A 56,992-nucleotide genomic window follows, 5' to 3' on the forward strand; every position below is an offset into this window, starting at 1 on the left:
TCTGGAAAGCAGCCTCTGTTCAAGCCGGTGCCGCTTCTTTGAAAGAAGGCAGCCCATTCCGCTTCATCGCTGACTCTGGCATCAAAGCCACAGAACACCATGAAGGCGCGCTGCTCGAACAAATCGACTTGAACACCTGGGTTTCCATGTCCATCCAGCGCGCTGTCGACAAAGTTCAAAGCCGTTTGCAAGACGGTCTGGCCTTCCTGGCCACAGTTGGTTCCACAGCGCCGTTCGTTGGTCTGTTCGGTACCGTATGGGGTATTTACCATGCGCTGACAGCGATTGGTATGTCCGGTCAGGCATCGATCGACAAAGTAGCCGGCCCTGTTGGTGAAGCGCTGATCATGACCGCGATTGGTCTGGCGGTCGCTGTTCCTGCAGTTCTCGGTTACAACTTCCTGGTTCGCCGCAACAAGAGCGCCATGGAAGAAGTCCGTGCGTTCTCCGCTGACCTGCACTCCGTTGTTCTGTCTGGCACCATGGGCAAGAAGTGAAATACTGATGAAGCTACTGCGCGATGCGATTTTGAACCTGCGATGCTCACCGTACTAAAGTACGGTTGCGCTTCTTAGTCCAAACTAGCGCCGCTCGCTACGCTTCCTCAGCATTTCACACGGCTACTTTTTATGGTTTAAAAAAACTGAAGACACTTAATCGGATAGATGCAGAGGCAGAGGAGCACAGAAAATCAGAATGAATGCAAGTGGATAAAAGAAATTTGTCACTTGTATTTGTCGTGTAGAGATTGCTGTAGGGTGCGCCGTGCGCACCGTTTGTTGTCTGATGGTGCGCATAGCGCACCCTACCTAACTTCTGTGAACCTGCCTTCTGTGTTGAGAGGTCTTAAGGCTTAAAGCGTAACATCGAAAGAGAACACATTATGGCAATGGCAATTGGCAATGATGGAGATGGTGAAGACGAAGTCAACAGCACCATCAACACCACCCCGCTGGTCGACGTCATGCTGGTTTTGCTGATCATCTTCCTGATCACCACCCCGGTGATTACAGATACGGTCAAGCTCAAGCTGCCGGCAGAAACCAACGTGATTTACAAAACCAAACCGGAAAACATCACCCTGTCGGTGAACAAGGATGGTGATCTGTACTGGAACGGCAGCATGAGGCCGCTGGCTGGTACGGATGCCCTGTTTGAAAAGCTCAAGGTAGAAGCAGTCAAGATCCCGCAACCGGAGTTGCATATCCGTGGAGATCAGAATACCCGCTATGAGTTTATTGGCAAAAGTATCCTGACGGCACAACGTGCCGGTATCGCCAAGGTCGGCTTCGTGATTGAACCGCCACCACGGAACTAAGTAAAGGAAGCATTATGGGTATGCAAATGGGTTCCGGCGGTGGCTCAGCCGATCCGGAAGTAATGATAGAAATGAACATGACGCCGCTGATTGACGTCATGCTGGTATTGATCATCATGTTGATTATTACTATTCCTATTCAGAATCACGCAGTGAATCTGAATTTGCCGACAGGTAACCCACCGCCGCCACACACACCACCTGTGATAGTGAGTATTGATGTCGATTTTGATGGTACGGTGTCCTGGAATGGTACGGTAGTTGATCATACACAACTGGAAGCGAAACTGGCTGAGTCGGCAGCGATGCCAGCAGTTGACCAACCAGAAATCCATCTACGTCCGGTTGCGGTTGTGCCTTACAAGTCTGTGGCTGCGGTCATGGCGGCGGCACAGCGTCTTGGTGTGACCAAGATCGGTATGGTTGGGAATGAGCAGTACCTGAAGTAAGAATGTTCATTGAATAGTCACCGCAAGCGCTAATACAAGTTGTTATGGCGCTTGCGTTGAAAGTGGTCATTAACAGGCCTGTTTCATTGTGCTGGATAGCAATAGTGTTGCGGGAATAAAGTAGGCGAAATTAAATTTAACGATACCACTTAAATACCTATTGACATCCACTAGTAAAAAAACTTACAGTGAGGCTTAAAATAGTAGCAGAAGTACAGATTCTGATTTGGCCGGATAACTTATTGCACCGTTTTTATTGTCGTTCTTGTCATCGTTTTTATCACCATTCTTATCACCATTTAATTATCAATGAACAAACAGGCAGAACATCTTTCTACAGCTGATTCATCAGGCACTGCGGAGCAGTCCTCAGCAAAACCTGCTTGTTCTTATTTTATTGGTGCTGATGGTGGTGGTACAGGCACGCGAGTGGTGTTGGCCGATGCCAGTGGCAAAGAACTTGGCCGTGGTAGTGCGGGTCCTTCAGGCCTCGCACATGGCCGGGATAAAGCCTGGCAATCCATCCTGCTGGCGACCCAGCAAGCGTTTGCAGCAGCGAATCTGGATGTGCCAGCACTGGCCGACATCGCAGTCGGCTGCGGCCTGGCTGGTGTCCATAATATTCATTGGGCCAGAGAGTTTGTTGCGCTCAATCCTGGCTTTGGCGCAGTCTGTGCAGAAACCGATGCCTATACCACTTTGCTGGGCGCCCTTGAGGGCAAGCCCGGCTCCATCATTGCCCTGGGAACTGGCAGCGTTGGTGAAGTTTTGTTACCTGATGGTCAGCGTCGAGAAGTCGGTGGCTGGGGTTTTCCGGTCAGTGATGAGGCCAGTGGTGCCTGGCTAGGCATGCGCGCCGTCAATCATTTGCAGCGCGTGCTTGATGGCCGTGCTGCCAGCAATCCATTTGCCAGCGCTGTGCTGACACACTGCGGCGGCGACAAAGATGCCGTCTTCGCCTGGCTCGCACAAGCCAATCAAACCCGTTATGCCGAACTGGCACCCCTGGTGATACGCTTTGCGCCAGAGGTAGAGGTCGCCCGCGCGATCATGCTCGAAGCAGGTAAAGAAGTCGCCATCATGGCACAGGCCCTGGACCCGGAATCTGCATTGCCGATTGCCCTGTGTGGCGGTCTGGCAGCGCCGGTAGCCAGCTATTTGCCAACAGATTTAAAAGAGAGAATACAAATGCCCAAGGCTGATTCAGCAGTTGGGGCTCTCATCCTGATACAACAGCATTTGCAAGCCTGATAAATACATAAAAAATACATAAAAATACATAAAAAAGAGAGAAAGACATGCTGGCACAATTGATAGACTTTAAACCTGATGCAGAAAGTTCTACCCCCTTGTATCTGCAACTGGCGAACAAGCTTGCGAACGGCATACATAGCGGATTGTGGCAGCCGGACGAAGCCTTGCCTTCAGAGCGCATGTTGTCTGACACTCTGGAAATCTCACGCGTCACCGCACGCAAGGCCATAGACATGTTGTGCGAGCGTGGCATGCTGACCCGCAAACATGGCTCTGGTACTTACATCACGCCCAAGATAGAACAGCCGCTGTCGCGCCTGACCAATTTCAGTGAAGAATTGCGCAACCGTGGTTTTGTTCCAGGGTCACGCTGGTTGTCACGTGAAACTGGTATCGCTTCACCAGAAGAGATTTTGTCACTGGGTTTGTCACCAAATACCGTGGTATCGCGTTTGAAGCGTCTGCGTACCGCCGACAATGTCGTGATGGCGATAGAAAGCTCGACCATTCCGGCAATCTACATGCCAAATCCAAAACTGGTCAGTGACAGCCTGTACGGTTATCTCGAATCACATAACCTGTCACCAACACGCGCCTTGCAGCATATACGTGCCGTGAATGCAACTGCAGAACAGGCGCGCCTGGCAGATATCAAGCAGGGCGCTGCGATGTTGTTCATCACCCGTGTTGCCTATCTCCCTAACGGTGCAGCGATAGAACTGTCGCATTCTTATTGCCGTAGCGATTACTATGACTTTGTGGCGGAGTTGTTCAGATGAGCTTGCAACAACAAGTGCAGGGACAAATACTGACGCCCCAAGGCTGGGTGCGCGGCTCTCTGGTGTTCGATGAAAGAGTGCAGACCATTACTGCCGATGCTGCCGATGCTGATGTAGAGAGCGCTGCTAACGCGGAATCCCTGCATTACATCTTGCCTGGCTTTGTCGATTTGCATGTACATGGTGCCGGTGGCAAGGACACCATGGAGGCTGGCGATGCCGTCGAAATCATCGCCCGCAAACATGCCAAACATGGCACCACCAGCATGCTGGCCACCACCATGACAGCACCGCTGTCTGATCTGGAACTGGCTTTGAAGGCGATCAGGCCGCTGGTCGATAAACGCAGCAGCGGTTCTGCCCGCATACTGGGCGTGCATCTTGAAGGGCCGTATATCAATCCCGGCAAGCTCGGTGCGCAGCCAGATTTTGCCCATACAGGTTCTCTGGAACAGGTACGTCACCTCGATGCGATAGCACCGATACGCCTGATCACCGTGGCACCAGAAATGGATGGACATTTGCAGCTGGTGCGCGAGCTGACAGCCATAGGCATGCAGGTACAGATAGGCCATACCCTCGGTACTTATGAAGAAGGTAAGGCAGCACTGGAAAACGGTGCTACCGGTTTTACCCACTTGTACAACGCCATGTCACGCCTTGATCACCGCGCACCTGGCATGGTTGGTGCAGCTTTGGCGCATGCGCAGTTTTCTGAAATTATTCCCGACTTGTTGCACGTCCACCCTGGCGCGATCAAAGCCGCCATGCGTGCGATTCCGCATCTGTATTGTGTTACTGATTCCACTGCCGCTTCCGGCATGCCGGATGGCCAATATATGCTGGGCCGCCAGGTCGTGCATAAATGTCTGGGTGGTGTGCGTCTTGAAGACGGCACGCTGGCAGGCAGCACACTGACCATGGATCAGGCCTTGCGCAATCTGGTCAGCATAGGCTTGGATCTGGAAGATGCATCGAAGCGTGTTTCTACCTACGCAGCCGATTATCTGGGACTGAATGAGCGTGGCCGCCTGCAGGCTGGCAGTTACGCAGACCTGGTTGTGCTGGACCGCCAGCTCAACCTCATCGCTGTTTATGTAGAAGGAGAAAAGATTGACCTCGCAGATGCTTAAGGAAGCCAGCTCTTCCGCTGATTTTGTAGCCGAACAACTCAAACATGAAGGTGAGCGTTATGCCGAGCTTGGCGTACACTTGCGCGCCAAACCACCCACATCCGTCGTCACCGTTGCCCGTGGCAGTTCAGACCATGCAGCCAATTATGCGGCCTATCTGATCATGGCCAGGGTAGGGCGCATCGTCGCCTCGCTGCCCATGTCTCTGGTGACCTTGAGCAAGGCACCACTGGCAGCAAAAGATGCCCTGGCGATTGCGATTTCACAGTCTGGCCAAAGCCCTGATGTGGTCGAGCCTATCCGTTATTTCCGCGAAGGTGGCGCAACTACTGTTGCCCTCGTCAACGACGCAGCATCGCCGCTGGCACAAAGCGCAGAATGGACCATGCCATTGCATGCCGGCCCGGAACTGAGTGTCGCTGCGACCAAGAGCTTTATCACCTCGCTGGTTGCAGGCGCACGCCTGGCAGGCCACTGGCAAAACGATGCAGAATTTTTGGCGGCGATAGAGCAATTGCCAGAATCCCTGCACGCTGCCACCAAGCTCGACTGGTCACCAGCAATAGAAGTCTTGCAACCTGCATCACGCATCATGGTGGTTGGTCGTGGTATCAGCTTCCCGGTTGCTCTGGAGTCTGCACTTAAATTCAAAGAGACTTCCGTCATCCAGGCAGAAGCCTTCAGCGGTGCAGAAATCAAACATGGTCCCATGGCCCTGATACATGATGGTTATCCATTATTGATTTTCGCAACCCGTGGCCCTGCACAAGCTGGCCTGATTGCCCTGGCAGAAGAAATGCGTGGCCGTGGCGCGAATGTCTTGCTGGCAGCGCCAGAAGATGTCAAGGAACGCAACCTGACTTTGCCAGTTGCGGCGACACCTGATCTTGATCCTGTGGTTGCAATACAAGCCTTCTATATGATGGCAGCCAACCTGTCGATAGCCCGTGGTCTGGACCCGGACAAACCCAGGCACTTGAGCAAAGTCACCAAGACAAATTGACATAGCTAAAGCAGCAGGCTATTTTTTAAAAACTTAAGAAATAGATACTGCCCCCAGTATTTTTATTAATAGCAAGATTGGTATGACTAAAATGCGAGATTGCTTAAAAATATTGGGGAGTATGTTTAAAAGAGTGATTTTGGTAACGAAATTACGCTTGCTCTTGAGCGTACTGTTATTGAGTTTTGGCTTGCACGGCAATGCCTTTGCCGTCCAGAAAATCGAATTCTGGACCATGAGCCTGAAGCCAAAATTCATTCCCTATTTCCAGGAACTTGTCAAAAATTATGAAGCCCAGCATCCCGGCATCAAGCTCGAATGGGTAGATTTTCCCTGGGATATTCTGCAATTAAAACTGATCACAGCGATTGCTGCCGGTACACCACCAGCACTGGTGAACTTGAGCGTGCCATGGGCAGAAGAAATGGCACGTGATGGATTGCTCGAACCTGTTGATGCCTTGCTGGCAGCGCCAGGTGCAACCAATGACTACACCGATGCCGCACTGGCCGACCTGCGTTTTAATGGCAAGGTCTATGGTTTCCCGCATTACAGTAACGTCAATGTAATTGCTTACAACCGCAAGATACTGGCAGCGGCAGGCATCTTCCAGGCACCACGCAGCATGGATGAATTGCTGACCCAGGCCGTCATGATCGCCCTCAAAACCGGCAAGCCTGGCTACGCACCCGCACTCGGCAAGATCGATGGTTTTTTCATGCAGCAGGGGCTGGATTTAATTCGTGATGGCAAGGCAGTCTTCAATTCGCCAGCCCATGTGACACTGGTCAAAAAATTGGCTGCGACTTACAAGGCGGGCGGTTTTTTAAAAGATAAATTATTTGCAGAAGACAATTTCCCTGCAGTGGTAGATGCCTATCTCGGTGGTCGCCTCGGCGTCATGGTCAGTGCACCGACAGCCATCAAACGTATACAGACTGATGCACCAGAAATTTATGCGCAGACCGGTATCTTTCCTGTACCGCCGGGCCCAACCGGCATCAATGACGGTGGCTGGATGTTCCATTTCGCCATACCCAAAGGCGTAAAGAAAAAAGATATCCCTGAAGTTGCCGCCTTCGCCCGGTACCTGACCAGCGATGCCAATCAACTGGCTTTTGCCAGCATGGCAGGTGTCATGCCCACGACCAAACAGGCGCTGGCAAATTCTTACTTCAAGAAAGTATTACCCAATGCTGGCGCATCAGAGCAGGCATTGGCAGTGGCGGCAAATTCCATGAATTCTGCGCGCAGCCTGTATGTTAGCGGCATAGATGATTATGATGAATTGCGCCGCTTCCTGGTCAAGGCGGTCGAAGCTGGCGTCACTGGCCGCCGTGATATACAAGAAGCGCTGGATGAGGCAGTAGCTATCTGGAACCGCAAGTTGCAAGGGGTGAAGCTGCCGTGAGTATGCCTGGCTCTTTATCAGCAAGCAACAAGCGGCGAAATTTGCTGGCCTATGCCTTTCTGGCGCCAGCCTTGCTATTGTTGCTGATGTTTTCTTTTTGGCCTGTCATGTATGGCTCTTATCTGAGCTTTACTGATTTCAGCCTGATACGCGAAGTGCACTGGGTAGGCTTCGCCAATTATCGCGCCCTGTTGGCGAATGACATGTTTTTGACAGGGCTAAAAAACTCCTTGCTGTTTTTGCTGGTCGTACCTTTCACGCAATTGGGGGCGATAACGCTGGCAGTGCTGGTGAATAATCAATTGCCTGGCATACGCTGGTTTCGCGCTGCCTACTATGTGCCTGTGGTGACGACGGTTTCTGTCGTTGGTATCATGTGGGGCTTCATGTTTCATGAGCAGGGCACACTCAATTATGTGCTGTTGCAGTTGCATCTGATTGCTGCGCCACTGGGCTGGTTATCGGATGATGCGCTCGCCTTGTTTGCCGTGATGTTCGTCTCTTTCTGGCGCGGTCTGGGCTGGTATATGGTGATGTACCTGGCTGCCTTGCAGTCACTGCCCGCCGAGATGCAGGAAGCAGCCATACTGGACGGTGCCAATCGCTGGCAACGCTTCTGGCGCATTACCGTGCCCATGCTGAAGCCGACGATACTTGTGTGCAGCATCATGTCGGTATTGGCCGCTTTGAAGGCTTATCAGGAAGTTGATGTGCTGACCCAGGGCGGGCCTATGAACTCCACCTTCACGGCCCTGTATTATGCCTATGACCAGGGCTTGAAACACTTGAAACTGCCGCGTGGTCTGGCTGCGAGTTTTGTTGTATCCCTCTGCTGCATGGCGATCGCTTTCGTCTGCCTGCGCTGGCTTAAACCAGAGCACAGAGAATGAGCATGCACATCAATAAAATCCTGCGCACGGCTTCACAATATGGTTTGCTGAGCCTGATTGCCATCATCTGTATTTTCCCATTCTGGTGGACGCTGGTGGTAGCGATGTCCACCGAGGGCAATCTGTTTGAATTCCCGCCCACTTTCTGGCCGCGTGGTATTTCGCTGGATAATTTTATAGAGGCTTTCCGCGTTATCCCCATCATCGCTTTCTACAAAAATTCATTGCTTATCACTTTGGCGACAGTGCTGGGCAAGCTGATTGTGTGCTCACTCGCTGCTTACCCGTTGTCGCGCATGCAGTTCAGCGGTAGCAAGCTCATCATGGGGGTGATACTGGCGACCATGATCTTGCCGTCTGAAGTCAATTTCCTGGTCAACTTCATCACCATGACCAAAATATCTCTGGTCAATACTTATACCGCCGTAGTGCTGCCAAATATTGTGACAGCAGTCTCGATACTCTTGCTGAAGCAGGCTTTTGATGAGGTGCCGCAAGACTTGCTTGATGCCGCCCGTGTCGATGGTGCCAGTGAATGGATTATTTTTTACCGTATCGTCTTGCCATTGATTACACCCTGGCTGGCAACAGTCGGCATATTGACTGCGGTAGAGGCATGGAATGAATACATCTGGCCATCCATCGTCATCAGCAAGCCAGAAGACTTTCCCTTGTCTGCCGGTGTGCTGTATTTGCGCGGCACTTATGGCAGCAGCACCCGCGTGATTGCGGCAGGAACCATTTTGACAGTTGCGCCTATATTGGTCGCCTTTTTATTTACCCAGCGCTTTTTTATGCGCGGCATGGATGGAGCAGTGAAATGACGCAAGACAATAAACAAAACAATAAGCAAGAAAATAATCATCAACATACCCTGACACGCGAAGAAGCACGCCGCCTGGCCGGGCAACTGGTGATGATACGCATGCCCATCACCAGCCTTGATGAGACATCTGCACAATTTTTAAAAGACAATCATATCCGTGGCATTTGCCTGTTCAGGCAAAACATGGTTGACGAAATCCAGCTGAAAAAACTGACGGCTGATCTGCGCCTTATCTTGGGGGAGGGGGCGCTGATCGGCATCGATCAGGAAGGGGGCGCAGTCGTGCGCTCCACCTGGGTACCGCAGCCCCCGGCGGCAATGTCGCTGGGGGCCAGCGATGATCCTGACTTATGCCGCCAGGTGGGCGCTGCTGTTGCCCGCGGCGTCAAGGCCCTGGGCTTTAACTGGAACTTTGCGCCTGTGCTCGATTTGAATAATAACGTCGATAACCCTGTCATTTCTGAACGTTCCTTTGGCTCTGACCCAAAACGCGCCAGTGAATTGGCCCTGGCCTGGATGGATGGTAGCCTGGCTGAAGGTGTGGCATGCTGCGTCAAGCATTTCCCCGGTCATGGTGACACCAATGTTGACTCCCACCGTGACCTGCCGACCGTGAACAAGAGCCTGGAAGAGTTGCAGGCGCTGGAACTGGCACCTTTCCAGATTGCTGTGAGCCGTAATGCACCCGCGATGATGACGGCACATATCGTCTACCCGGCACTGGACGCTGAAAACCCGGCCACCATGTCCAAACCCATACTCACTGGCCTGCTGCGCGATCAATGGAATTACCAGGGCGTAGTCATTACAGATGGCATGGACATGCATGCGATTGCAGGTCGCTATGGTGTAGGCAATGCCGCAGTGCGTGCCTTGCTGGCCGGTGCCGATATGGTCATGGCACTGGGCACCACAGAGACGCAACTGGAAACCCTGAACGCCCTGACCGAAGTGATTTTTTCTGGTCAGATTTCTCTCGTAGATGTACAGCAAAAACTGCAGCGCATGGCAGACCTGACCAAGACCTATCCCTGCATAGACACCGCCTACCAGACCGACATGGCAGACCGCATCCTCATGTCCAGCGCCTGGAAGCGCGGCCTGACTACCCAGGGCAATGCACAACCGCCTGCGAAGGGCAGCAAGCTGCGCCTGGTCATCAGTGCCGACGTAGTCAGCGACGGCGTTTCAGAAGCAGGCATACCCGCTGCAAAAGTCAGCGCCATGCTGGCCAGTTTGTATGATGTCGATACCGTCACCTTTGACAATGCCGACAGCTTTGAATGGAGCGCCTTGCCAGATGATGGCCGCTTTGTCGTGCTGGCATCGACCGTGCGCATACGCTACAGCAAACAGGTACGCGACACATGGAAACCCGACCTGCACCTGGTTTTATGGAACCCGTTTCAAATGCTGGACATTCAGGCACCCGCACTCATCACCTACGGGTTTGCCCCACCAGCCATAGATGCAGCTCGCGCCTGGTTTGCCGCAGAAGTGGTCGCCAGCGGCCAGATACCGGTTGCCGGTTTTTCCACTGCTGCCGTATAGGGAATAGCAAGAATGGCCGAAGTCAGACTGCAGCAGATCAGCAAATCCTATGGCAATAACCAGGTTTTGCAAGGCATAGACCTGCACGTGCGCAATGGTGAATTCATGGTCTTTGTCGGGCCCTCAGGCTGCGGCAAATCCACGCTCTTGCGCATGATTGCCGGTCTGGAAGATATCAGCGCCGGTGAACTGCATATAGATAATCAACTGGCGAACGACATCCCACCCGCCAAACGCGGTCTGGCAATGGTGTTCCAGTCTTATGCGCTGTACCCGCATATGACTGTGTATGAAAACATGGCCTTCAGCCTTAGTCTCACCAGCATGAGCAAGGCCGAGATAGACACAGCCGTGCAACACGCCGCCAGCATTTTGCAAATGACACATCTGCTGCAACGCAAGCCGCGTGACCTGTCCGGCGGCCAGCGCCAGCGCGTCGCCATAGGCCGCGCCATCGTGCGCAAGCCCGGCCTGTTCCTGTTTGATGAACCACTATCCAATCTCGACGCCAGCCTGCGCGTACAAATGCGCATAGAACTCAGCAAGCTGCACAGAGAGCTTGCTGCCACCATGATCTACGTCACGCACGACCAGGTAGAAGCCATGACCCTGGGCCAGCGCATAGCAGTCTTTAACGGCGGCAAGATAGAACAAATAGGCGCGCCGCTGGAACTCTACGACAAACCCGCGAATCTCTTCGTCGCAGGCTTCCTCGGTTCACCGAAGATGAACATCGTCAAGGCAAAGGTATTGCGCAATCTTGGTAATGAGATAGAACTGCAATTGGCCGCTGGCACACATATCAACGTCCAGCTTGATGCCAGCAATTTACAGACAGGCGACGAAGTCAGCCTCGGCATCAGGGCAGAACACATCCTGCTGGCATCACAAACCACAGAGCACAGCAACCAGCTCGAAGTTTGTATCAGTTTTGTTGAACATCTGGGGGATGCTGCCATCGTCTATGCGACGCTGGCGGGTGAAGAAAACCTGTTTGCTATCAAGCTGCCAGCAGATACTTCAGACTTGTATGCAGGAGCTGATCTCTGTATACAACTGCCGGGGCATAGATGCCATGTGTTTGACAACAAGGGCGTCGCGTTAGGTCAGTAACATCAAGGTGGTGATGGAAGTTATTCTAGTAGAGTAACTTCCAGGACAATGACAACAAGCCTGCCAGCACATCCGACAAATTATTTCTTGCCGTCACTCAAAGCATAAGCAACGATGGCATTGGCGTGACCATGGCCCATCTCATGTTCAGCCTTGAGCTTGTTGACGATTTCCATGTACTTTAAACCTTTGTTTTGCTGAACCAGGTCCAGCCAGTGCTGGATGGGTTTGCCATATTTCTTTTCTATAGATGGAAAATAAGAAGCAGGGCCTTTGACTTTTTCTTCTTCAGACATGTGATATTTCCTTTCTCCTGTGCAGTGAGGCGGGGGACGTAAGCGACAATCCGCGTAAGGTATAGTTCATGCATAAGCGCGCATTCTGATTGTATATATTGTAATCTAAAGAGCAACATGAACAAACAAAGTAATTTACCTGATTTGGAAGACTGGCAAGCTGTTGTGAATTGGCCAAAGTCGATTATTTATCCAGATGCTTACGATGGAGGGGAAACATTGGCACTGAGCTGGGACCTTGGTGCCGTTCCTGACAATGAAAAGAAGAAAGTGATACAACTTTGGAGCGCTAAACTTCCCGAACTTACTAATGTGCGCAGATTAAGCCTTTGGACTCATGTAACTCAATCAGTATTTGATGCTGCATGCAAAATGCCTGCTCTGGAGCATTTGCAAATTAAGTGGAGCAATCTAAAATCTTTACAGGGTATTGAGCAGCTTCAAAATTTGCGACGATTGACTATAGGAAGCTCCACGAAAATTGACTCTTTAGATCCATTGCGAAAACTGAGTCAATTAAAGGTTTTGGAGATTGAAAATTTCAAATCGATTTCAGATTTTTCTCCGCTGCTTGATTTGACCGTGCTTGAATCTTTGTCGGTTACCGGAAGTATGTGGTCACGTCAAAATTTGGGTTCGATTGAGCCTTTTGCCAAGATGACCTGGCTCAAATCACTTTGTATTGATACTTCACATATCTCATCGATCAAAGCTCTGGGAAATTTAAAAGGACTGCAGAATCTTAGTATTGGAGGGCGGCTTTCAATGGAGGAATATGCTTGGCTTTCTGCCAAATTACCTAATACGCAGTGCCAATGGTTCTTCCCTTACATAAATTTTTCAGCATTAGGAACTGGCCCATGTGAAAAATGTAAATTAGGTTCGAAACTAATGTTGACTGGAAAAGGAGCAAGAATTTTGTGCAGCGTTTGTGATAAGGCAAAAGTTGAAAAATATGAGGCTAGTTTTGAGGCGGCTAAGGCTGCTGCATTTGACTGAGTATTCTTTAGTCCGTTGATTCATAGTGAAGCAAACTTCCCAGCCAAAAACTCTACCAGCGCCCGCACCCGGTTCGGTATGAAACGCCCACTGGGCAGCAGTGCATGCAGCGGATAAGCCTCAGTCTCCCAGTCCGTCAGCAGCGCCACCAGGCTGCCATCCTCCAGCTCTTGTCTGACATCAATCAGTGATTTGAAAATGATGCCAGCACCAGCTATTGCCCACATGCGGGCCAATGAGGCGTCATCGGCGCTGCGGTCGCCTTTTACTCTGACTTCTTTCCATTTGCCGTTTTGCGCAAAGCGCCAGGTTTTGTGCAAGCGGCTGCTGCGTTCGAACAGCAGGCAATTGTGGTGTGTCAGGTCTTGCGGTGTTTGCGGGGCGGGGTGGCGTGCCAGGTAGCTGGGGGCGGCGCAGAGTATGGGGCGGCTTTGTGCCAGTACCCTGGCGACCAGGCGTGAGTCTGTCAGGGTGCCATATCTTATTGCTACATCGACTTCATCGCGCACTACGTCCAGAGGCCTGTCGCCGACACTCAGCGCCAGTTGCACGCCGGGATGCAGGGCCAGAAATTCATTCAGCCAGGGCAGCAGGGTGGTGCGGGTCAGGTCGGAAGGGGCGGCGACGCGTATCGTGCCTACCAGGGCAGTGCGGGCTTCTGATACCTGGGATTCGCCTTCATCGAGCAAATCAAATGCCCTTTGCGCATAGTCGAGCAGGATTTGCCCCTGGGCGGTGATGCGCAGGGCGCGGGTCGATCGTTCAAACAGGCGGGTGCCCAGCTGGGTTTCCAGTCGTTTGAGGGTCGCGCTGGCAGCTGCGGGTGTCATGCCCAGTACGCTGGCTGCGCCTGAGAGTGAGCCGCAGCGTGCGGTTTGCACGAGTACATGCAGGTCGCTGAGATTTTCAATTTTCATTTGAAAGTATTAGTTATTTATCGGTCTTATCAATTCATGCTTCAGATTCTACAATGCCTGCACTGATCTGGAAATGTTTCTGGACACCATACCGATACTTAACATATTCAACATACTCAAGGACTCAACATGAAAGCCATTGCTTACCGCCACTCTTTACCTATCGATAACACAGCGTCGCTGGAAGATGTGGAATTGCCAAAACCAGTGCTGGAAGCGCGTGACCTGCTGGTGCGCGTGAATGCCATCTCCGTCAACCCTGTCGATACCAAGGTCAGGCTGGGTCGCGCACCTGCTGAAGGCCAGTTGAATGTGCTGGGCTGGGATGCGGTGGGCATCGTTGAAGAAGTTGGTGCTGCAGTCAGTAATTTTAAAGCGGGCGACCGCGTTTATTATGCTGGCGCGATAGACCGCGCCGGCGCAAACAGTGAATTGCATGCGGTGGATGAGCGCATCGTCGCCAAAGCACCCACTACGCTGGATGATGCACAGGCTGCCGCCCTGCCGCTGACCACGATTACCGCCTATGAATTGTTGTTTGAACGCCTGGGCGTTGCCAAGAATGGTGGCGCAGGCCAGACCTTGCTGGTGATAGGTGGTGCCGGTGGTGTTGGTTCCATCCTCATACAACTGGCACGCCAGTTGACGCAATTGCGTGTGATTGCTACTGCCTCACGTGCAGAGACACGTCAGTGGTGCCTGGATCTGGGGGCGCATGCAGTGATCGATCATTCGAAACCCTTGAGTGCTGAATTGAAAGCCATAGGCATCAATGAAGTCGATATCGTCGCTGGCCTGACGCAGACAGCGCAGCACTATGCAGAAATCATCGCCAGCCTGAAGCCACAGGGCAAGCTGGCCGTGATTGACGACATGGTAGCGCTGGACTTGATGCAGTTGAAAGGCAAATCCATCTCCCTGCACTGGGAAATGATGTTCACCCGCTCAATGTTCAAGACCGTCGATATGGATGAGCAAGGCAAGTTGCTGGCAGAAGTTGCCGCACTGGTGGATGCAGGTAAAGTGCGCACAACTGTGAATGCGAATTTTGGCAAGATCAATGCGGCAAACTTGCGCAAGGCGCACGCCCTGATAGAAAGCGGCAAGGCGCAAGGCAAGGTTGTTCTGCAAGGCTTTTAATTTAATCTCACCAAAATTTACCAGAAAGTTTTTATGCAAACTACGAACATCAATAAATCATTTACGGCTGCCAGCATCACCCGCGATGCCGCGCATGCCCTGATCACCGCAGCTAGTGCTGCAGCCCGTGATATAGGTATCGATGTCACGATAGCTGTCACTGACAATGCAGGTCACCTGAAAGCATTTGAACGTGCAGACAGCGCCGCATTTTTGACGGTGGATGTGGCGATCGACAAAGCCTGGACGGCAGCTTCGTTTGGCTTGCCTACCAATACCTGGACAGCAATCATTAGCAATGACGTGGTGGCCCAACTTGCCCACAGGCCGCGTCTGGTGGCAGTTGGTGGTGGTTGCCCCATTATTGAAAATGGCAAAATCATAGGCGGCATAGGTATCTCAGGTGGTAATGCACTGCAAGACCAGCAGGCGGCAGAAATTGCGCTGATTGTGCTGGGCTTTGAAGTGAAAGCATAAGCCCAAGCCCAAGCCCAAGCCAATTGTTGAGAGTGCATGCGTGTCATGCACTCTTTTTTGTAGAGATCAAACAACATGACAACTATCATTAGCCGCTCATTCGTCAACATTTTGACTACGGTTTTATTCACCTTGAGCATGTCCCTTGCCAGGGCAGAAAATACCAGCGGGGAAGATGCAGTAAAAGCCGCATCAGTCGATTTTTTCAGCAGTGTCAGCCAACGTAATTTAACAGCAGTTGCCAGTTATCTTGACACTGAAGGTTTTACTGAATTCGTCGCTGAATCTGACAAGCTCTTGCAACTCGATGCAAATGCATTTGCCGGACTATTCAAATCCGGTGCGCAAATCGATTTGCGTCTTGTCGATGTGCAGATCAAGGCCACAGGTGATGCAGCGATAGTCACTGGCACCCGTGTTGGTGCGATTACCAAGCCCGGTGCGACAGTCGTTGAAGGTAAATCGCTGATCACGATGGTCTGGTTTAAAAAGGATAATGCCTGGCTATTGAAACATATCCACCTGTCACCCATGATCACCTCTAAATAATCGGTGGTTATAGATGCGGCAGCCACATGCCCATAAACGCCACAAAGATGCCCATGCCACTGGCGGCACTCAAAACCAGCAATGCCCCGGCCATGCTGAAGTGAACTGCTTTGTTCTTGCTGTCTTGCGCACGCAAGTATAATTCACAGATGAGCAGCGGTATCAGGGAATTGGCAAAGGAAATGAAGCTCAGGACAGGTCCCTCAAAAGTCTTGGGATTGAAACCTGCTGGGCCGTGATTGACGGCTATCCAGAACATCAGGCCTATGCGGAAGAACCAGACACCGTTCGCCAGCAGGAACAGACGCAATGCCCAGCGACGGTGCAGGGCAAACTGACGGGCGAGAGCATGGCGCAAGGCCATGGCTGAGCAGACCAGGATTAATACTGCATTCAGGCTGACACCCAGATGCTGGGTAAAGTCACCAACGCCATTGCGAAACCACACCATGTATAAACCGGTCGTGGCAGCAATGACCAGGCTTGATAGATAAATGCGCCCGTTCCAGCGATGGAATCTTGGTGCCCGTGCGCGGATTTGCGGGATCATTTGCAGGATGCCCGCGAGGGTAATGCTGGCCGCTAGAAAGATATGGGTGATGATAGCGAAATTGCCTGCACTGTCACCCTTGATATAGCCGTGTGGCAGTACATCACTCCATGCTGCAAGATTACCTTTTATTGCTGACAGAACGTAAAAACCCAGAATGTAGTAGACGAATAAAAGCTGGCCTATGATGGCAACTAAGAACCACAGTCCTGCAGCATATTTCAGGCTGGCACGGGAAAGTTTTTCTATTCCATATTTTTTCAATGGTGGTGCAACCTGCGTAGGAAATATATTGTTCGTTTCGAAAACGGTCTCTTGCGTCATTTGAAAACTCCTTTTTGCTCATGTGAATTAGTCGTGTCTGATCCTGCCGAGCACGCGTGAGCGTGCCTGCAAAGGCGGGTTTGCTTTTAAGGTTTGTTAATGCAGAAAATCAGTGCGACGCTACATCTGCCTGAAAAGATGAAGGTAGCTGCGGCTGACTGGCAAGACATCGGGGCGGCCGCGTATATGCAGTTCGGCAGTTTCATTCATGCCGCGAGTGACCTCGCTGACATAGTGCAGGTTGACGATGACAGAGCGATGGGTTTGTGCAAAACGGTCGGGGTCAAGTTCATCGCTGAGTTCACGTATGCTCTTGCGTATCAGAGCCTCGCCGCCTTCCCAGACGACCAGGGTGTATTTGTCGTCAGAGCGCAGGAAGGCGATTTGTTCTACCGGGATCAGGCGCACGCTATTGCCTACCGAGGCTTTTATCCATTGCAGGTAGTTTGGTTTTTGACTGCGCTGGCGCATGTCGCTGGCCATGCGGTCAAGCAGAGCCTCATAGCTGGAGCTTGTATCTATTGTTTGTGTCAGGCGCTGTTGCAGGCGCGTGATGGTATCCGCCAGGCGCGCTTCTATGATGGGCTTGACGAGGTAATCAAGGGCACCTTGCTCAAACGCCTGTACAGCATATTGTTCATAGGCGGTAAAGAAGACGATATGCGCTCTGCGTGCGATAGACCTTGCGGCCTCTATGCCATTTAAGCCTGGCATGTGCACATCCAGAAAGACGATGTCGGGCTGATGGATGTCAAACATCTCCACCGCTTCACGGCCATTGCGGGCTTCATCGACGATATGCAGTCCTGGCCACAAGCGTGCCAGGTTGCTACGCAGATGTTCCCTCAACAAAGGTTCGTCATCGGCGATCAGCGCAGTGACCTGTTTGCTCATTGTGTTCATGCCTTGGCCCCCGGATGGAAAATTAATTCGACACGTAAACCATGCGGTGTTTGCTCATGCAAATCGATACGCGCATCTTTGCCAAAGCATGCTTGCAGCCGCGCTTTCACATTTGCCAGACCTGTGCCTGGTACGGCAGTCTCTGCCATGCCTATGCCGGTATCGGCTACCCAAAGCGTGACTGTGTTGTTTGCGTCCTGCTTGCCGCCGATTTCTATACGACCACCTTCTGTGCTGGGGTCTATGCCGTGGCGTACGGCATTTTCTACCAGGGTCAGCAAGGACATTGCCGGAAAACGTAAATCCTTGAGTTCAGGTGTGAGACTCAGCTCAAATTGCAAACGGTCAGGCATGCGCATGTGCATGATTTCGAGATAGGCGCTGACTAACTGCATTTCGTTTTCCAGCGTTGCCTCCGCATCATTCAGGCGCGGCATTGCGGCGCGCAGGTAGGCAATCAGGTGGCGCAGGACCGGTGCTGCATTCTCTGAACCAGCTTCCACCAGTGCTTGCACATTTGCCAGGGTATTGAACAGGAAGTGCGGTTCTATCTGTGCCTGCAATAAACGCAGGCGGGCATCGAGTACTTCGCGTTCCAGGGCGCTCTTTTCCAGTTCCAGTTGCAGGCGGTCTGCACGTTCACGTTGCTTGTCTTCGCGCTTGATGGCAGCGACGGCAATGAGGGGACCAAAAAACAGCGCAAAGATCGTGCTGGTGGCAAACCCGGACAAAAGATTATTCGCCTTGATGAAGTTCATGAAACTACCGGCAATCGTTACATAGGCAGCCAGGCTGGCAAATGGTGCCAGCAGACAGACTGCGGCTACCCGCACCAGCCAGCGAGGTATCCAGCGTGGCAGCCACAGCAAACGCCAGGTGCCGGAGACTGTGAACGCCAGCAGCATGACCATGGCGATGAAGGTCGTGCGCCTGAGCACCAGCCATAAAGGTGACTGGAAGATCGGTGTGGTCACCCAGGCGATCAGCAGGCTGATGATAAGCACTACGACAATTTGTCGCATTCTCGGCAGTGCTGGCCATCTTGGTGTCGTTGTAGTCGCGGTATTCATGAAGCTAAGATAGCTGCAACTGATATTTTCGACAAGCAGGCCAGTCCTGATATGCGACCAGTGACGGTTTTCAGGGCTTGAATGACGGCAGTACAGGTGGCAATGCAGGTGTATGCCATTGCCAGGGCTTAACCATAATTTGCAAATATGAATCACTTCTGGAAAGTATCCGTCGTTTTTTAACGTAAACTGCGTGGTATCAGCGATAGCGTGATCTGGTCACATGGATTTAATTCAGGGATGAGAATGCAATGATGAAGAAATGGATGTTTGCAGCGACGGTGCTTGTTGCATCGCCAGCAATGGCAGACACTTTTCGCATTGCTTATTACGAGGGCGGCGATGCCCCCTTTGTTATGCTGGACAAGAGTGGCCCCAGAGGTATATTCCCGGATTTGATGGCAGCAATTGTCAAACTCAGTGGCGACAAACTGGAGCAGCGCTATCTGCCTATGCGCCGCTTGCTCAAGTCATTTGAAGACGGGCAGCTTGATATGGAAGTCGGGGCAAATCCAAAATGGCGCACAAGTTCGCCCGTGCCTGGTGTGTATAGCATTGCCTTTGGCTTGCCGAGGGCTGTTCTATGTTTCCGCCCTGGTGAGACACCAAAAGAGCAGGCAGTCAGCGATTTTTATGGGCAAAAAGTGGGAGTGATCTCGGGTTATTCGTATCCTGAATTTGATGCAGCCTTTGCCAGTGGCAAGATACAGAGGGAGGATATTTTTAATTCTCCTAATCTCTTGCTCACCTTAAGGGCGAAGCGCTTTGACCAGATTATCATCAGCAACTATGTACGGCAATACTGGACCAAGGTCGATGCGCAGCGCTATGCCTGCGATGAAGGCCGCATGATAGATGAAAGCGAGATGATGCTGAGGCTGCATCCATCCAAAGCCGATGCCCTGCCGCGCCTGAATGCCGCTATCGCCACCCTGAAAAAGAGTGGCGAGCTCGATGCCATTTTCAAACGCTATACAAATTGATGCGCTTGGTCCGATTGACTGACCGAATCAAGGCGCTGGTGGCGATGCTGGTGAGGCCACTGGCTGGCCTTTTTCGACGACATATACGCCAACCAGTTTAACGGGGTCTTTGCCATGGTTTTTTGCACTATGGACGACGCCGGCAGGTATGACAAATCCTTCCCCCGGTTTTATTTTACGTGGTGCTTGATTGGCGAGCAGTAATTCCAATTCGCCATGCATGACATAGCTGATTTCATCACCAGGATGGGTATGCCAATCGACCTTGCCACCTCCAGCTACATCAATACGAAAGATGTAATCTTCCTTTCCGGGAATCGACGAATCGGCCTGTATCACAGGGGTGCGGGTAACACCTGAATTTTGTGCCAGCAGATTAGTGCTCATCAGCAATAAACCGACGACAGTTAATTGGCGCAATGTGTTGGTTGTGATCGAATGCAAGATAGATCTCCCGGTTAGATAGTCATGCGCTGTTGTACATGTTTGCGCATGATTATAATTACAATCCTTTTTGATAAGATAGTAAAGGGGAAATGAATTTGTCTTCGGCTGGTGTTGTTTCCAGAGAGGGGAGGGCTTGCAGGTGTTGCGGAATGATGCGAACCGCTGTCCGCATCATTGAGAGAAAGATGATCAGGCGTCGGCAGTTTTTGCCATGCCTTCAGGCGCAGCCTTGCTGCTGCCTTCTTTGCCGCCGGCACTGTCACCAAAAGAGACAAAGCGTGTCATGACCAGTACAGGAATGGCGCTGAGCAGAACCCATAGGAAGAAGTTCTGATAACCCAGAGCGACCTGTATATCACCGCTGATGGTCTTGAAGAACACAAAGCCCAGCTGCATGACGCCCGTGCCCAGCGCATAGTGAGCTGTCTGGTATTTGCCAGGCGCAACCACCTGCATGATGAACAGGATCAGGCCGACGAAACCAAAGCCATAGCCAAACATTTCGAATGCCAGCGCTGCTGTGATGACGGTCATGCTTTCTGGCAGGCTGCTGCTGAGGAAGAAGAACGCCAGGTTTGGGGTATTCATCGCCAGTATCAACCATGGCAGGGCACGTTTCAAGCCCAGCCATGAGGCAAAGTAACCACCCAGTATGCTGCCACCCAGGAATGCGATCGTGCCAGCAATACCATAAGCAGTGCCGACCTGGTCAGTGGTCAGACCCAGGCCACCGAGGTTTTTGGCTTCGCGCAAGAACAAGGGGCCTATGGTTTGTATCTGACCTTCCGCCGCGCGGAACAGGATGATGAATACGATCGCCAGCCAGATACCGGGCTTTTTAAAGAATTCAACGATCACGTCTTGCAAGGTGACGAAGATGCTATGTACAGACTCCTTGCTTTCTGTATTTTTAGTGCCTGGCAGCGACCAGCTGTTATACAAACCCAGACCGAACAAGAGCACGCCCATGATGGCAAAAATGATCGTCCACGCTTGTGCCGGTGGCAGGCTTTTTTCCAGATAACCGGCCAGATACACCAAAGGCCCGAGGGTAATGAATTTTGCCGCATTAAAAAATGCGCCTTGCCAGCCAGCATAACTGGCTTGCTGGGTGTTGCTCAGGCTGGCCATGTACAAACCGTCGGCGGCAATATCATGGGTGGCAGAGGCAATGGCAACCACGCCAAGCAGGGCAATGCTGATCGCAAAATAAGCAGGCAGTTGCAGCGACAGTGCCAGCAAACCCAGCGACACACCACCCGTCAACTGGAACAGGACTACCAGCATTTTCTTGCTGCCAGCAGCTTCCAGGAAGGGACTCCATAAAGACTTGAACACCCAGGCCAGCCCGACCAGCCCTGTCCAGTGGGCGATCTGATCGTTCGGTACTCCCATACTTTTATACATCAGCCCGGCGATCAGGGCGACAGCATAAAACGGCAGGCCAGATGCCAGATACAGGCTGGGTACCCAGCGCATTGGCGGAGGAATCTTGGTGTTTTCTATGCTCATGTACTTGTCTCTGGTTACGTGTCTCTAGTTGAGGGTGTTCTTAAACCCGGTGCGTTTATATTATTTTTGTTTTTATCTGCCAGCAATGCAAACATACAAGCCGCAAAATTGCTGGTCAACTGGTTTTATATTTACAATGCCACTTAAGTGCCAGTAAGATGTGGCAAGGATGAAATTGACCTCAAATAATGCAGATGTTTGAGGAGATATTTCCGTATTTTTACTATGAAATGGTAAAAGCTTTTTCTATTTTTTTATAAGAGGCCAGATTAAATACCACTTTGTCAGATTTTAGCACTGGTATTAAGCCATCGCTTAGCCATTCTGAGATTTTTCTTGATGCCAGGTAAGCTTGCCTGGCTGAATTGGTATTTCTGTACTGGTCTCAGCACACCCGGAAGCTGGATATGCTTACAGTAAAACGTTTTGCAGCATTGGATGCGATGCGCGGCCTTACGGTTGCTGCCATGCTATTGGTAAACAATGCCGGTGACTGGTCGCATGTGTATCCCTGGCTGGAGCATGCGGCCTGGCATGGCTGTACACCTGCGGATTTTATCTTCCCGTTCTTCTTGTTCATCATGGGCGCGTCTTTAGCGATGTCTGTGGATGCGCAAATCAGTAAAGCTGGCAACATTGTTGATATACGCAAGAAAATACTCTGGCGCGGTTTGCGTCTGGTCATGCTCGGTATTGTTCTGCATCTCATTGCCTGGGCCTTGATAGACGGGCGTCAGTTCCGTTTGCTTGGAGTCTTGCAGCGCATCGGTATCTGTTATGCAGCAGTAGCTTGCCTGATTACCTATGTGCGGCAATTGTCCAGCCTGGCTTTGCTTTCCCTCGCGGCCATGCTCGCCCATTGGGCTTTGCTGGGCTGGGGCGGTTCGTATGAGCCACATCTGAACCTGGTCGATAAAATAGATACTGCCATGCTCGGCAAACTGGCGTATAGCTTTGATGCACAAACCGGTCTCGCGCAAGAGCCGGAAGGTTTGCTTTCTACAGTGATGGCAATGATGAGTGTCTTGACTGGCGTCTGGGCGGGCAGGGCAATGCGTGATACGCAGTTGATGCACATGCTCGCAGGTGCGGCTGGCTTGGTATTGCTGGCGCAGATCTGGTCAGTATATCTGCCTTTCAATAAACAACTGTGGACGCCATCTTTTGTGTGCTGGACCAGTGCCTGGGCGATTTTGCTGTTGCTGGGCATGCACATGCTGATAGACAGGCAGGGCTGGCCAGCGATTGGTAAAAGCCTGGGTGTGAATGCGGTAGCCGTTTATGCGGGCGCATGGCTGGCAACTTGTGTGCTGGCCTGGACTGGGTGGGCAAATGCGATCTACCAGCATGTATTTGTAGCTGTGCTGCAAAAGCAAACAGGCGAAGAATTTTCATCCTTCGCCTATGCAGCATGCTTTACTTTGGTATTTGCCGCCCTGGCATTTGTCATGAACAAAAAGGGCTGGCGGATAGTGATCTGAGGTTTTGCTTCTTTCGCTTCTTTATTACATCATCAGTGCAGTAGCCAGAGTATCGATCTGTTCTTCCTGCTCTTCCATGATGATCTGGAAGCTGCTGTCTTCAGTATCAAAATTCAGGCGACGGGCAAAGCGTTTGTTGTATTCCCTATCGACATCATGCAAAGGCGATAGTACCGGTGCGATGTCATTGGCCAGGATCAAGGTGTCCCCCAGGGACTCTGGCGGGAAGGCGCAAACGCCATGCCACATGGCTTCTACAGCCTGCATGACGCTGTCTGGTATGCCAAGCTGGCGCATGATGCCGCGGCCTATCATACGTTCGCCATATTCAATCCAGATTTCTGGTTCGCCATCAAGCAAGCCAGGGAATTCTTCTGCACGTGAGATCAGGTAAAAGCCACCGATTTCATGGACGATACCGGCAAACATGGCAGTTTCAGGATCAACCCTGGTGACCTGCTTGGCAATCACCTGCGCCAAGGAAGAGACATGGGCAGAGTGTTCCCACAATCTGTCGGCCTTGTGCTTTAAAACCGGGTCAGTGGTCTTGCTATTCAGTTGGCGCACGATGACGGCGGCCAGCATGGCTTTCAGGGTACGGAAACCGAGGCGGTTGACTGCCAGCCTGACGTGGGTGATTTCATTCGTGGTACGGCGATATGCTGCCGAATTGGCGATGGCAACTGTGCGGGCAGACAGCAGGGGGTCGGCCATAATGAGCTTTGCCGCTGCGTCCAGATGGCAATCGGGATCGTCCAGGGTGCGTTGTAGTCTTAGCGAAGCTTCCACATTGGTAGGGAAGACGATGTCCCCACGATTAACCTCTGCGGCTATGCTTTTAAAAATTTCCAACCTGTCCATGACTTTCTCCCGGTAAACATTTGGCGATTCCTCCACTCATAGGCAATTGCTACATGAGTTTGCATGCTGCGGTTTGAGCAGAATGCTAAAAGTTGCCTTGAGGAATGATCGACTGTCTGTATGATAGTCAATAAATTCTCAAAAGCAACTTCTAATTTAACTTTATTTTGCAATCACCCAAGGCCTGTCGATAGCATACGCGCTCAGAGGAATCTTGCAAGCTAGGATAGTCAAAAAATTGTTCCGGCAAGAGCTACCGCAAAGGAAACCGCCCTTGAAAGGGCGATTCGTTTCGTCGGCAGACAATTTCTTGTCTGAAACCCCTACTTCACCACTGGCGACGACAGTACAACTGTACGGCTAGACAGTGTAACGCAGCTGGGGCGGTTTTTTGGCTATCCTATTTTAATCAGGGGGGTAATTTACCAAAATATCGAGTATTACGTATATAGACGGAAAGTCATCTCTCTGCACTTTGACGTGATAAGTACCAATTTTTGTTGGCGCTACGTAGTTACCTGACAAGTTAATGCTGCCGCCGTCGGCTTCAATGACACTCCAGGTCACTGGCTGGCGTATATAGTTGACATTAGGCGGGTAATTAATACTTGCCAGTAAGTTCATGGTGGCACCCGGCATCACATTGACTATGTGCCTATCTACGCTCAGCGTTGGTACAAAGTCTGGTGTACTGTTATCCACGACCACCAGAGCAGTTGTGCTAAGTGAAGGGTAATCTTCGCGTTGTGCCCTGACATGATAAGTACCAGGCTTGTTGGGTGCAGTGTATTCGCCATTGATATTGATAGTGCCACCATCGGCTTCCACTACCTGCCAGGTGACAGGCTGGCGTATGTAATCGATAAGTGGTGGATAATTCATTGCGGCAGTAAACACGCGTTTGCTACCAGGTGCCATGATCAGTGCACCAGGGATAATATCAATATAGGCTGCAGTTTCCCAAAGACCGGGGCCGCTACATGACATGAACTGTTTGTCGGCTAACTGTATCAGGCAACCAGCGCGGCCAAATACCGGGAGGCTGGCAGGTGGATTTGTTTTCACCAGCGTGGTGAGTAGCGGATCATATAAATTTGCCGCCAATGCCAGGTTCAGGGTATCCAGTATTTTGTCCTGAGCATCGCCACTGGCGGGGCTGGCGCTGGTGGCTGCTTTCAGCGGTGTGCTGTAAAAGTCACTTAAGCTACTGGTGTCGAGCAAGCCACTGAGTAGATTGCGAATTTCGGCTTGCGCTGCTGTGACATTCGCGCTGGTCAGGGTTTTTGTTACCGCATCGAGATCAGGATTGGTAAAAAATACTGCCATATCGGTACGCATGAGGCGGGTAGAAAGCATCTCGGTCAAGGGCGTCAGGTTGATGACACCAGTATTGACCGCAAGCGCATGCAGTTTTTTGTCGTTTGCAGGATTGGAGGTTTCCAGTATGCAGGGCAGTGCGCTACCTGCAGGCAGACTGATTTCGAACGTGCCATCTGCCCCCGTCCTGGTCGCCCCTGTGCCGGTGCGGCATTTGTAAGTGACAGCCGAATCAGCGATGGCCTTGCCTATTGCCGCCGTGCCACGCAAACTGAGACTAGTGCTCTGTGGTGTGACCACCGGGTTGCTAGCAGTTGAGCTGCCACCACCACAGGCCGCCAGCAAGCTGCTCATCAGGCACAAGCTGCCTGTCAGGAATATATGTCGAGCTTTCAATTTGCTGCCCCATCGTCTATTTTATCGTCCTATCATCATAGTCTGTGGGGCAAGACAGACTTTTGGAAAAGTGTCCGCAAATTGTCATCAATTTGTACCGCACCAGTTCTGTTGCAGCACTGATCTGGTGCGTTTATTTAATGACTGAGTCATTCCAGCTTGAACGCCCTGGCAATCGCAGACCAGGGTATATATTTGAAGTTTTGCGTGCCATCTGGCAAGCGCTTGTAACCATCTTGCACGACCAGCATGCCTATTGCAAACTCGCCCCCAAAGTTGACAGAACTTACCTCTATCCCATCTGTTTCTGAAGTGCCGTCAATACCCTTCGCCAGATTCATGCCTACGCGAAACTTGCCGCGCAGGCGATAAGGAGCTTGCGCTTCCAGCACCAGATAACTGCTGTCACCCTGGCTCGATACCAGCAGGTAATTTTTCTGTTCACCAAAGTACATAGCCAGGCCTTCAACATCGGCTACCAGTTGCTTGCCAACGGGCATCACCATTTGTAAATCGGCTGGCTGATCTGCCTTGGCAGACGTGACCCATATGCCGCGCTTTTCTTCGCCCATGAACAGGCGGTCAGTCTTGTCGTCAGCGACACAGCCTTCCGGCTGACTGGCCAGCTTGAAACTGCGCACCAGGCTGCTGCTGAAACCCTGCTCATTGTGAGCGATGCGGAACTGCTGGTAAGTGCCATCCTTGTCATTCACAAAGGCTTCCAGACCGCCAGTGCGTGGCTGGTACAGGCAAAAGCCGTAGATCTTGTCCAGCTTGGTAGGGAAGCGGGCTGCCTCTGTCACTTGGCCCTGGTCATTGATGACATATAACACCAGACTGTTTTCATCACGCTGAGTCGCCATGGCGATATCAAAACTCTGCTGACCCCATTTGATATTCTGGCGTACATCGACATTGTTCAGACGTCCGCTTTCCAGCAACTGGGTTTGCTTGCCCTGCATGTCATACACCAGCAAACCCTGTTTCTTGTTGGTGCCCAGCACGCGGGAAAGCCTGGCATCTTGCGGGTGCACCCAGATGGCGGGATCATCAGCAGCATCACCATGGCGAGCGACAGTATCGGTTTGCACCGTGGGTTCGATGACGACTATTTCTGTTGTTGCTGACTGCTTCCAGGCGGCGCTGCTGGCGCGCCAGGTTTTTGCCTGTTCATCCTGCAGCAGGAAATCCAGTTTATTGCTGTTATTGCTGGATGCCTGCACATGGACATTCGTTGCACTGTACGGCAGGTTCACGATTTGCTCAGGCTGAAAATGTTGACCATCCTTCTGGCGATACAGATGCAGTTTCTTGCCGCTGGCATCCAGCACCGCCACTCCACCTGGCAGCGCACTGATGGCTGTAGCACTACCCTGCAATTTGCCAAACGGCGCAGCCATGGCGACAGGCTTCAGTCTGGCTGCAGTTTCTGCTTCAGCCGTAAATGCCCAGACGCCGGTCTCTGGTACGCTCAGGTACAAGGTCTGGCTCTGGTCATCGACACGGCAATGCTTGCTGTGTGGTGGCAGCGCCAGCTTGCGTACCAGTTGCGCGCTGCCTTTATGCAGCACCCATTGCTCGCTCAGTCCTTCCTTGCCAATCAGGAAGACATGATCGAGCTGTTGCGCATCACGGTACAGGCACATGCTTTCCAGTGAAAAATCAGGAGAAGCCATGCTGGTTTGCAAACGCAGTTGCCCGGTTTTCTGATCTGCTACATAGGCATGCGTCTTTTGCGTATCAGCATCGGTAAATACCGCCAGCATGCCATCTGCATGGGGCCGGGCATCAAGGTGCTTTGCCCGCATGCTGACTTTGCTGCGTTCCTTGCCTTGTGCATCCAGAAAGCGCACGCCTTGTTTGTCCAGCGTGAGCCAGCCGCCATCTGGCAGGGCGATTATTTCCTGGGCTTTGCCAGTGACTGCGGGTGGCACACCTGCTGCAAAGGCGCAGGAAAAGGCCAGTATTGAAGTCAGGCTCGATATCAGATATTTTGTTTTCATCGTTTTCATGCTCATCAGAATACGCTGGCTTTCAGGCTGATTTTGTAAGTACGTCCATATTGTTCATATTGCGCGTTGTACTGATGTGCACCTTGGTAAACATAGTATTTTTCATTGTTCAGGTTTGCCGCTTCAAAGACCAGTTGGAAGCGCTTGCTGAGTTGATAGGCCAGCGAAAAATCGAGCTGTTTTTGGGTATCAACAATACGGTCCTGATCTGCGCGCAAAATATCCGTGCCCAGTTCCAGCAGGTAAGGGGATTTATAGTTGAGCGCAAGGCGGCTGCTGACGCGGCCATGTTCATAACCCAGCATCAGGTTCATGACACGGTCAGACTGACCGGGCAGGCTGATGGAACGGCTGCGAGATTTTCCGGTTGCAGTATCAAAACGGGCAATCTCAGCACTGGAGCGTGTGAAGCTGGCATTCGCACCAACGATCAGGTATTTCCACGGGGCTGACAACATACGCAAAGGCTGTGAGTAAGACAGTTCCAGACCTTTTACATTGGCGGTTTCACCATTCGCATAAGAGACAGCACTGGTATAGCCTTGCCATGCGCCAGAACCGGCCAGGTTGGTGGTATAGGTGAAGTTCTTGATATTCTTGTTGAACAGATAGGCTGATACGCTGCCATCATGCGCCAATATTTTTTCTACACCCAGATCAAGATTACTGGCTTCCAGTGGTTTCAAATCCGGGTTGCCAATAACTGCCTCGGTAGTGCTGGTGAGGTTGATGCCGGGTGCCAGTTGGCTGAAGTTGGCACGCACGACAGCATTGGTCCAGGCTGCGCGCACACTGGTTTTCTGGTCCAGGTCATAGCGCAGGTGCAGCGACGGCAGCCAGTCTGAATAACTGCGCTGGCGGCTGATGGCTTGCAGGCTGGTGCCTCCAGTCACTTGCGTGCCAGCGGCATCAAACTGCGTGCGTTCTACCCTGGCACCGGCCAGTATGTGCAGCTTATCCATGTCGAAGCTGTTTTGCAGATAAGCGGCATCAATATTTTCATTGATCTTGTAGTCATTGATGGCAGATTCCAGCACCAGGCGGGCAGCATTCCTGTCCAGACCAGCCACGCGGGCGCGTATCAGGTCAGCACTGATGGCTGTGCCTATATTACCCAGGGGATAATCGAGCGCCTGGTTTTGCACGAAGGCTGTCATGGAGGTAGAGCCCGGCCCCCAGTAATTGCCGCTGCTGGTTTTGCTGCTGTTGTAAGTCCATTGATTGGTGTCATTGGTCTTTTCACGACGGCTGGTCTTGGCACCGAATTTCAGATTTGATTCAAACTGTTCAAAGTGGAATTTGCGCGCCAGATCAAATTTCAGATGTTGTTCAGTATCCTTGGAAAAACGCTGTTGCAGGCTGATGGCATTCAAGCTGTAGTTCGCCGGATCATACAGGCTGGTGGGGCCTATGATTTTGGGTATTTCGCCATCGCTAAAACCAACGCCCGCAAAATTAGCATTGCCACGGAAGCGGCCATCATTCAGGGCTTCTGGCGTATCTTCGCTGGCGCGACTCGAGCCTGCTGCCAGATCCAGTTTCCAGTCCTGGAATTTTTGTTCTGTGCCCAGCTCGATGGAACTGATGGTCTGGGTATATTTGCGCTGGCGTATGCGGCGTTCTGCTCTCGCCGTAGTCGTTGCACCTTCGGCCAGAGTGCCGCTGGCAAAGCTGCCTATGGTGATGCGGTCACGTACTTCATCATCGCTGAAGTCGCTCAAAAAACCATGCATGAAGTAAGTTTGTGATGCTGTCGGCTTGTAATCCAGGTTCAAGGCATAGGCATGACGTTCACGCACAGGCAGGTAATCACGTAATTCAAATCCACCCAGTTTGCCATTGTCCCAGGCACCACCGGTTTCCACATTGTCTGAGCCAAAGCTGCGTTTCTCAGCGCTAATACCAGCGGCGATACCCAGCTTGCCGCCAGCAAAACGGTCAGCCCACAATAGACCAGCATTAGGGCTGGTCTTGCCAGTGACCTGGTCATAGCTGGCACCGGTGTTTAATGTCAAAAATTTCCCTGGCAAATCAAAGGCAGTCAGGCTCTTGACTTCGACTGCGCCGCCGAGCGAGCTGGCATCCTGTTCAGGGCGCAGGGTCTTGGTGACCTCCAGTGAACGTATCATCCCGGCAGGCAAAACATCGAGCGCTACCGCACGACGACTGGCTTCTGGTGAGGGCACAAGTGCATTGTTGATGGTCACACCGTTCAGATCGGCACCCAGGCCGCGTACAACGATATATCGGCCTTCGCCCTGATCACGCTGGACAGAAATGCCGGGCAGGCGTGCCAAGGCTTCTGCCGCATTTTTGTCTGGCAGGCCACCGATGTCATCACTACTGACCACGCTGACGATATTGTCGGCTTTTTCCTGCATCTCCAGCGCCTTGCGCATACTGGCGCGCTGGCCGCTGATAACGACGCTGCTGGCATCACTGACAGTCACGTTAGGCCCCTGGGCATGCGCGTTCAGCATGGCGGAGATGCCCAGCATGATGATGGATAGTTGGGGGACAGGCTTTTTCTTCAGGGTTTTCATGAGTGAGATTTTCCGCAGGTAATGGATGGCAAAGAGTGGGCGGATTCTAGGAGTTACATATGTCGGGTTTGTGACAGGGGGGAGCCTGCTTTGCCGTTACGAGGAAATCGCACTGTAAATCGCGAAGATGTGAGCTGAAATGACCTCGCCATCAGAGGGGCGGTATGCGGCATGATCGTTTTTAACTCCTTCCCCTTCAAGGGGAAGGTCGGGATGGGGATGGGTTTCTGTCGTAGTGAATATGTGCTTAATCAAACGAACCCCATCCCCACCCTAACCCTCCCCTTGAAGGGGAGGGAGTTATAAGGACCTGAGCCGTTTGCACCCCCGTTGTTTTCTATCCATAGGCCATGTCAAAAAATGCTCATGTCATCGTCCCGTCACGCATGTCAATTACCCTCGCGCGACTTGACCTTAGGATGTGAATGCAATGCTTAAAAATTCCATGCTGCGCCTGCATAGAAACTTCATCATCACTGCCTGCGTGGCATTGATTGCCTTTATTTTTCTGTATGCCTATATGGGCACGCCCAAACCCTTGATTAAATGGAAGTGGATGGACATCGTCGGTGAAGGCGGCACTTCGGTCATGTCTGGCCTGTGGTTGCTGATCATGCTCAGCAGCCGCCCCAAAGGGCTGGTAACACGGCTGTTTGCATTTGGCCTGGCGGCCATCATGCTGGGGTCATGGGCAGATTGCCTGGATGAGTTTTTTGCCATCCCCAAGGCGGATGTCTGGGATAACTGGCTGGAATCCATGCTGGTCTTTGCCGGTATGCTGATCGTCACTGCCGGCATGTATTACTGGCGCGAAGAACAGTTCACCCTGAATGAACATTTGCAAAAGCGTGAGCGTCTGTTCCGTGACCACCGTGCATTTGACCGTGTGACCCAGCTCAGCAATGCTGATTATTTACGCCTGCAAATCAAGCAGGAACTGGACAGCCATCCTGGTGTACCCTGTGCGCTGGTATTGCTGGACATAGACCAGTTCCATCTGATCAACCGTCAGCATGGTCAACATGAGGGCGACCGTGTCTTGCAGGCCGTCAGCCATATGCTCTTGCTGAACCTGCGTAATGAGGATGTGCTATGTCGTTATGCGGGCGACAGGTTTGCCCTGGTCTTGCATGACACCAGCCTGGAAGAGGCGCAGGCATTGGCCGTGCATCTGTGCAACATGGTCAGGCAGATGCGTTATTGTGCCAAAGAGGTGACACTGGAAATCAGCATGCGTCATGCCTGCACTGTGGCGGATGATGCGCCGGATACTTTGCTGAGCAGGCTTAGCCGCGCAGTGGAAGCCAGTGCACTTGCCTCTACTGAGCCGCAGTTGGCAACGAGGGGCTTGTAATGCATTTCCATCAGGCTGCAGACGCCTGCCTGCAAGCCGGGTACCATGCGGCGCAGATATTGGCCTATACGCGCAGCCGCGAAGTCGATGATGAGCTCATCTTGCGTAGTGTAGGCCTTGAGGCGGCACGGATCACGCAAGGGCAATGCAATATCAGTCCACTGCAATATCTGCAATTGCTGGCAAATGCCTTGCAAGCCCTGCGCAGTGCCGACAGCAGTTTCATGTTGGGGCAACAAATGCTGCCTGGGCATTTTGGCAGTGTCAGCCATGCATTATTGCAGGCACAAAGCCTGCGGCAGGCATTGGAGATTTTGTGCGCACATTCTACCCTACTATGTCCTTTGCTCAGACCCAGGTTCAGTGAAGGCAAGGAGGTAGCTGTCTTGTACTGGATGAATAGCTATGGCGCCCCCAGTCTGCGCCCGGCAATAGTTGAGATGCATATGACAGCCGTGGTTGCGATGTGCCGCTGGCTTAGTGGTGTGCGCTTGCCATGGCGCTTCTGTTTCAACCGCAGCGCTGCCCGCCACACCGAGCAACATGAAGTGCACCTCGGCAGTGAGCTGCGTTTTAATTGCCATCTGGATGCCATACTGATCTCTACAGAGTATCTGGATTTGCCGTGGCCACGCGGTAATGCGCTGGCAGCCAGCCTGGCCTTGCAACAGGCACAGCAAGAAGCCTTGCTCAGCGATGAAACGCAAAGTCTGTTAAATGCGGTCTATGATTATCTGCTGACCCATATACGCGGTAACCCTAGCCTGGAGCAACTGGCGGCTGCATTTGCAGTTAGCCCGGCCAGCATGAAACGCTATCTGGCCAAAGAAGGCACGCATTTCCAGGCCGAGCTTGATCAGGTACGCACCCATGTCGCCCTGTATTTATTCCAGAGCCGTCATTACGACAATGAGGCAGTCGCCATGCACCTGGGTTTTCATGACGCGAATAATTTCCGGCGTTCTTTCAAGCGCTGGACAGGGCTGACGCCCAGCAGCGTGAAAGAAAATCTGACTCAGGATTTTCCTGGACTGAATTTCAGTGTTGGGATTTGATGGTGCGATAGCAGTCAGGCTGTTTTTGCAACTATCCAATCAATGTATATCCTTGATTCGTCTTTCATACGGCACGTTTGCATCTTTCCCGCGGTTTTGCCGCACGCTCATGGAAATGATTTTCAATAATATCCTGATGAGGACAAAAGCAATAAACAAGGTAATGATCAGCGGAATAATGGTGATCAGTAGTGCGATGGCCAGTACGACAACCAGGATTTTTGGCAAGGGTGTACGCAACAGGCGTTCTCCGACTTTTTGGCCTATCTGACGAAACTCTTGCGCTGCCTGTCGGCAAACGGAATACAGGTATTGGCTGATGCTATTTTTCATGGGTTACTCCTGAATCGGTGCTTGCCTGAGCTAAAAATCAGGCGATGGGGGCATTATCAGCATGCTTGCGCAAATAATCTACGGTAATTTTAATGCGAAATTGCCGTTCCCTGTTTTTTGCTTTTAGCCTTCAGGCCAATTTCCATCAAAACGTATGCGCGCCCAAGCAAGTATTAATTGCTAACAAGAACGGTTAGCCTCTTAAGCAAAATCAAGTTTCCACGGCTTGACCGAAGCCGGGCTGTAAAGCATGATTATAAGCTTTTCGTCCTGTTCTGGATGAAGGGCCTATTGACACAGGCATGTAAAGTGTCAGCAATCAGGAATATCATGCGGCCAACACTCCTTATTATTTTTACTCTCAGCATAACCATGCAGATAGCGCAGTTTGCACAGGCACAGACAGCAGTCGGCATGGAAAAGCAAATCGCTGACAACGAGTTCAAAATTAAAAAACTGGAAGCAGAACAACAACGCTTGCTGCAAGAAGCAAAAAAATCGGTGAAGCTACGTGATCCAGAACAACAGAAAATAGCCGATCGGGCTGAGCAAATTATCCGTGAGATTGAAGCGCAATCCCATCCTCTGAAAATCACACCTTCAACAAAATTCAGCAGCCCAGTGGCGCAAGAGTATATAAATACGATTTCAAAAAAAATAGAAGATTGTGGAACCGAACATTTCCCTGTAAAAAACAAGAAAAAATTGTACGGCAAGGGCATTTTCATGCTCCGCTTTGACCGTGCAGGAATATTAAATGACAATCAGGTTCTGCTCTCCAGCAAAAACAAAGAACTGGACAGGTATTTATTGAAGATCGTCAAAGCATCTGGCCCATTTGGCCCTGCACCACAAGAATTGCATGAGGGGATCTATAAGGATTTTGAAGTTTACTCTGCTTTCAACTTTACACGTGAAAACCAGCCCGGCACACAGGGAACGGAAATAAAATATCATTGCCCATGGAAAAATTAGGTGTTTGATCAAACCCTGACATCAGATAACTCTCGCCATGAATATTTTTTAAAAAACGCCAGCACTCGTTTCATTGCTAAGCTATTGCTTATTGGCTTTGTAAGCTTTAGGCCTCAAAGCATAATCAAACTTCATTCGAATACTCCTTCCCTTGATAGAAGCAAAAAGAGCGACCAGCATGGTCGCTCTTTTGTTCAAGTTACCGCGGCTAATTCAATGCTTATTTAGCCTTGCCCAAATGCTGCAGGAAGAAAGCTTCATATTTCTTGTGCAAAGCCTTCGGTTTGACTGTGCCACCCAGGCCATGTTCACCATCTGGATCAAGGAATAGATCAACCAGGGATTCCTTGCCGTTTTCGAGCAGGGCACGATACACATTCACTGTGTCCTGATACAAGACATTTGGATCCTGCATGCCGTGTACCAGCATCAAGGGTTTTTTTAGACCAGCAGTCAGAGGCAGTAGTGAATATTTACGCAGGTTAGGTTTGCTGCGCTCTGTTTTGCCTATGGTGCGGCCACTGTACCAGCTATTGTAGTTTTCCCATTCTGTCGGGCCAGCACCGGCGATACCGGCAGCAAAGGTATCAGGGCTGGTGTACATGGTGTATTGGGTCTGGAAACCGCCAAAGCTCCAGCCTGTGAGGCCTATGCGCTTGCCATCAACACCGAGGTTCTTTTGCATGTACTTGGTCAGGTCTTCCAGGTCTTCAGCCTGCGGTTTGCCTACCTGTTCCCAGTTGGCATCGCTGAACTTGCGGCCATAATTGGAGTGGCCGCGTGGGTCTACTGCCACAGTCACATAACCGTGCTTGGCTGCCATATACATGCCAAACATATAGGCGGTCTGCTGGAAGCTGTCAGTTTCGACGATATGCCTGTCATTCAGCGGGCCACCGTAGGTATAAACAATCGCAGGGCGGTGGTCAGAAGAGCTCAGACCGGCTGGCTTGAATACATAGGCCTGTATCTTGTCACCATGGCGGTTGGTGTAGCTGAAGCGCTCAGGGCGTTGCAGGTCTATCGCATTCCACTGAGGGTCATGGCTTTGTGTCAGCGTCGTGGATTTGGCTTTGCTGATATCCACCAGTTTCAATTCAGGGCGGCTGGCCCATTGGCCTGCCATGCTGGCTAGTTTGTCGCCGCTTTCAGTCACAGTGCTGTTGCGATAGAAGTCACCAGCCTGGCCCAGGGCTTTCATGTCACCAGTTGCGAGATCAACCTTGTACGCATTCATGGCTGCAAAATCATCCTTGTTGGCGAGTACGAACATGGATTTATTGTCGTCGCTAAAACCGATGATGTTGTGAGCTTCAAAGTCGCCTTTCAGCAGGGGTTTGACGCTGCCATTGCTGACATCAATGACATAAGGCTGGCGATAACCTTGTTCATCAAGCACGGCAACCAGTTGTTGGCTGTCGGCGGTGAAGCGTGGCGCCAGTACATTGACGACTTCATGACCAACATTGCCGCGTCTTTCCAGAACCATTTGTGGCTTGACGCCTTCTTCTGCCTTGCCAACATAGATGCGCAACAAGTCTTTTTCACGTTCCCAGGTAGAGAAAGTGTAGCGGCTGCCATCCTTGGCCCAGGCGACCGGGCTCATTTCAAACCAGACATCGCCACCATCATTGGTGAAGACGGGTTGTGGCTGGCGTGCAGAGGCATCGCCAACACGGCGTATGTACAGGGCCGTGGCAGGTACTTTGCGCTTGTCATCGGACACTTCACGCGGCACTTTTTTGGCCGTAGCAAAGCGCTCGCTGTAGTTCATGATCTCGACCTGACGCTCAGCAGGTGGCGCTGGCTTGCCATTCTCAGGCTTGGCATCCGGTGCCTCGGCAGAAATCGCCATCCATTGCTTGTCTTCACTGAGCACGGTATTGGCGATGCGGTATTTTTTATCAGCGTCGTCTGGGTGTATCAGTTCGCGGTTCAACTGGCGTATTGCGCTGCTGCTAAAGCTGGCGTTGAACAGGCGTTTTTCATCCATATAGATATAACCATTATCATCTGCCTGGTAGGCGACGATGCGTTCGGTTTTATCGGTTTGCGTCAGTCGTTCTATCTTGCCATCTGCGGCGTTCAGGCGGAACAGGTCACCGCGATACTGGAAGATCAGCTCATTCTTTTTATTCGCCCAGACCAGACCATCTACACCTGGGTAGAGGTCACTGGGTTTGAGTTTTTCTTTTTCGAGTTTCTTTTTCAGCTCGTCACGCAGCTCCCAGATTTCCTTGGCTTTGTTGTCGTCCTTTGCATCTTTCTTTTCGTCTTTTTTGTCGCCATCGTTTTTAGCTACGCTGGCTGTGCCGGTTTTCGCGGCAGCCGCAGCGGCCTTTTCCCTCGCAGCTTCAGCATCGGTTTCAGCTTTCTTGGCAGCGTCCTTGGCTTTTTTCTCGGCCAGTTCACGCTTCACTTCTTCCAGCGCGGCCTCTTCCCACTGCATCAGGTTGACTTTTTCACCGCGCAGGTAGGCGGCCTGGGCTTCTGCTTTGGCCTGGCGCTCGGCTTCTTCTTTTTCTTTTTGTTTGGCTTTTTTATCGAAGCGTTCCCAGTCTTCTGGTGCATCGTAGGTTTTCATCAGGGCTGGTGAAGTAATGCGTTTGGTTTCTCCAGTCTGGGTGTCATGCACATATAAATCAAAACCATTTTCACCGAAAGGGTTCCAGGTGTAAGCCAGGTAACGGCCATCCTTGCTGAATTGTATATGGCGGGCGGCCTGCCCTGCATAGCCTTTGGCGCGGTATACCTGTTCCAGCGTCAGGTCGGCTGGCTTGATTTTGGCGACGTTATTAATAGCCGGCGCAGCTTGTGCTGTTTCTTGAGGAAATAACAAGCTGGCTGCCCCGCTAAAAGCGAGCGCAATACTGACGGTGAGAATTTTCGGAGACATGATGAAAACCTTGGTTTTAGTTTAATTAGCAGGTATGGGATTGATCAAGAGGTGATGCGTAAATGCTGATGTTAGCAAGCTATCGCCGGAATTAACGCATTTTCCATAGACAAATGTCTTTGAAAACAGTTCCGTGGGAAAATATTTTCTGTGAAAATCGGTAGAAAATTTGCTTTTGCTTTATGAAAGCGGAGTTAGCTTCAGTTTTTTGCGGGATTGAGCTTCACCCAGCCAGCTTGCGGTATTGCTGAGGGCTAAGCCCCAGCCTGGATTTAAAGGCGCTACCAAGATGGGATTGATGAGCAAAACCACAATCTGCGGCAATATCGGCAATAGACAAATTGCTATCAAGGATGAGCAAGCGCGCTCTTTGCAGGCGGCGCTCTGTGATGTAGGTATGTGGTGTGGTGCCGGTTGCATGGGCAAAGCTGCGCAAGAAACGCAGCAGTGGCATATTTGCTATCGTTGCCAGTTCTTCCAGATTCACTGTGGTGTCGAGTTGGTCTTCGATGTAATCCAGTATGCGGCTATGCAAAACTTTGTCTTGCGCATATGGGCTGCATGTCTTTGCCTTGCTTGATTTTTCATTGGTGAGTATTAATCCGCGCTTTAAAAACAAGCCAGCTTTTTCTTGCAGGAGCAGAGCGTCTTTGTCTTTTTGCAAGAGCAGGCTGCGCAATTGCCAGGCAAGCATGACAGCCTGTTTGTCGCCTTGGAATATCTGCCTCGGTGATAATGCACGCATGCCTGCCAACATATCAGGACTGGTGATGTGCATGAGCAGGTATTCACCGCCATGTGCTGATTCTGAAAACATCGGCAAGCCAGCAGTGCTGATGGCAAAGTCGCCTGGCCATGCATCAAAGTCATGACGGATATCGCTGCCTATCGCATGCACGCCTGTCTGACGTGCAAATGCCAGACCCAGGCTGGTATGGGAAGATGTGCTGCTGATGGAATAGGGCAGGGCTGGCAATAATTCCAGTCTTGCCCACTTGATGTCGATGGTATCCATGCTCATGACAAAAGCTCTATGCTGAAATTTCTTGATAGCCTGGAAAATGCGGTCTGTTTATTATAGATCCATTCTATCCACTGGCCAGGGCAGCGGCCTTTAATTTACACATGGAGTTGCAATGAAAACCATAGGCCTGATAGGTGGCATGAGTTGGGAATCGACGATACCTTATTACAAGCAAATCAATGAAACCATCAAAGAAAAACTCGGTGGCCTGCATTCTGCAAAAATCATCCTGTATAGCGTCGATTTTCATGAGATAGAGAGACTGCAACACGCCGGTGACTGGGATGCCGCTGGTGTCATCCTCGCGAAAGCAGCGCGCTCACTGGAGTTGGCGGGCGCAGATTTTCTGGTGCTGTGTACGAACACCATGCACAAGCTGGCGCATGTTATTGAGGCAGCGGTCGCGATACCCTTGTTTCATATCGCCGACCCTACTGCGCAAGCCATCAAGGATGCTGGCTACGGCAAAATAGGTTTGCTAGGTACACGCTTTACCATGGAGCAGGATTTTTACCGCGAGCGTTTGCACAGTAAACATGGTTTGCAAGTGTTGGTGCCCGAGCTGGCAGACCGTGACATTATTCACCAGGTTATTTATGAAGAACTTTGCCTGGGCAAGATTAACCCGGCATCACGCCAGTACTACCGCCGCATCATGGCCAGCCTGAAAGAGAGTGGGGCGCAGGCGATCATCCTCGGTTGTACCGAGATCAGCCTGCTGGTAGGCCAGGATGATGCCGGTGTGCCCTTGTTTGATACCACAGCCATCCATGCGCGCAATGCTGCTCTACATGCTTTGTCGTGAATGGTTAGTGAACTGTAATAGTGAAAATCGGAGTGCCTGCCATGTGCGCGACGATCATGGCTGCGTTGCAAATACTCGCGATAGCCCCGCTATCGCTGTGCTCATTTGTTCCACCCTTGTCTTGCCCTGATGCGCCGTGCACATGTCCTTCACTCTCGATTTCACTGTTACAGTTCACTAGTATCAATTGACTTTGCGCAGGGCTTCCCTCACAGCGGGCAAGAGATTTTCCTTCAGGGCGGGTTCGGTGCTCTCCCTGACTGAAAAATATAGCGGTAGCAAAAAGGCACTGACATTATGTCTTTGCGCCAGTCTGGCCTGGTTATAAGGGCCAGGCTGTATGTTGTTGTCCATCAGTTTGTTGAACCACAGATCCCAGTCGCGCTTGTTGAAACTCGGTGCGCGCGCCAGGTAATACACGGCTGTCATCAGCCTGACTCCCTCACCATATTGATAGAAGTGCGTGGTTGGGGCGATCTGCGTAGCAATGGCTGCCAGCATGGTTTCATGCTGGGATTTTTCTATGGCCGGGTTCATCGCCAGTTGCAGCATCAGGTCAGCACTATGTGCTATGCCATGTCGCCAGCCGTCTTTTTCATCAAAGCCACGATAGTCGCGCAAGTTGCTCAGGTAGTGGCTGCCTGCATTGACGATATCGATTCTCTCCTGTGCGCTCAGATATGGTTTTTTCCTGTCTGCCCGTACCAGTTCTGCCAGCGTCAATATGGCAAAGGGCCGCAAAAAGCTGCTTTCTTCCGCTGCAGGTGCCTGCACGGCATTCAGCATTTTCAAGCGCAGGCTGGTGAGTGTCGTGACCTCCAACTTTTCAGCACGCATCCAGGCGGATAACCCTTCAAACGCCAGTTCATCACGTAATTCTGCATCCGGGTTACCAAGACAATCAGCTGCAGATAGCGCCAGGCTTTGTCGCTTGCCGTCATCGTCCAGTTTCCAGCCAGCAGATTTCGCGGACTTCAAGTCCTGTTTGGTCGGTTCAACACAATCGGCTAATGCAGTAGTGGTGGTGAACAATAAAGCGAGCAGACAAAAAGTAGAGGTCAGGCGATGCATGAGTGCTATCCATACAGAAGAGGAAGATTGACAAGTGTGCCATGCCGATTTTTTCTTGTCATGCACCGCAAAAAACTTGCACAAACTGAATTGAGTTGGTGTTATAGTTAACTACAACACTAATTTACTTGTGAGATGACGCAGCAGAAGTATCAATCTCGTTGTCCCGGGTATTCACAGGAAGGTGCAAGCATGAGTGTTAACTGGAATGACCAGACGCCGATTTACCGGCAATTGAAGCAGCGGGTGCTGGGCATGATGCTGGATGGCTTGTTAAAGCCAGGTGATGCCTTGCCCTCGGTAAGGCAGGTGGCAGCAGAGTATCAGCTCAATCCGATTACGGTCTTAAAAGCCTATCAGGAATTGGTCGATGAAGAACTGGTGGAAAAACGAAGAGGTGTAGGCATGTATATGACCGAATCAGCGCTCGATAAATTACTGGCGAATGAACGCCAGCGTTTCATTGAAGAAGAATGGCCAGCCATGCTGGAACGTATACGCAGGCTGGGTTTGGATGTGCAGCAATTGCCGGGTTTGATGACGACAGGAGGGGGCAAATGAGCAGTATCACCAATACTATAAGCAGCGCTATATCCGCCCGTGGCGTCAGCAAGCAATATGGCAAACAGCGGGTGCTGGATGACATCAGCTTCGAGATTGCTCCTGGTCGCATCGTAGGTCTGATAGGGCCGAATGGTTCGGGCAAGACCACCACCCTCAAATCAATACTGGGTTTGGGCAATTTTGACGGTGAAATGCAGGTATTAGGGTTGGACCCGCGTACCCAGCGTGATGCCCTCATGAATGACGTCTGCTTTATCGCTGATGTTGCCATTTTGCCGCGCTGGATCAAGGTGAAGCAGGCTATCGATTTCATTGCAGGAGTGCACCCCAAATTTAACCGTGCCAAGGCTGAAAAATACCTGGCTAATACCAAGTTGACGCCGGATATGAAGGTCAGGGCCATGTCCAAGGGCATGATAGTGCAATTACATCTGGCGCTGGTCATGGCCATTGACGCGAAACTGCTGGTGCTTGATGAGCCTACCCTGGGCCTGGATATTTTGTACCGCAAGCAGTTTTATCAAAATTTGCTGGAAGATTATTTTGATGAAAACAAAACCATCATCATCACTACCCATCAGGTAGAAGAAGTTGAGCATATTCTCAGTGACCTGATTTTTATTAATGAAGGAAAAATTGTGCTGGAAACCAGCATGGAGCAAATGGCCGGGCGTTTTGTCGAAGTGATGGTTGCACCGGAAAACATGCAGAAGGCAATCGCCTTGCAACCCATTGATCAACGCGCAGTATTCGGCAAAACGGTGATGCTGTTTGATGGCGTTGCGCAGGAGTTGTTGTCCAGTCTCGGTGAAACACGCATACCTGGCGTGGCAGACTTGTTCGTCGCCAGTATGAAAGGAATCGCTAAATGAAAACCATGATTAGTCTTTTGAAGCGTGAATTCTGGGAACACAAGGGCATGTTCCTGTGGACACCCTTGTGCGTGGCTGGCGCCATGATATTTGTGTTCCTCTTACCCTTTCTAAGGGGACATGCATTATTTGGTGCCAGGATTTTAGGAAGGGTAACGACATTTAAAGAAGATATACCCAGAGTCGGTGATCTATTGGCAAGCATGTATTTGCTTTTCTCTGGGCCCTTGCTGATAGTAATGGCCATCATTATTTTCTTTTATTGTCTGGGTGCGTTATTTGATGACCGGCGAGATCGCAGTATCTTGTTCTGGAAGTCTTTGCCCGTCTCGGATTTTCAAACAGTATTGTCCAAGTTAATTACCGCTAGTCTGACCGTCCCGGTGATATTTATCCTTTGCGCTATCGCCATGTCTTTTCTCATGTTGATGATAGTTAGTATTGCATTGACGACTCAGGATGTGTATGTATTTCAGGAATTGTTCTTGAATGGGAAATTGTACCTGGCACCCTTGCAGTTATTCGCGACCTTGCCAGTGTATATTCTATGGGCTTTGCCCAGCATAGGTTGGTTGATGCTGGTATCGAGCTGGGCGCATTCCAGGGTGTTTTTGTGGGCAGTTGGCATACCATTGCTCCTCGTATTTTTGGTGGTTATGCTGAATTTGCTGTTGGGTCAAAATGGTGACATAAAATGGTTCAGCAATTTGATTGTTGGACGTGCATTGGGAGGAATACTTCCAGGTGCATGGATAGAGTTTGAACATGTCCCGCTTGCCAGTTTCGCCCGCCCTTCGGGCACAGGCGTAGATTTCAGCAACGTGCTGTCAGTATCCTGGCAGACGATGTTCAGTCTGCAGTTATGGCTGGGTGTGGTGGCAGCAGCAGGAATGTTTTATCTGACCGTGCGGTTGCGCCGCTGGCGCGAAGCAGCCTGACGCAAAAAGAACAGGGATTGCGGCAATAAGCGCAAGCCCTGCATTTCACCTTGATGGTCTGACCACCAGCGCTACACCCGCCAGCGCAATCACCATGCCCAGTATCGCTGTCATCGTCAGCTTCTCGCCAAACATCAGCCAGGCCATGGCGGCTGTGACTGCTGGCACCAGGTACATATAGCTGGTGACCTTGGTTGCCTCGCCATGCCGTATCATGATGAACAGTACCGAGATACCAACGCCAGACAATACAAATACTGACCAGGCCATGGCAGCAAAGAACTGTGGTGTCCAGATGATGGTCTGGGTTTCCAGCGTCAGTGCGAATGGCAGCGTCACCAATAAAGATGCAACAAACTGTATGACTTGCCCGGTTCTGACATCAAAACTGGGGCAGGTTTTTTTCTGGTACAGCGTGCCTATGGTCATTGCCGTCAATGCCATGACGGCCAGCGCCACGCTGCTGACGGACAAGCCGATGACAGAGATTTTGTTGGCGACCACCAGCGCTACGCCACAAATACCAAGCGCCAGTCCTGCCCATTGTTTGCCATAGATGCGCTCACCGATGATGGGGCCGAGGAATGCAGTAAAGATGGGCTGAGTGTTGGCGATGAGTGCGGCGACGCCAGCTGGCATGCCCAGCTTGACCGCACACCAGATACCGCCGAGGTACATGGCCTGCATCATGATGCCTGCGACAGCTATCGGCAGCCAGAAGCGGCGTTCAGGCCAGGGCGCGCGCATGGTCAGCGCCAGTATCAGCATGAAGATGATCACGCCCAGATAACGCAGACATAAAAACGTCAGCGGTTCGGCATAGGGCAGGCCGTATTTAGCGACGACATAACCGGATGCCCAGATGAAAATGAAGATGGCGGGGAGAAAGCGTAATAAAGGAGAGGCTTTGGTTTGCATGCTGTTCAAAGAGTAAGGCGATAGAGCATAGGGGAAAATTCCTGGCGCTCATTTGAGCCATGATCTTCGCATAAACAGCTTGAATGATGGATGAAAAAAAACCTGCGGTGCTGATGCAAGCGCAGGTTTTTTTCATCTGTGATGTATATGTCATGCTTATGTCATGATGCGGCTGGCATCATGACAAGCTGGCTCAGCCCAGGTTTGCTGTTGCAAATTCCCAGTTGACCAGTGCCCAGAATGCTTCCAGGTATTTTGGACGTGCATTGCGGTAGTCGATGTAGTAAGCGTGTTCCCACAGATCGCAAGTCAGCAATGGTGTGTCTTCTGTTGTCAGTGGTGTTGCTGCATTGGATGTGTTGACGATATCCAGTGTGCCGTCGGCTTTTTTAACCAGCCATGTCCAGGAGGAACCGAAGTTGCCCACGCAAGACTTGGTGAAAGCTTCTTTGAATGCATCGAAAGAACCCCATTTGGCATTGATGGCATCTGCCAGTTTGCCGCTAGGTGCGCCGCCGCCGTTAGGTTTCAGGCCATTCCAGTAGAAAGTGTGGTTCCAGATCTGTGCGGAGTTATTGAAAATGCCGCCAGAAGATTTCTTGACGATTTCTTCCAGTGTGGAGTTTTCAAATTCTGTACCCTTGATCAGGTTGTTCAGATTGGTCACATAGGTTTGATGATGCTTGCCATAGTGATATTCCAGAGTCTCCTGGGAGATATGTGGAGCCAAAGCATCCAGTGCATAAGGCAGTGCCGGTAAGGTATGTTCCATATCGTGTCCTTTTATCGTGAGTTCATCATTTCCGGCAATCCGGAAAAGCCAGACCAGCATTGTAAGCTTTTGTGCAAAAGCGTGCACGCGACCTTATACAAATTCTATGTATATGCGCAAAATGATGATTGCGACAGAACGAGGGAAAACTGCGTAGTTCGGCTTAAGTGTGCATCAGAAGTGTGCATCAGTCGAGTTTGGTTTGCACGCTGCTGATACCAACTTCAGCGGTACCTGATGCCAGCCTGACTTGTATCAGCGATTGCGGTTTTAGTTCAGATGTATTGCGCAACGCCTTGCCTTTGTGGTCGCTGAGGATGGCGTAGCCGCGCTCCAGGGTGCGTTGCGGGTTCAGCAGCTCGAGTTGGCTGCGCAGGGCAGACAACTGCTGTTGCTGGCCTTCACGGACGTGTCTGGCCGCTTGCTGCAGGCGTCTTTGCATGTCGGCCAGCAGCAGTCTGGGTTTGCTAAGGTCGGGCCTGTGTGTTTGCCAGCTCAGGGTCAGTTGCCTTAGCTCATGCCGCGCCTGGCGTACTGGCAGGCTGGCGCTGTGGTTGAGGTTGCGGGCCAGGTTTGCCAGTTGCAGTCGTCTGGCGGCAATGGCAGCGCTGGGGCTGAGCAGGCGGCGGCTTTGCCAGTCCAGGGTCTGGGCCTGGTCATCCAGTTGTCTGTGCATGCAACGGCTGAGTATTTGCGCCTGGCGCTGTAATAACTGTAGCCAGGCATCCCTGGGCGTGGCTGCCAGCTCGGCGGCGGCGGTAGGTGTGGCAGCACGCAAGTCGGCGGCAAAATCGGCGATGGTAAAGTCAGTTTCATGGCCTATGCCGGCAATTACGGGCATGGGGCAATTGACGATGGTGCGGGCGACGACTTCTTCATTAAAGGCCCACAGGTCTTCCATACTGCCACCGCCACGGCAGACCAGCAAGATATCGCATTCTTCGCGGGCAGCGGCAGAGGCTATTGCCTGGGCGATCTTCATGCCTGCGCCTTCGCCTTGTACTGGGGTAGGGTAGAGGATGACGTTGACGTGTGGCGCACGCCTGTGCAACGCGGTCAGTATGTCGCGCAGGGCGGCAGCCTGCGGGCTGGTGACTATGCCTATGGTTTTGACAAAGGTGGGCAAGGGGCGCTTGCGTTCAGCGTCAAACAAGCCTTCCTGTGTCAGTTGCGCTTTCAGGCGCAAGAATGCTTCATATAAATTGCCAACGCCGGCGCGGCGTATGGCCTCTACACTCAACTGATAATCGCCGCGCGGTGCGTACAGGGTGACCAGGGCGCGTAATTCTACCTTGTCGCCTTCCCTGGGCTGGAAGTCTGCATATTGCGCGCGGCCACGGAACATCACTGCCCTGACCTGAGCACCACTGTCTTTTAATGTGAAGTACCAATGTCCAGACGCGGCGCGGGTAAAGTTGGAAATCTCGCCAGAAACCCAGGTCAATGGCAGGTTGCGTTCCAAAAGCTGAGCAACGGCCTGATTCAGCGCCGTAACTGTCATCACGGGGGGCGTGTTTACTGGAGTGGCGTAAGGCGATTCAGGATTCATAAAGCTCGGCAGCGGAAAATCTGTCCACAGAAGCGTGGAATGGTCATCAGCATGTCATTTTGCCTCTGAGATGTCAAAAGAAATGAAAGTTTACTATCTAAGTCTTTGATTTTTAATAAAAATCAATCTGCAAAAGAATGAGGCAAAATGAAAATTCCCTTTCAAATCAAGGACATTGCGCTGCATCAAGCAGCTTGTGCACAAACTTATCCACAGAAATTGTGGTTAAGCTGTTGAAAACTTTATTTTCCAGTGTGCTCAGGCGTTTTGCCTAAAATATTTGCACTGCAGTAATCTTTTTTAAAATCAAGTACTTAGTGCCTTTCCCTGCGCTTTTACACAAGCTTGTCCACATATTTTGTGCAGAATAAAGTGTAATTCATGGAGAAAATGATAGTAAAGACAATATTTTGAACCTGCCTGTGAATAATTAGAGTTTGCCACTTTTTTAGGCGTGAATAAAAGAATGATTAAAATCAGTGACTTAGTTACATACCCTATACTTTTTCACATAGTTGTCCACATATTTTGTGCAAAAGCCCGGATTAAAGCAAATCTGCATCGCGCATATTTGCTTTAATGTTAATTTTTCTGTGGAAAAAGCGTTGTTACGCTGAAAAACTGTTGCTTGCCTGTTTTTCTGGCAGGATATATTAACAATTAAAAATCAGTGACTTGTAGCATTTATTTGCGGTAATGCACAATGTTGTCCACATATTTTGTGCAAAACGCATAGCATTTTCCTGCTCACATTTTTATGATGAAAATTTGTGCAAAAATGCCTCAGATTGGATGTTTGCCTAAAATATTGGCAGTACAATAATTTGCTTTTAAATCAGTCACTTGTCAGCATGTGCAAGACTTTTGCACATACTTGTCCACAAATTATGTGTAGAAAAGACGAGGCTAAAATGGAAAAAATGCTGTTTTATCCACAAAATCGCTGTGCCTAAATCTTTGGCACAGTAAAAAAAATGAAATAAATCATGGGCTTAGGCAGAATCGCTGTACTTATCCACAAGCTTGCGCACAGATTTTGTGTAAAACAGTGAATATTTTCAAACACAATATGTTGTTGTGATGAAAGCGAGCTTTATGCTTTTTGTTGAAAATTATGCTTTGAAACATTTTGTGCCTAGTTTTTTGCTTTGCACTCTTGCCCGCAGGCAGACAACGCGCTACATTGCGGGCTTGGATTTAGGAACCTTCAAGGAGTTAATTTGTTCGATATCATTCGCGCCGCGGGCTGGCCAATTTATTTTTTATTGATTGCCTCAGTTATAGCGCTGGCTTTAATCATAGAACGCAGCCTTTCTTTGCGCCGTAGCCGCATTTTGCCACCCACTCTGGTCGATGAAGTCATACGTGTTTATCAGGCAGGCAAGGTCAAGCCAGAAGTCATAGAGCAACTGGCAGGTAACTCTCCTTTGGGCAAAGTACTGGCAGCAGGTTTGCGCAATGTGAATGCGCCGCGTGAAGTCATGAAAGAATCCATAGAAGAAGCGGGCAGTGCTGTTGCTCATGAACTTGAGCGTTTCCTGACTACTTTGGGCACGATTGCTTCTCTGGCGCCTTTGATGGGCCTGTTTGGTACTGTCGTCGGTATGATAGAAATTTTCGGTTCGCAAAATGCAACTGGTGCCAATCCGGCGCAACTGGCGCATGGTATTTCCGTGGCCTTGTATAACACTGGCTTTGGTTTGATGATCGCCATGCCTGCAATGGTGTTCTGGCGTCATTTCCGCGCGCTTGTTGATAGCATCGTCGTCGATATGGAACAACAGGCAATCAAGTTTGTTGATGTCGTCCATAGCTCCAGGAAGTAGTCATGAATTTTCGTAAAGGAAGGGGCAGGGAAGAGCCAGAGATCAACCTGATCCCGTTTATCGACGTCTTGCTGGTGATCCTGATTTTCTTGATGGTGACGACGACGTATAGCCGTTTCACCGAGCTGCAGATCACCTTGCCGACCGCTGACGCAGAAAAAGCCCAGGACAAACCGAATCAGATAGATATCGGTATTGATGCTCAGGGTCGCTACAAGATCAATAACCAGGCCGTGTCTTTCCTTGACACCTTGACCCTGGCAGAAGATTTGAAAAAAGCGGTAGCAGCGCTGGAAGCTGGCAAAACTGGTACGCAGCCTGATCCTGTGATCATCATCAATGCTGACCGTGCGACCAGCCATCAGTCTGTGATCGATGTGCTGGAAGCTGCACGTATTGCTGGCATGGCCAAGGTCACGTTTGCGGCCCAGGCTACTGCGAAGTAAAGTATGAAATGACCAGCTTGTAAGTAGAGTAGTACTTCAGGAGCTGGCAAGAAACCGGGGAGTGTAACTCCCCGGTTTCTTTTTGTAGAAAACAGCTATAAAAAAACAAGAGAGCGACATGCTGGCAGTATTGGAAAAAGTCTTATTGAGTACCTGGCAAAAGCGCGGGCTGCTGGCTTGCTTGCTGTGGCCAGTATCCAGGCTATTCCAGCTCATTGTCACTTTCCGTTTTGGTTTGTTTGTCATGGGCTACAAAGCGCAAACCAAATTACCCGTACCTGTGGTCGTAGTTGGCAATATCTTTATCGGCGGTACCGGCAAGACACCGCTGGTGATCTGGCTGGTGCAGCAATTAAAGCTTGCAGGCTGGCATCCGGCTGTTATCTCGCGTGGGTATGGCGTGCATGCCGAGAGCGTAATTTTGCTGGATGCTACTTCACAGCCGCAGCAGGTTGGTGATGAGCCAGTATTGATTGCTGCCAGGGCAGCATGCCCGGTAGCTGTGGGGCGTGACCGCGTTGCCGTGGCGCGTTGCGTGCTTGCAGCCAATCCGCAAGTCGATGTCATTATTGCTGACGATGGTTTGCAGCATTACGCCCTGGGCCGTGATGTTGAACTCGTGCTGTTTGACCAGCGTGGCGCTGGCAATGGCTGGCTCTTGCCAGCCGGGCCTTTGCGTGAACCTGTGGAAAGGCGGCGTGATTTTACTATCTGCAATATGCCAGCGCCGGACGCAGTATTTCCGCCGAGGATGCCAGCAGACACCGTGCGCATGCAGTTGTTGGCAGGTCAGGCTTATCGTTTGTCTGATGATACGCAATGCAAGCCACTGGCCGGATTCGCAGGGCAGCGTTTGCTGGCAGCGGCTGGCATAGGTAACCCGCAACGATTTTTCAATATGCTGGCAATGCAGGGTTTGCCATGCCAGACCAGGGCTTTTCCTGATCATCATGCCTTTGATGCACAGAGTTTTGAAGGCGTTGATGCTGATTGCATCCTGATTACCGAAAAGGATGCAGTAAAATGTAGGCAAATCCCGGCTTTACTGGACGATACCCGCATCTGGGTAGTGCCAGTCGAAGCTCAACTTGATGCAGCTTTTGCCGCATCCCTGATACAAATGATTTCGGAGAAAAAACATGGACGCACGTCTGCTTGATGTGTTGGTTTGCCCTTTGTGCAAAGGACAATTGGTCTATCAAAAAGCCAGTCAGGAATTGATTTGCTATGGCGATAAACTGGCTTACCAGATACGCGACGATATCCCCATCATGTGGGCAGATCAGGCGCGCGCGCTGACGAATGAAGAACTTGATGCCAGACCCAAGGCATAAGTTTTATGAGTTTTATCGCTATTATTCCGGCCCGGCTGGCCTCTAGCCGTTTGGCCAATAAACCGCTGGCAGACATAGGCGGCAAACCCATGGTAGTGCGTACGGCTGAGCAGGCATTATTGTCTGGTGCCAGTGCCATCATGGTGGCCACCGATCATGCCGATATCGTGGCAGCCTGTAATGCCCATGGTGTGCCGGTATGCATGACGCGGGCAGACCATCCATCAGGCACTGACCGCATAGCCGAAGTTGCCGCCAGCATGAACCTGGCTGACGACGCAGTTGTCGTCAATGTGCAGGGTGATGAACCACTGATAGATCCGGCTTTGATTGCCGCTACTGCAGCGCTGGTGAATGCTGATGTGCCGATGGCGACTGCAGCCCATCCTATCCATGCTGTGGAAGATGGTTTTAATCCCAATGTCGTCAAGGTGGTATTGGACAAGCATGGCCGCGCACTGTATTTTTCACGCGCCACCATACCCTGGCACAGGGATGGATTTGCCATCAGCCGCGAGCAGTTCCCGCCAGCCTATACACCGCTGCGTCATATAGGTTTGTATGCCTACCGCAACGATTTTTTAAAAAAATATCCGCAACTCGCTGTTTCTCCATTGGAACAAATTGAGGCATTGGAGCAACTGCGGGTTTTGTGGCACGGCTATGCGATTGCGGTTCATGTAACTGCTTCCAGCCCTGCACTAGGGGTGGATACGGCAGAAGATCTGGAACGTGTCCGGCAATTTTTTATAAATAAGAAATAAAAAAACGGGCAAAACCCCAAGTTTTCGTGGCAAAGCATCAAGAATTGCGAAAATTGTGGTAAGTTTCGTGAAAAGAAACTGTGTTATCAAGCTAAAAGAAGAAAAGCAAAAAAGAGCCGTGCCTGCAATGAAATTACTGCCGGGCATGATTTGATAATACAAGTAAAAAAATTCAAACTCGTCTTAGGAAATTTAACATGCGTCTTATTTTGTTGGGAGCGCCGGGAGCCGGCAAGGGTACACAAGCCACGTATATCAAAGAAAAATACAACATTCCTCAAATCTCTACTGGCGATATGTTACGCGCCGCTATTGCTGCGGGTACGTCTTTGGGTCTGGAAGCAAAAAAAGTCATGGATACCGGTGGACTGGTATCTGATGACATCATCATCGGTCTGGTCAAAGACAGGCTGACACAGCCGGATTGCGCCAATGGTTATCTGTTCGACGGTTTCCCCCGCACCACGCCACAAGCGGATGCGATGAAAGATGCTGGCGTGACGATAGACTATGTACTTGAAATCAATGTACCGGATGAAGCTATCATCGACCGCATGAGTGGCCGTCGTGTTCATCCAGGTTCTGGCCGTACTTACCATGTCAAATTCAACCCACCAAAAGTTGAAGGCAAGGATGATGTGACTGGTGAAGAACTGGTGCAACGTCCTGACGACAAGGAAGAAACCGTCAAGAAACGTTTGTCTGTGTATCACGAACAAACTGAAGTGCTATTGTCTTACTATGGCGACTGGGCTAAATCTGGCAAACCAGGTGCTCCAAAATATCGCAAGATCGCTGGTGTCGGACCGGTAGAGTCCATCCGCGACAGTGCATTTGCGGCGCTGTCCGAATAAGTAAGTAAAAAGCGGACTGCAGTGTCCGCTTTTTTTATGGCTAAGCCCCAGCCAGATTTCTCCAAAAATATGGGCTACGTAAAAGTTTCGCAGTGTGCAGGATTCATTTTTGTCACTTGATGCAAGGCAGTCTGGCATCAGGGTCTGGAAAATGAAGAATTGTCGTTGTTTCACTTTGTCGTTAAAAAAATGCATGTGCCCACAAGGCCAACATGCCCATAACATTGGAGGAGTCAACATGACAGCAAGTCTGTGGTTTGTCATCGCATGTGGCGTCATCGCCGTACTATATGGTTTGATATCGCGCAGCTGGATCCTGAAGCAGGATGCCGGTAATGCGCGTATGCAGGAAATTGCCGCTGCCATTCAACAAGGCGCAGCCGCCTATCTCGCACGGCAGTACCGCACCATTGCCATCGTTGGCGTGGTGCTGTTCATCGCCGTTGCCGCTATCCCTGGCCTGGGTCTGATTACTGCCGTCGGTTTCCTGATTGGTGCAGTCTTGTCGGGTGCCTGCGGCTTCATCGGCATGAATGTGTCGGTCAGGGCAAATGTGAGAACTGCGCAGGCTGCAACCAAGGGTATGAATGAGGCGCTGGATGTGGCTTTCCGTGGCGGTGCTATCACTGGCATGCTGGTCGTTGGCCTTGGTTTGCTCGGTGTGACGATCTTCTACTGGGTATTGGTCATGAACGCTGCCGGTAGCACCCTGACGCAGCACGATGTCATCAAACCCCTGATAGGTCTGGCCTTTGGTGCTTCGCTGATTTCCATTTTTGCCCGTCTTGGTGGCGGCATCTTTACCAAAGGCGCTGACGTTGGTGCTGATCTGGTCGGCAAGGTCGAGGCCGGCATCCCTGAAGACGACCCGCGCAATCCCGCTGTGATTGCTGATAATGTCGGGGACAATGTTGGCGACTGCGCCGGTATGGCGGCTGACTTGTTTGAAACCTATGTTGTGACCCTGATCGCTACCATGTTGCTGGGTGCGCTGGTGATTACCGCCAATGTGACCGAAGCGATTGTTTATCCTTTATTGCTCGGTGCGGTTTCCATCCTGGCATCCATCGTTGGCTGCTCCATGGTCAAAGCCAAGCCCGGCAAGAAAATCATGTCTGCCCTTTATACAGGTTTGTGGTGGGCGGCAGGCTTGTCGCTGGTCGGTTTTGCCGTCGTCACCTGGCAAGTCTGGCCTGATGAGGCGATGCGCATGAAGATGATGGGCTCGGCCCTGGTCGGTATCGTGCTCACCGGCCTGATGGTATATATCACTGAATATTACACAGGCACAGACTTCAAACCCGTGCAGCATGTGGCTGAGGCATCGACTACTGGTCACGGTACCAACATCATCGCAGGCCTCGGTGTTTCAATGAAATCGACTGCCTGGCCCGTGCTGGCGGTGTGTGTCGCCATACTGGTGTCATTCAATCTTGCTGGCTTGTACGGCATCGCGATTGCGGCAACTTCCATGCTGTCCATGGCGGGGATTATCGTTGCGCTCGATGCTTATGGTCCTATTACTGACAACGCCGGTGGCATTGCTGAAATGTCGGAAATGCCAGCCTCTGTGCGTGCCATTACTGATCCGCTGGATGCTGTTGGTAACACTACCAAGGCAGTCACCAAGGGTTATGCAATTGGCTCAGCCGGTCTGGCTGCGCTGGTGCTGTTCGCTGATTACACCCACGCGCTGGATTCAGTTGGCAAGAGTACTTCGTTTGATTTGTCGAATCCGCAAGTCATTGTCGGCCTGTTTATTGGTGGTCTGATTCCTTATCTGTTCGGTGCAATGGCGATGGAGGCCGTGGGCCGTGCTGCCGGTGCCGTGGTGGTAGAAGTGCGCCGCCAGTTCAAGGAAATCAAGGGCATCATGGATGGCACAGGCAAGCCAGAGTATGACAAGGCTGTCGATATGCTGACGACATCAGCGATCAAGGAAATGATCATTCCTTCACTCCTGCCTGTCATCGTCCCCATCTTGGTTGGCCTGTTGCTCGGGCCAGCGGCGCTTGGTGGTTTGTTGATGGGGACTATCGTGACAGGTTTGTTTGTCGCTATCTCCATGACGACTGGTGGCGGTGCCTGGGACAATGCCAAGAAATATATAGAAGATGGTCATTTTGGTGGCAAGGGATCGGAAGCGCACAAGGCCGCCGTGACTGGTGATACTGTCGGTGACCCGTACAAGGATACCGCTGGCCCTGCCATTAACCCTCTGATCAAGATCATCAATATCGTCGCTCTGCTGCTTGTGCCTATCTTGCCTGCGGTTGGCACGAATGAAGTTGCCAAGCATGTCACACCGACGATGCCGGTAGTGCAGTCAGCAGCGCCGGCGGCATCTGCTTCAGCATCCGTGCCTGTATTGGTGCCAACAGCGTCCGCCTCAGTATCTGCCTCTATGGTAGTGCCAGAGCCGCCACCTATGCAAGAAGCAACACCTGCCAGCAAATAATTGTTTTTGCAGGGTTTGATTGGTGGGATGAAAAGTGGTGGCAATTTTTGCTGCCACTTTTTTTTATTTTTAGCTTCGTACAATTATTCGCTACAATAGGGCTATATAACGTTAACGTAAACGTAAGCGGCATTGCGCAGCGGATTCAATACTGTTCATTCCCACTTCATCTTTAAACTTGGAGAGACAAACATGCAAATTCAAAATCATGTATTTATTATTACTGGTGGCGCTTCCGGCCTCGGTGCAGCTACAGCAAGAATGATCGTTGCCAATGGTGGCAAGGTCGTGCTGGCTGATGTGCAGGTAGAAGCAGGTGAGGCGCTGGCGGCTGAGTTGGGTGGCAAGTTTGTCAAATGTGATGTGACTTCCGAGGCCGATGGCAAAGCAGTCGTCGAGGCGGCTGCCACTCTGGGTACGCTGCGCGGCCTGGTCAATTGCGCCGGTGTTGCTCCTGCGATCAAGACAGTCGGTAAAGATGGCCCGCATCCACTGGACGTATTCCAGCGCGTGGTCAATATCAACCTCATCGGTACTTTCAATATGTGCCGTCTGGCAGCAGATGCCATGGGCAAGACCGAAGCTGCAGAGCATGGTGAACGCGGTATCATCATCAATACAGCATCCGTCGCTGCTTATGATGGCCAGATTGGTCAGGCAGCTTATGCTTCTTCCAAGGCAGCAGTCGTTGGCCTGACCCTGCCTATGGCACGTGACTTGTCGCGCAACGGCATCCGTGTCATGACGATTGCTCCTGGCATTTTCGAGACGCCTATGCTGCTGGGCATGCCGCAAGAAGTGCAGGATGCACTGGGCAAAATGGTACCGTTTCCTCCGCGCCTTGGTAAGCCGGATGAGTATGCGAATCTGGCCAAGGCGATTATTGAGAATGTGATGTTGAATGGTGAGACTATCCGTTTAGACGGCGCCATTCGCATGCAACCCAAGTGAAGTGTTGATAAAGCTACTGCGCGGCGCGATTTTTGGTCGGCGATGCTCATCGTACTAAAGTACGATTGCGCTTCTCAACCAAAACTAGCGTCGCTCGCTACGCTTTCTCAACGCTTCACGCGACTTTAGTAATCTGACATAAGAAAGCTGCGGTGCATCTGGAATTGCTGTTGTATTTGCAGAGCATGAATCCTTCACTGTGCCGTGCAGCATGACAAATTGCTAGGGGGCTACTACACTAGGGCAAATCTGGATTTGCCCTTTTTTTATGCCTACACAAACGAGTAATAATGCGGGAACAGGATTGATCTTGACGGGTGGTGGGGCGCGTGCGGCCTATCAGGTTGGGGTGCTGCATGAGATTTCGACTATTCTGGTGGAGTCTGGCTGGCATCCTGCCAGTAATCCTTTCGGTATTATCTGTGGTACCTCGGCAGGGGCGATCAATGCTACCTCGCTGGCTTGCGGGGCTGATAATTTTGCTGATGCAGTCGGGCGCATGCTGCATATCTGGGAAAATTTTGAGGCGGCGCAAGTCTATCGTGCTGACTCTCTTGGTGTCATGCGTAGCGGCGCGCGCTGGCTGACATTATGGTCGTTTGGCTGGCTGTTGAACAAATGGCGTAAAGCACCCCCCAACTCGCTGCTGGATAATTCTCCGCTGGAAGCGCTGCTCAGCCGCATGCTGGATCTGAGTAGTCTGGATGCGGCATTCAGCAATGGCAGTCTGCATGCACTGGCAGTGACAGCTTCTTCATATACTGCTGGACAGCATCTGACTTTTTACCAGACCCTCGCAGACATTGAGCCCTGGGTCAGGAGCCAGCGTCTGGCGCAACGTGATTTTATCGGCGTCCAGCATTTGCTGGCATCCGCTGCCATTCCTTTTATTTTTCCTGCCGTGCCGCTGAACTGGGGCGGGCGTATGGAATATTGTGGCGATGGTTCCATGCGTCAGCTGGCGCCGATATCACCAGCCATCCATCTGGGTGCGCAAAAAGTGCTGATTGTCGGTGCTGGTCGTCTGACTGAGCCGCCTAGCGTCAATACCGAAGTCGCACGTTATCCCAGTCTGGCGCAAATTGCCGGTCATGCCTTGTCCAGCATTTTTCTTGACAGCCTGGCTGTGGATATAGAAAGGCTGATGCGCATTAACAAGACCTTGTCGATGTTGCCACCAGAATTACTGGAAAAAACCCCGCTGCGGCCAGTCGATCTTCTTGTCATCGCTCCTTCAGAACGGCTGGACGAAATTGCCAGCCGTCATACCAACAGCCTGCCTTTACCTGTGCGCACCATGCTGGGCGGCATAGGCGCTACCGAGGCGCGCGGTTCGGCGTTGGCCTCTTATCTGCTATTTGAATCAACCTACACCAAAGAATTGATTGCACTCGGGCGACGTGATACCCGCGCCAGGGTGGATGATGTCTTGCACTTCTTTGGGGTTGATACAAAGGTACGCACGTCAGCGCGATTAGTTTGATTTCAACGCAACATTGCCTTAAGGCATGTTGTCGGAAATGTGACAGGCGCATGAGTTAATACATTGTAACATCTGCAACAATGGTTGATTCATCATCGACAAACCGTTACTCTATGCGCTGTTTAAGCGTGTGCGGATAGACAAAATAATGATAAATCCAACATTTTTTAAAAAATGGCTGGTATTCCTGACGCTTGCTTTGCTGGCTGCAACCAGCTTCGCCAAAGGCCCAAATGGTGTTGCTCAGGTGGCGCTTGCCGAATTGCCTAAAGAGGCACAGACGACGCTGACGCTCATCAAGCAGGGTGGCCCATTTCCTTATGACAAGGATGGCGTTGTGTTTGGCAATTATGAATCCAGATTGCCAAAGCAAAAGCGTGGTTACTATCATGAATATACGGTAAAGACCCCGCGTGCCCGCAACCGTGGCGTGCGCCGCATTATTGCCGGAGCAGACCCGCAAACTTCGGGTGAATACTATTACACGGAAGACCATTACGAGAGTTTTCGCAGAATTAAAGAGTAAATATGATCTCAGCAACCGAGGGAGAAATAGAATTGTTGGCAACGGTAGCACCAAATGTGGTGCAATCGATACGTGCTTTCCGTGTGCCGGATTTACAGGCTGAGGCAGCCAAGCTGGGCCAGCATTTTCTGTATGCCTATTGCCTTGAGGCAGTGACCAAGCAACAGGTATTGGGCAAGATTGCGCTGTCTTTTGGTTTTCCCAAGCCCATGTGCCGCAACCTGGATGCATTGTCAGATTGCCTGACTGATATGATTTACAAGGCGGGACCGCAGCCCGGCTTTTTGATCGTGCTTGAACAATTGCCAAATACGCAAAAATTTGACAAGGAAGCACGTGAGACCCTGCTTGACGTGTTCCGCGACGCAGCCGATTTTTGGGCCGACAGAAAAGTCGCTTTCAGGGTGTTTTACTCCTTCGAATAGTTTTTTAATGGTATTTTAAGGGCCTGTATAATAGGTGCCGGTAAGTAATTATCGGCATTTTTATTTGGGGCTAGACCCCTGTCAGCGGTACAATGCCGCCATGAAAAAGATTGTTATCCTCATTTCTGGTCGTGGCAGCAATATGCAAGCCATCGTTGAAGCTGCCGCAAAACAGCAATGGCCAGCGCAAATCGCTGCCGTTATCAGCAACCGTGCCGATGCAGGTGGCCTGGAATATGCCGCTAGTCGCGGTATTCCAACTGCCGTAGTAGTCAGCAAGCAATTTGCCACGCGT

55 protein-coding genes (1 of these 55 cut by a window edge) are annotated in these 56,992 nt (G+C 51.2%); 37 read left to right on the top strand and 18 right to left on the bottom strand.

The window, feature by feature from the left end; genetic code table 11:
• The 12 genes from ACO0LL_RS23825 to ACO0LL_RS23880 form a co-directional block, all read left to right on the top strand.
• Positions 1–497 (top strand): MotA/TolQ/ExbB proton channel family protein (locus ACO0LL_RS23825; protein WP_422953299.1); only part of this gene is annotated, 497 nt, incomplete at its 5' end.
• Positions 498–883: 386 nt separating this feature from the next.
• Positions 884–1,318 (top strand): ExbD/TolR family protein, encoded by a 435-nt coding sequence (locus ACO0LL_RS23830; protein WP_422953300.1) that lies wholly within the window; start codon positions 884–886, stop codon positions 1,316–1,318.
• Positions 1,319–1,332: 14 nt separating this feature from the next.
• The gene (locus tag ACO0LL_RS23835; RefSeq protein ID WP_422953301.1) at positions 1,333–1,767 is read left to right on the top strand and encodes an ExbD/TolR family protein; all 435 of its coding nucleotides are present in this window, start codon (positions 1,333–1,335) and stop codon (positions 1,765–1,767) included.
• A 309-nt stretch (positions 1,768–2,076) separates the two neighbouring features.
• Positions 2,077–3,018, top strand: a complete 942-nt coding sequence (locus ACO0LL_RS23840; RefSeq protein ID WP_422953302.1) for a BadF/BadG/BcrA/BcrD ATPase family protein — start codon at positions 2,077–2,079, stop codon at positions 3,016–3,018.
• 47 nt (positions 3,019–3,065) lie between these two features.
• Complete coding sequence (locus ACO0LL_RS23845; RefSeq protein ID WP_422953303.1) at positions 3,066–3,800, top strand: GntR family transcriptional regulator; 735 nt, start codon at positions 3,066–3,068, stop codon at positions 3,798–3,800.
• 2 nt (positions 3,801–3,802) lie between these two features.
• Positions 3,803–4,933: an N-acetylglucosamine-6-phosphate deacetylase gene (nagA, locus tag ACO0LL_RS23850; protein WP_422953368.1), complete on the top strand. Its 1,131-nt coding sequence runs from the start codon at positions 3,803–3,805 to the stop codon at positions 4,931–4,933.
• Positions 4,926–5,936, top strand: a complete 1,011-nt coding sequence (locus ACO0LL_RS23855; RefSeq protein WP_422953369.1) for an SIS domain-containing protein — start codon at positions 4,926–4,928, stop codon at positions 5,934–5,936. The genes nagA and ACO0LL_RS23855 overlap by 8 nt, the downstream gene beginning before the upstream one ends.
• Positions 5,937–6,075: 139 nt before the next feature.
• Complete coding sequence (locus ACO0LL_RS23860) at positions 6,076–7,347, top strand: ABC transporter substrate-binding protein (RefSeq protein WP_422953304.1); 1,272 nt, start codon at positions 6,076–6,078, stop codon at positions 7,345–7,347.
• A gap of 2 nt (positions 7,348–7,349) precedes the next feature.
• Entirely contained in the window at positions 7,350–8,237 is an 888-nt protein-coding gene (locus ACO0LL_RS23865; RefSeq protein WP_422953305.1) for a carbohydrate ABC transporter permease, read from the top strand.
• Positions 8,238–8,239: 2 nt separating this feature from the next.
• Positions 8,240–9,061, top strand: coding sequence for a carbohydrate ABC transporter permease (locus ACO0LL_RS23870; protein ID WP_422953306.1), 822 nt, complete (start codon positions 8,240–8,242; stop codon positions 9,059–9,061).
• Positions 9,058–10,614: a glycoside hydrolase family 3 protein gene (locus ACO0LL_RS23875; protein WP_422953307.1), complete on the top strand. Its 1,557-nt coding sequence runs from the start codon at positions 9,058–9,060 to the stop codon at positions 10,612–10,614. Before ACO0LL_RS23870 ends, ACO0LL_RS23875 begins: the two co-directional genes overlap by 4 nt.
• A 12-nt stretch (positions 10,615–10,626) precedes the next feature.
• Positions 10,627–11,727, top strand: coding sequence for an ABC transporter ATP-binding protein (locus ACO0LL_RS23880; RefSeq protein WP_422953308.1), 1,101 nt, complete (start codon positions 10,627–10,629; stop codon positions 11,725–11,727).
• 80 nt (positions 11,728–11,807) lie between these two features.
• On the opposite strand, the gene ACO0LL_RS23885 is transcribed toward ACO0LL_RS23880, so the two are convergent.
• Complete coding sequence (locus ACO0LL_RS23885; protein WP_422953309.1) at positions 11,808–12,023, bottom strand: DUF4287 domain-containing protein; 216 nt, start codon at positions 12,021–12,023, stop codon at positions 11,808–11,810.
• 117 nt (positions 12,024–12,140) lie between these two features.
• On the opposite strand from ACO0LL_RS23885, the gene ACO0LL_RS23890 reads away from it, so the two are divergent.
• Positions 12,141–13,022 (top strand): leucine-rich repeat domain-containing protein, encoded by an 882-nt coding sequence (locus ACO0LL_RS23890; RefSeq protein ID WP_422953310.1) that lies wholly within the window; start codon positions 12,141–12,143, stop codon positions 13,020–13,022.
• 20 nt (positions 13,023–13,042) lie between these two features.
• Here the strand turns inward: ACO0LL_RS23890 and ACO0LL_RS23895 are convergent, their stop codons facing one another.
• Positions 13,043–13,939, bottom strand: a complete 897-nt coding sequence (locus tag ACO0LL_RS23895; protein ID WP_422953311.1) for a LysR family transcriptional regulator — start codon at positions 13,937–13,939, stop codon at positions 13,043–13,045.
• A gap of 129 nt (positions 13,940–14,068) precedes the next feature.
• On the opposite strand from ACO0LL_RS23895, the gene ACO0LL_RS23900 reads away from it, so the two are divergent.
• The 3 genes from ACO0LL_RS23900 (at position 14,069) to ACO0LL_RS23910 (ending at position 16,105) form a co-directional block, all read left to right on the top strand.
• A complete protein-coding gene (locus tag ACO0LL_RS23900) occupies positions 14,069–15,079 on the top strand; it encodes a zinc-binding alcohol dehydrogenase family protein (RefSeq protein WP_422953312.1) in 1,011 nt (336 codons plus the stop codon).
• Between the two features lie 33 nt (positions 15,080–15,112).
• Positions 15,113–15,556 carry a GlcG/HbpS family heme-binding protein gene (locus ACO0LL_RS23905; RefSeq protein WP_422953313.1) on the top strand — a complete coding sequence of 148 codons (444 nt, stop codon included), beginning with the start codon at positions 15,113–15,115 and terminating at the stop codon, positions 15,554–15,556.
• Between the two features lie 75 nt (positions 15,557–15,631).
• Positions 15,632–16,105, top strand: a complete 474-nt coding sequence (locus tag ACO0LL_RS23910) for a YybH family protein (RefSeq protein ID WP_422953314.1) — start codon at positions 15,632–15,634, stop codon at positions 16,103–16,105.
• 7 nt (positions 16,106–16,112) lie between these two features.
• On the opposite strand, the gene ACO0LL_RS23915 is transcribed toward ACO0LL_RS23910, so the two are convergent.
• The 3 genes from ACO0LL_RS23915 to ACO0LL_RS23925 form a co-directional block, all read right to left on the bottom strand.
• Positions 16,113–16,979, bottom strand: coding sequence for a DUF2306 domain-containing protein (locus ACO0LL_RS23915; RefSeq protein WP_422953315.1), 867 nt, complete (start codon positions 16,977–16,979; stop codon positions 16,113–16,115).
• 120 nt (positions 16,980–17,099) lie between these two features.
• Positions 17,100–17,882, bottom strand: coding sequence for a LytR/AlgR family response regulator transcription factor (locus ACO0LL_RS23920; RefSeq protein WP_422953316.1), 783 nt, complete (start codon positions 17,880–17,882; stop codon positions 17,100–17,102).
• Positions 17,879–18,904: a sensor histidine kinase gene (locus ACO0LL_RS23925; protein WP_422953317.1), complete on the bottom strand. Its 1,026-nt coding sequence runs from the start codon at positions 18,902–18,904 to the stop codon at positions 17,879–17,881. Before ACO0LL_RS23925 ends, ACO0LL_RS23920 begins: the two co-directional genes overlap by 4 nt.
• 299 nt (positions 18,905–19,203) lie before the next feature.
• Here ACO0LL_RS23925 and ACO0LL_RS23930 point away from each other — a divergent pair, with 299 nt between their 5' ends.
• Positions 19,204–19,935 carry a substrate-binding periplasmic protein gene (locus ACO0LL_RS23930; RefSeq protein WP_422953318.1) on the top strand — a complete coding sequence of 244 codons (732 nt, stop codon included), beginning with the start codon at positions 19,204–19,206 and terminating at the stop codon, positions 19,933–19,935.
• A gap of 27 nt (positions 19,936–19,962) precedes the next feature.
• Here the strand turns inward: ACO0LL_RS23930 and ACO0LL_RS23935 are convergent, their stop codons facing one another.
• Both ACO0LL_RS23935 and ACO0LL_RS23940 read right to left on the bottom strand, forming a co-directional pair.
• Complete coding sequence (locus ACO0LL_RS23935) at positions 19,963–20,379, bottom strand: cupin domain-containing protein (protein WP_422953319.1); 417 nt, start codon at positions 20,377–20,379, stop codon at positions 19,963–19,965.
• A 192-nt stretch (positions 20,380–20,571) separates the two neighbouring features.
• Entirely contained in the window at positions 20,572–21,894 is a 1,323-nt protein-coding gene (locus ACO0LL_RS23940) for an MFS transporter (protein WP_422953320.1), read from the bottom strand.
• A 407-nt stretch (positions 21,895–22,301) separates the two neighbouring features.
• Between ACO0LL_RS23940 and ACO0LL_RS23945 the strand changes: the two genes are divergently transcribed.
• Positions 22,302–23,375 (top strand): acyltransferase family protein, encoded by a 1,074-nt coding sequence (locus ACO0LL_RS23945; RefSeq protein ID WP_422953321.1) that lies wholly within the window; start codon positions 22,302–22,304, stop codon positions 23,373–23,375.
• Between the two features lie 24 nt (positions 23,376–23,399).
• Here ACO0LL_RS23945 and ACO0LL_RS23950 read toward each other — a convergent pair whose 3' ends face one another.
• The 4 genes from ACO0LL_RS23950 to ACO0LL_RS23965 form a co-directional block, all read right to left on the bottom strand.
• Complete coding sequence (locus ACO0LL_RS23950; RefSeq protein ID WP_422953322.1) at positions 23,400–24,236, bottom strand: HDOD domain-containing protein; 837 nt, start codon at positions 24,234–24,236, stop codon at positions 23,400–23,402.
• Positions 24,237–24,641: 405 nt separating this feature from the next.
• Entirely contained in the window at positions 24,642–25,949 is a 1,308-nt protein-coding gene (locus tag ACO0LL_RS23955) for a hypothetical protein (protein WP_422953323.1), read from the bottom strand.
• A gap of 149 nt (positions 25,950–26,098) precedes the next feature.
• Positions 26,099–27,952, bottom strand: a complete 1,854-nt coding sequence (locus tag ACO0LL_RS23960) for a phytase (protein WP_422953324.1) — start codon at positions 27,950–27,952, stop codon at positions 26,099–26,101.
• Between the two features lie 14 nt (positions 27,953–27,966).
• The gene (locus ACO0LL_RS23965; protein ID WP_422953325.1) at positions 27,967–30,504 is read right to left on the bottom strand and encodes a TonB-dependent receptor; all 2,538 of its coding nucleotides are present in this window, start codon (positions 30,502–30,504) and stop codon (positions 27,967–27,969) included.
• 430 nt (positions 30,505–30,934) lie between these two features.
• Between ACO0LL_RS23965 and ACO0LL_RS23970 the strand changes: the two genes are divergently transcribed.
• Positions 30,935–31,858, top strand: a complete 924-nt coding sequence (locus tag ACO0LL_RS23970) for a GGDEF domain-containing protein (protein WP_422953326.1) — start codon at positions 30,935–30,937, stop codon at positions 31,856–31,858.
• Positions 31,858–32,913 (top strand): AraC family transcriptional regulator ligand-binding domain-containing protein, encoded by a 1,056-nt coding sequence (locus ACO0LL_RS23975; protein ID WP_422953327.1) that lies wholly within the window; start codon positions 31,858–31,860, stop codon positions 32,911–32,913. Before ACO0LL_RS23970 ends, ACO0LL_RS23975 begins: the two co-directional genes overlap by 1 nt.
• 39 nt (positions 32,914–32,952) lie before the next feature.
• On the opposite strand, the gene ACO0LL_RS23980 is transcribed toward ACO0LL_RS23975, so the two are convergent.
• On the bottom strand, positions 32,953–33,246 hold the full coding sequence (locus tag ACO0LL_RS23980) for a hypothetical protein (RefSeq protein ID WP_422953328.1): 294 nt from the start codon (positions 33,244–33,246) through the stop codon (positions 32,953–32,955).
• A gap of 330 nt (positions 33,247–33,576) precedes the next feature.
• Here ACO0LL_RS23980 and ACO0LL_RS23985 point away from each other — a divergent pair, with 330 nt between their 5' ends.
• The gene (locus tag ACO0LL_RS23985) at positions 33,577–34,221 is read left to right on the top strand and encodes a hypothetical protein (RefSeq protein ID WP_422953329.1); all 645 of its coding nucleotides are present in this window, start codon (positions 33,577–33,579) and stop codon (positions 34,219–34,221) included.
• 220 nt (positions 34,222–34,441) lie between these two features.
• On the opposite strand, the gene ACO0LL_RS23990 is transcribed toward ACO0LL_RS23985, so the two are convergent.
• Complete coding sequence (locus ACO0LL_RS23990) at positions 34,442–37,117, bottom strand: prolyl oligopeptidase family serine peptidase (RefSeq protein ID WP_422953330.1); 2,676 nt, start codon at positions 37,115–37,117, stop codon at positions 34,442–34,444.
• Positions 37,118–37,340: 223 nt separating this feature from the next.
• Positions 37,341–38,138 carry a helix-turn-helix domain-containing protein gene (locus tag ACO0LL_RS23995; protein ID WP_422953331.1) on the bottom strand — a complete coding sequence of 266 codons (798 nt, stop codon included), beginning with the start codon at positions 38,136–38,138 and terminating at the stop codon, positions 37,341–37,343.
• A 115-nt stretch (positions 38,139–38,253) separates the two neighbouring features.
• Here ACO0LL_RS23995 and ACO0LL_RS24000 point away from each other — a divergent pair, with 115 nt between their 5' ends.
• A complete protein-coding gene (locus ACO0LL_RS24000) occupies positions 38,254–38,946 on the top strand; it encodes an aspartate/glutamate racemase family protein (RefSeq protein WP_422953332.1) in 693 nt (230 codons plus the stop codon).
• A gap of 183 nt (positions 38,947–39,129) precedes the next feature.
• On the opposite strand, the gene ACO0LL_RS24005 is transcribed toward ACO0LL_RS24000, so the two are convergent.
• Positions 39,130–40,017 (bottom strand): DUF2785 domain-containing protein, encoded by an 888-nt coding sequence (locus tag ACO0LL_RS24005; RefSeq protein ID WP_422953333.1) that lies wholly within the window; start codon positions 40,015–40,017, stop codon positions 39,130–39,132.
• 192 nt (positions 40,018–40,209) lie between these two features.
• Between ACO0LL_RS24005 and ACO0LL_RS24010 the strand changes: the two genes are divergently transcribed.
• Genes ACO0LL_RS24010 through ACO0LL_RS24020 form a run of 3 tightly spaced genes read left to right on the top strand, consistent with a single transcriptional unit; the run spans position 40,210 to position 42,391 of the window.
• A complete protein-coding gene (locus ACO0LL_RS24010; RefSeq protein ID WP_422953334.1) occupies positions 40,210–40,578 on the top strand; it encodes a GntR family transcriptional regulator in 369 nt (122 codons plus the stop codon).
• On the top strand, positions 40,575–41,453 hold the full coding sequence (locus tag ACO0LL_RS24015; RefSeq protein ID WP_422953335.1) for an ABC transporter ATP-binding protein: 879 nt from the start codon (positions 40,575–40,577) through the stop codon (positions 41,451–41,453). Before ACO0LL_RS24010 ends, ACO0LL_RS24015 begins: the two co-directional genes overlap by 4 nt.
• Positions 41,450–42,391: a hypothetical protein gene (locus ACO0LL_RS24020; protein ID WP_422953336.1), complete on the top strand. Its 942-nt coding sequence runs from the start codon at positions 41,450–41,452 to the stop codon at positions 42,389–42,391. The genes ACO0LL_RS24015 and ACO0LL_RS24020 overlap by 4 nt, the downstream gene beginning before the upstream one ends.
• Positions 42,392–42,436: 45 nt before the next feature.
• Here ACO0LL_RS24020 and ACO0LL_RS24025 read toward each other — a convergent pair whose 3' ends face one another.
• The 3 genes from ACO0LL_RS24025 to xseA all read right to left on the bottom strand — a co-directional run bounded on the left by ACO0LL_RS24025 (position 42,437) and on the right by xseA (position 45,630).
• Entirely contained in the window at positions 42,437–43,309 is an 873-nt protein-coding gene (locus ACO0LL_RS24025; RefSeq protein ID WP_422953337.1) for a DMT family transporter, read from the bottom strand.
• Positions 43,310–43,502: 193 nt separating this feature from the next.
• The gene (gene sodB / locus ACO0LL_RS24030; protein WP_422953338.1) at positions 43,503–44,081 is read right to left on the bottom strand and encodes a superoxide dismutase [Fe]; all 579 of its coding nucleotides are present in this window, start codon (positions 44,079–44,081) and stop codon (positions 43,503–43,505) included.
• A 187-nt stretch (positions 44,082–44,268) separates the two neighbouring features.
• A complete protein-coding gene (xseA, locus tag ACO0LL_RS24035) occupies positions 44,269–45,630 on the bottom strand; it encodes an exodeoxyribonuclease VII large subunit (protein ID WP_422953339.1) in 1,362 nt (453 codons plus the stop codon).
• A gap of 1,220 nt (positions 45,631–46,850) precedes the next feature.
• Between xseA and ACO0LL_RS24040 the strand changes: the two genes are divergently transcribed.
• From ACO0LL_RS24040 to purN, 12 genes are all read left to right on the top strand, one after another.
• Positions 46,851–47,456 (top strand): MotA/TolQ/ExbB proton channel family protein, encoded by a 606-nt coding sequence (locus tag ACO0LL_RS24040; protein ID WP_422953340.1) that lies wholly within the window; start codon positions 46,851–46,853, stop codon positions 47,454–47,456.
• A 2-nt stretch (positions 47,457–47,458) separates the two neighbouring features.
• A complete protein-coding gene (locus ACO0LL_RS24045) occupies positions 47,459–47,902 on the top strand; it encodes an ExbD/TolR family protein (protein WP_422953341.1) in 444 nt (147 codons plus the stop codon).
• A gap of 118 nt (positions 47,903–48,020) precedes the next feature.
• Positions 48,021–49,061 (top strand): tetraacyldisaccharide 4'-kinase, encoded by a 1,041-nt coding sequence (gene lpxK, locus ACO0LL_RS24050; protein WP_422953342.1) that lies wholly within the window; start codon positions 48,021–48,023, stop codon positions 49,059–49,061.
• Positions 49,042–49,236 (top strand): Trm112 family protein, encoded by a 195-nt coding sequence (locus tag ACO0LL_RS24055; protein WP_162040499.1) that lies wholly within the window; start codon positions 49,042–49,044, stop codon positions 49,234–49,236. The genes lpxK and ACO0LL_RS24055 overlap by 20 nt, the downstream gene beginning before the upstream one ends.
• Before the next feature lie 5 nt (positions 49,237–49,241).
• Positions 49,242–50,000: a 3-deoxy-manno-octulosonate cytidylyltransferase gene (gene kdsB / locus ACO0LL_RS24060; RefSeq protein WP_422953343.1), complete on the top strand. Its 759-nt coding sequence runs from the start codon at positions 49,242–49,244 to the stop codon at positions 49,998–50,000.
• A gap of 197 nt (positions 50,001–50,197) precedes the next feature.
• Complete coding sequence (gene adk / locus ACO0LL_RS24065; RefSeq protein WP_422953344.1) at positions 50,198–50,854, top strand: adenylate kinase; 657 nt, start codon at positions 50,198–50,200, stop codon at positions 50,852–50,854.
• 238 nt (positions 50,855–51,092) lie between these two features.
• Positions 51,093–53,312 carry a sodium-translocating pyrophosphatase gene (locus ACO0LL_RS24070; protein ID WP_422953345.1) on the top strand — a complete coding sequence of 740 codons (2,220 nt, stop codon included), beginning with the start codon at positions 51,093–51,095 and terminating at the stop codon, positions 53,310–53,312.
• A 192-nt stretch (positions 53,313–53,504) separates the two neighbouring features.
• Complete coding sequence (locus tag ACO0LL_RS24075) at positions 53,505–54,263, top strand: 3-hydroxyacyl-CoA dehydrogenase (RefSeq protein WP_422953346.1); 759 nt, start codon at positions 53,505–53,507, stop codon at positions 54,261–54,263.
• A gap of 268 nt (positions 54,264–54,531) precedes the next feature.
• Positions 54,532–55,746: a patatin-like phospholipase family protein gene (locus ACO0LL_RS24080; RefSeq protein ID WP_422953347.1), complete on the top strand. Its 1,215-nt coding sequence runs from the start codon at positions 54,532–54,534 to the stop codon at positions 55,744–55,746.
• 148 nt (positions 55,747–55,894) lie between these two features.
• The gene (locus ACO0LL_RS24085; protein ID WP_422953348.1) at positions 55,895–56,272 is read left to right on the top strand and encodes a ribonuclease domain-containing protein; all 378 of its coding nucleotides are present in this window, start codon (positions 55,895–55,897) and stop codon (positions 56,270–56,272) included.
• Between the two features lie 26 nt (positions 56,273–56,298).
• Positions 56,299–56,697 (top strand): barstar family protein, encoded by a 399-nt coding sequence (locus ACO0LL_RS24090; RefSeq protein ID WP_422953370.1) that lies wholly within the window; start codon positions 56,299–56,301, stop codon positions 56,695–56,697.
• A gap of 100 nt (positions 56,698–56,797) precedes the next feature.
• A protein-coding gene (purN, locus tag ACO0LL_RS24095) for a phosphoribosylglycinamide formyltransferase (protein ID WP_422953349.1) crosses the window boundary here: on the top strand, positions 56,798–56,992 show its 5' portion. Its footprint extends 411 nt past the window's final position; only the first 195 of its 606 coding nucleotides appear in the window; it begins with the start codon at positions 56,798–56,800; its stop codon lies off the right edge, out of view.

This window comes from Undibacterium sp. TC4M20W, from assembly GCF_049340245.1.
GTDB lineage: Bacteria > Pseudomonadota > Gammaproteobacteria > Burkholderiales > Burkholderiaceae_D > Undibacterium.

Bases quoted from the DNA above. Each gene is read 5' to 3' on its own strand.
- ACO0LL_RS23905 (WP_422953313.1), top strand. From the start codon at position 15,113: ATGCAAACTACGAACATCAATAAATCATTTACGGCTGCCAGCATCACC.
- ACO0LL_RS23835 (WP_422953301.1), top strand. From the start codon at position 1,333: ATGGGTATGCAAATGGGTTCCGGCGGTGGCTCAGCCGATCCGGAAGTA.
- ACO0LL_RS23915 (WP_422953315.1), bottom strand. From the start codon at position 16,979: ATGACGCAAGAGACCGTTTTCGAAACGAACAATATATTTCCTACGCAG.
- ACO0LL_RS23830 (WP_422953300.1), top strand. From the start codon at position 884: ATGGCAATGGCAATTGGCAATGATGGAGATGGTGAAGACGAAGTCAAC.
- ACO0LL_RS23960 (WP_422953324.1), bottom strand. From the start codon at position 27,952: ATGAAAACAAAATATCTGATATCGAGCCTGACTTCAATACTGGCCTTT.
- ACO0LL_RS23950 (WP_422953322.1), bottom strand. From the start codon at position 24,236: ATGGACAGGTTGGAAATTTTTAAAAGCATAGCCGCAGAGGTTAATCGT.
- ACO0LL_RS23925 (WP_422953317.1), bottom strand. From the start codon at position 18,904: ATGCGACAAATTGTCGTAGTGCTTATCATCAGCCTGCTGATCGCCTGG.
- sodB (WP_422953338.1), bottom strand. From the start codon at position 44,081: ATGGAACATACCTTACCGGCACTGCCTTATGCACTGGATGCTTTGGCT.
- ACO0LL_RS23985 (WP_422953329.1), top strand. From the start codon at position 33,577: ATGCGGCCAACACTCCTTATTATTTTTACTCTCAGCATAACCATGCAG.
- ACO0LL_RS23865 (WP_422953305.1), top strand. From the start codon at position 7,350: ATGCCTGGCTCTTTATCAGCAAGCAACAAGCGGCGAAATTTGCTGGCC.
- ACO0LL_RS24025 (WP_422953337.1), bottom strand. From the start codon at position 43,309: ATGCAAACCAAAGCCTCTCCTTTATTACGCTTTCTCCCCGCCATCTTC.
- ACO0LL_RS24075 (WP_422953346.1), top strand. From the start codon at position 53,505: ATGCAAATTCAAAATCATGTATTTATTATTACTGGTGGCGCTTCCGGC.
- ACO0LL_RS23930 (WP_422953318.1), top strand. From the start codon at position 19,204: ATGATGAAGAAATGGATGTTTGCAGCGACGGTGCTTGTTGCATCGCCA.
- ACO0LL_RS23965 (WP_422953325.1), bottom strand. From the start codon at position 30,504: ATGAAAACCCTGAAGAAAAAGCCTGTCCCCCAACTATCCATCATCATG.
- ACO0LL_RS24005 (WP_422953333.1), bottom strand. From the start codon at position 40,017: ATGCATCGCCTGACCTCTACTTTTTGTCTGCTCGCTTTATTGTTCACC.
- ACO0LL_RS24010 (WP_422953334.1), top strand. From the start codon at position 40,210: ATGAGTGTTAACTGGAATGACCAGACGCCGATTTACCGGCAATTGAAG.
- ACO0LL_RS24015 (WP_422953335.1), top strand. From the start codon at position 40,575: ATGAGCAGTATCACCAATACTATAAGCAGCGCTATATCCGCCCGTGGC.
- ACO0LL_RS23900 (WP_422953312.1), top strand. From the start codon at position 14,069: ATGAAAGCCATTGCTTACCGCCACTCTTTACCTATCGATAACACAGCG.
- ACO0LL_RS23890 (WP_422953310.1), top strand. From the start codon at position 12,141: ATGAACAAACAAAGTAATTTACCTGATTTGGAAGACTGGCAAGCTGTT.
- ACO0LL_RS23875 (WP_422953307.1), top strand. From the start codon at position 9,058: ATGACGCAAGACAATAAACAAAACAATAAGCAAGAAAATAATCATCAA.
- ACO0LL_RS24045 (WP_422953341.1), top strand. From the start codon at position 47,459: ATGAATTTTCGTAAAGGAAGGGGCAGGGAAGAGCCAGAGATCAACCTG.
- ACO0LL_RS23895 (WP_422953311.1), bottom strand. From the start codon at position 13,939: ATGAAAATTGAAAATCTCAGCGACCTGCATGTACTCGTGCAAACCGCA.
- ACO0LL_RS23940 (WP_422953320.1), bottom strand. From the start codon at position 21,894: ATGAGCATAGAAAACACCAAGATTCCTCCGCCAATGCGCTGGGTACCC.
- ACO0LL_RS23845 (WP_422953303.1), top strand. From the start codon at position 3,066: ATGCTGGCACAATTGATAGACTTTAAACCTGATGCAGAAAGTTCTACC.
- ACO0LL_RS24000 (WP_422953332.1), top strand. From the start codon at position 38,254: ATGAAAACCATAGGCCTGATAGGTGGCATGAGTTGGGAATCGACGATA.
- ACO0LL_RS23910 (WP_422953314.1), top strand. From the start codon at position 15,632: ATGACAACTATCATTAGCCGCTCATTCGTCAACATTTTGACTACGGTT.
- ACO0LL_RS23885 (WP_422953309.1), bottom strand. From the start codon at position 12,023: ATGTCTGAAGAAGAAAAAGTCAAAGGCCCTGCTTCTTATTTTCCATCT.
- ACO0LL_RS23840 (WP_422953302.1), top strand. From the start codon at position 2,077: ATGAACAAACAGGCAGAACATCTTTCTACAGCTGATTCATCAGGCACT.
- xseA (WP_422953339.1), bottom strand. From the start codon at position 45,630: ATGAATCCTGAATCGCCTTACGCCACTCCAGTAAACACGCCCCCCGTG.
- ACO0LL_RS23980 (WP_422953328.1), bottom strand. From the start codon at position 33,246: ATGAAAAATAGCATCAGCCAATACCTGTATTCCGTTTGCCGACAGGCA.
- ACO0LL_RS24085 (WP_422953348.1), top strand. From the start codon at position 55,895: ATGATAAATCCAACATTTTTTAAAAAATGGCTGGTATTCCTGACGCTT.
- ACO0LL_RS23975 (WP_422953327.1), top strand. From the start codon at position 31,858: ATGCATTTCCATCAGGCTGCAGACGCCTGCCTGCAAGCCGGGTACCAT.
- lpxK (WP_422953342.1), top strand. From the start codon at position 48,021: ATGCTGGCAGTATTGGAAAAAGTCTTATTGAGTACCTGGCAAAAGCGC.
- ACO0LL_RS23990 (WP_422953330.1), bottom strand. From the start codon at position 37,117: ATGTCTCCGAAAATTCTCACCGTCAGTATTGCGCTCGCTTTTAGCGGG.
- ACO0LL_RS23870 (WP_422953306.1), top strand. From the start codon at position 8,240: ATGCACATCAATAAAATCCTGCGCACGGCTTCACAATATGGTTTGCTG.
- adk (WP_422953344.1), top strand. From the start codon at position 50,198: ATGCGTCTTATTTTGTTGGGAGCGCCGGGAGCCGGCAAGGGTACACAA.
- ACO0LL_RS24055 (WP_162040499.1), top strand. From the start codon at position 49,042: ATGGACGCACGTCTGCTTGATGTGTTGGTTTGCCCTTTGTGCAAAGGA.
- ACO0LL_RS24070 (WP_422953345.1), top strand. From the start codon at position 51,093: ATGACAGCAAGTCTGTGGTTTGTCATCGCATGTGGCGTCATCGCCGTA.
- ACO0LL_RS23995 (WP_422953331.1), bottom strand. From the start codon at position 38,138: ATGAGCATGGATACCATCGACATCAAGTGGGCAAGACTGGAATTATTG.
- ACO0LL_RS23945 (WP_422953321.1), top strand. From the start codon at position 22,302: ATGCTTACAGTAAAACGTTTTGCAGCATTGGATGCGATGCGCGGCCTT.
- ACO0LL_RS23855 (WP_422953369.1), top strand. From the start codon at position 4,926: ATGCTTAAGGAAGCCAGCTCTTCCGCTGATTTTGTAGCCGAACAACTC.
- kdsB (WP_422953343.1), top strand. From the start codon at position 49,242: ATGAGTTTTATCGCTATTATTCCGGCCCGGCTGGCCTCTAGCCGTTTG.
- ACO0LL_RS24080 (WP_422953347.1), top strand. From the start codon at position 54,532: ATGCCTACACAAACGAGTAATAATGCGGGAACAGGATTGATCTTGACG.
- ACO0LL_RS24020 (WP_422953336.1), top strand. From the start codon at position 41,450: ATGAAAACCATGATTAGTCTTTTGAAGCGTGAATTCTGGGAACACAAG.
- ACO0LL_RS23970 (WP_422953326.1), top strand. From the start codon at position 30,935: ATGCTTAAAAATTCCATGCTGCGCCTGCATAGAAACTTCATCATCACT.
- ACO0LL_RS23880 (WP_422953308.1), top strand. From the start codon at position 10,627: ATGGCCGAAGTCAGACTGCAGCAGATCAGCAAATCCTATGGCAATAAC.
- ACO0LL_RS23920 (WP_422953316.1), bottom strand. From the start codon at position 17,882: ATGAACACAATGAGCAAACAGGTCACTGCGCTGATCGCCGATGACGAA.